The organism is Prosthecobacter sp. (assembly GCF_029946185.1).
Classification (GTDB): Bacteria; Verrucomicrobiota; Verrucomicrobiia; order Verrucomicrobiales; family Verrucomicrobiaceae; genus Prosthecobacter.
Map to the genome: position 1 here is coordinate 1 of NZ_JAQSEA010000059.1, position 57671 is coordinate 57671.

A 57671-nucleotide genomic window follows, 5' to 3' on the forward strand; every position below is an offset into this window, starting at 1 on the left:
TTTCCAGAACTGATTTCCGGAAAGCGCCTGAGGAAACACGCGATTGAATCTCTGCCACCTCTGCACCTCCCGAAGAACTAAATCGCAGATTGGCTCTGAACCGATTCAGGAAAATCTCTGCGGCGTTCCAGCCTCTGCGGTGCAAATCTCCGGCCATTCCCGAATGGCCCCCGCCGTTACACTCCGTTCCACAATCTAACAGCCTTGAGTTCAGGTGCTCCGCTGCAAACCGAACATCCTCAGACTCGCCATTCCGGAAATGAGTTTTGCGAATCGCTATACATAGCCATGAAACGACTGATCCAATTGAGCTGCGAGATTATTTTCAGCGCGCTGACAGTATGGCTGATCATGCGATCTATGCCAGCGAGGAGTGTAGACTTGGCTTCAGCGATGAAATGAAGGCGCTGGAGCCGGAGTTTGGTCTTTCGTCGGATCATCTCCCTGAGATCCGGGTTGACCATGCCATGGTCGCGCGAGCGTTGCAGGACGCGGAGAGGTGCGGTGAAAAAATGCGATTTTGGTTTGCTGCGGTTTGCCCAGCTACTGGAGCGGTTTAAGTGGCTGGCAAGACAAGCCGTACTGAAATTGTTTCAGCGCCAGTTGCCCTATCACGAGACTTGCGCTGTGGCTGGGGATGAATAGCTTTTCGTCATGACGACTGTCGCCCAAATCGAAGACTCGATCCGTGCTTTGCCAGCATCCAGCTTTTGCGAATTACTCGACTGGATGGAACGTCGCCATGATGAGGTTTTACAAGAGCAGGGCTATGAGCCACCCGAGCTTGAAGCCGCCATGCTCAAGGCGTTGGACAGTCCGCGCCAGCCCATCAATGAGGCGCTTTATGAAGGCATTCGTCAGCGTTGGCTGGACAAAAAACATGCTGAGGCAAATCAAGTGGCGTTGCAGCCATGCTGACAGCTGACATTGGCGCAGACGCTTTGTTGGATCTTGATCTGCAATTTGAATGGTATGCGGACGTTGCTGATGAAAATTTGGCGGAGCGCCATCTGACCGCGTTTCACGAAACGAAAGAGCAGCTTTGTCTGCAACCCGATTTGGGCCGCATTCGCCGTTTCCGAGATCGCCGACTCGCCAAGCTATGCTCCTTTCACCTCCAAGGTTCGTTTCAAAAACATCTGATCTTTTACCGCGTAGAGAACGATGTGCTGGTCGTTTTTCGCGTGCTCCAAGGCATGCGTGACCTCCCCCGGCGACTGCTGCAACCGCCGGGGTCAGAGTGAGGCGGACTACTTCAGCGCCGCACGCAGCACAGGCTCAAAAATCTCCGCCTGACGCAGGAATCCAAGGTCGGTGCCGTGGGAGGCATCATTAGAGCCTTCAGCGTCGGTGCCGTAGAGCGCATCTCCGCCGATGTAGTGAAGGTTCCCGACTTTGTCAGCCTTGAGCTGCTCGTACGCGCCTTTCAGCGCCGCGTGATTGTCGTCGTGGAACTTGGCCTTCGCAGGGGTGATCCAGGAGTTCGTAAAGCGGCGGTCTTCCACCAGAATAATCGGCGTGGTCGTATGCTTGGAGCGCAGTTGCTTCACCAGCGGCACGCATTTGGCCGTGACCTCAGCAGGCCCCATGTTGGGCAGGCAGTCGATCACGATGACGGCTGCATCGAGTTCATTGATGAGGTCGCCCACCGCCGCGTCCATCTTGCCATTGCCGGAGAATCCAATGTTGATGACCGGGTGGTCCAGATGACGGCCCAGGATGGCGGTGTGCACCATGCCGGGGCGCGAAGCATTCGCCCCATGCGTGATGGACGTGCCATAAAAAACAATGGGCTTTTTACGTGGGACCAGCCCTTCGAATTTAGCGCCCGCCGGCACGCCGATTTCGAGTTTATCAATGCCGTTATAAAGAGGCAGATAGGCGGCAAATTCATGCTCACCGGGCGTGAGATCGCTGATCATCACAGCTTCGACGTGCTGGCTGGCAGGCTTCGTGCAGGTGACCCATTTCCATTGGCCCTTAGCATCACGCGCATAGAGATCCAGCCCGCTCACTCCCGTGGCCGGCATGGCCGGCATCGCCAGATTCGCTTTGGAAAGATCGTAGCGGCAGTAGATCGCCTTCGCGTCCGTCTTGAAGCGCACCATCATGCCCGCGCTGTCGCGGCTGAGACCCCACACCGCAGGCGTCACGGTTTTTTCCGCCTTCGCCGGGAGACGGTCATACCAGCGCTTCCGCTCCTGATCTCCCCAGCCACGTCCTTCCACGCCCCAGGCCGTCACATCATTCCACTGTGCATCCGCTGGAACCGTCGGGCCCTTGGGTTTGACCTTGGTTGCAGGTGCGGCAGTGGGCGCTTTGGGCGCGGCAGTTTGAGCGATCAGCGAAGTGCTGACAAAGAGAGCAAGGAGGATGGCTGGTTTCATGAGTCGCATCAGTACGTCGCGCGGCGCCATGTTCTCACGTCAATCAGCTCTGCTATAGCGATTCGCAAAACTCATTTCCGACAAGGCGGGTATGAGGAGGTCATTCCACGATCCATTGAAACCAGGTCTGTTTCTCTTGGCCTCGACCAGCCCCGCCACACCTTGGCTCCGCCATCACCTGACGCTCACCCCCAGAAGTTTCTCAGCACGAGAAAACAGACCCGCTTTCAACGCATCAAGGTATTACTTCTTCGCCAAGGCCACGAGGTCCGCGCGCCGGTGACACTTAGCCTGCATGGCGCGCCATTCCGCGCTGACCCATGTTCAAAGAGTACCATTCTGGACATGCCTTTCACCCACGCACTTTCGCAAGCGCATTTTTAGTGGCCTCGTAGGCGGTCTTTTCCCAGGTGCGCATCGAGGCGCGCGCGGTGGGGTTTTCCATCGGCGGAACGGGTCCCGGCGCTCTCGCGAGGCCCGTGGCAATGGTCTTGCCGCTGCGTGCATGGGTCACGAAGCCAACGGTGACACCCTGCTGCTTCAAGTCGGCAGTAACCCACACACGGATGACGGCGCTGAGATGATTGACAGCGGCGAATTTTTTGACCTCGCTGCGCTGGTTGGCAATGTTCAGGTGGGGGGGCACCTGCTTCATCTGCGTAAAGGGCGTATAGCTGAAAGCACGGCTGTCGTCCAAGGCGCGCTCCACGCCGCGGCGTATCGCCAAGTTCACCCGCAGTTCCTCGGCGGACTCCGGTTTGAAATGCGGCAGCGCACGATCACCCGGCAGATCACCCGTCGGCCCGATGCCGATTGCCCCCGCGCGCACGTTGCGAAGACGACCGAGATTGCCCTCAGTGCAGGAGGGCAGAGCAGCTACGGTGAGCAGGCTGGCAAGCAAGAGGGTAAGGCGCAGACGGGTCGAACTCATGCATCGTTATGCCACGAAGCCCCGGCCTTGTCATGCAGTAACAGTTCAGCCGCAAGTCTTCAAGCCCACGCAAAGCAGGGCCCTTTTCGACGAGGAACCCCAGCGTACAACTTCATGACAATCTCCCTTGCCCCTACCTGACCATCATCCAAACAGCCATCGCCATCATCATCAAGTTTTCGGTCAGAGAGATGAACCCCAAAGGAACCTTGCTACCGCCCCCCACACACGCGCAGCTCAGGTCCCGCTTCTCAATGTAAACCGCCTTGAACACAGACACCGCTCCAATCGTGCTCACCACCAGCGCCGTCGGAGCCACCAGCCAGGTCAGCACCCCACCAATCATGAACGCCCCGGCGACTGTCTCAATGAACGCATACATATACGCGTACGGCACATACCGCTGGGCCACCAGGTCATACTGGACAAAGCCCGTGGCAAAAGACTGCAGATCCCGCAGCTTCAGGATCCCCAGCACACACATGCTGAAGGCCACAAACAGCTCCGCAATGCGGATCGGCACCATCGCGCCACGAACCGCCCAGCACTCCACCACCGCCATCAAAAAAGTGATCGCAAATACCGCAATCACCGGCTGATACGTCTTCCCCTCCTTCGGGTCCGGCCCCAGTCCCAGCCGCTCCCGCAAAGCATCGTAACCCCCCACGTGCTCACCATCGATATAGACCTGCGGAGTCTCATCCACCCCTTGCTCCTTTTTATACCGCTCATTCGCCTCCTCGGTCTGCAGGTGATGATCCTCAATTTCAAACCCGTGCCGTTTCAGCAGATCAAACGCCTTCAATCCCCACGGACACAAATGCTTCGGGGTCACCATTCGGTAGAGGCTCGCTTTTGTTTTCATATCGAAGATCCACTTTGTCCGTCTTCCCCGTGGAGAAGAAAATCAAACCGCCCCTTCACGTGGCATGAAGCGACCGGCATCATAGAGGGTACGATCATGGCTCATCGATTGGCCGTCTCCACATTCCGAATTTTCGTTCCTCTCAACCAAGCCAGGGTGGTCATCATATCAAAAATTCCACTTGGGATGGAATTTGAGACCTGCATGAAACCATGCCCCATGCAGCCGTTTCACAGATCCTTATTGGGTGCGGTGAGTCTCGCACAAACGCGGCACACTGTTTATGCTGGCGCCTCTCGTTGACTGCTTTAATCTAAATCCTCCAATGACCGCCCGACGAAATGAACACACCTCATCTCCGTTAACGCGGGTGGTGAATGGGGTGTTACTGCTTGGCTGGTTGCTGTCTTCGAATGGACTTGCCCCTGCCTTCACCCTTCTTGCAGCGAAATTGGATCGCTGCCATCAAGTGAAAGTGGGTAATTCGCCCGCAGGCCAGGTGCGGGTGGTGCTTTCCCATGAGGGCAATGCTGCGTCTCAGCGCCTGCATGTACACAGCGGCCTGACCACGCTGATGATGCTGTTTGCACAAGCGGCGGCTTCTCAGAAGGCCGACCATGTCCTGGCCTTCCAGTCGATAGACAATCTCGGACGCCCCACCAAACGCGATGTGCTCTCGAAGGCCACCAGCATCCCTGCGGCTGCGGTGCATTACGTGCTGGTAAAGCTGCCTGCCGTAACCAGGCGCGAACGCATCGTTCGCCGTGAACACGCCCCCCTGTGGTCTCCGGGAGTACAGCTAAAGGCGGGCAAGACCCTCCTGCAGTGTTGAAGACAGGGCGCTGACCCTTTCTTCCAGTGATGCGATTTGCCGATGGTGGATCGCGCTCTGGCCATGCCTCCCAGCAGGCATGTTGCCGCCTGTCTTCCATTTTTCCCCGCCTCATCGTCCCATGAACACCCCTTCCTTTGCCCTTCTTCCCCCCTCTGCATCTGCCACTCCTGTCCGCGTCAATTCACTTGTTCAAAAGGCCCCCGCCCCACACCCGGAGCTTCACTATGAAGAAGCCCAAATCAACCTTGCCCAAGGAGGCAAAACAAAGGCCGGACAGATGAAGCATCCGGATCTTATACCAGGCGTGGGCAACTTACATTTACGCGAAACCATGCGCGTTCGTGAGGCCGTGCACATCGGCGCGATCTTCAGCTCCACCCTGCTGGCGTTGAGACAAACACACATCCTCATGAAAAGCCTTCGCCTCGCATTTTTCATCCTTCTCACCGCACTGCATATCCCTGTCACCGCATCCGACATTCAGTCCCGCGGGACCACCATGACAGGCATTGTCACCAGCATCGATCACTCAACGCGTTCAGTCACTTTTGAGCAGAGCCATGGGAAGGAAATCCGCCGCTTTGTCTATGCCCGCAGAGCGAAATTCTGGCATGGGGACGCTGATGCTTCGCCTCGGTCGCTGCGAGCTGGAATGCATGTGCAAATCGATCTTCGCAATCCAGTATTTGGTCCCTATTTTGTGACGCAAATCGTGCTCCTAGTGCCCGCCCCTTCGGCCGTAGAGAAGGCAAACAAGTAGGTGCCATAGATCGGCAGCTAGTTTCCTTCTGCCATCGTCCTGCATGGATTGAAGTACGACAGACACTCCTGTCTGTCGGCCAGCGCCCCCGCAATCCCCCCTCGCCCGCGCACATCCAAACCCTCCTCACTTCCTCTTCCCCACCCTCACCACCTCCGCCGCACTCTCCTGTGGCAGATCCGCAGCCCCCTCGCCCGCTTCTTCAGCGACTCTGCCACCGCCCAGCGTCCCACAGCCACGCCCCATCATCAGCCCCATACGTCCCATAAGCCCTATCCGGCCTATTTTCCGAAAGCCCCCACCCAGTTCCGCCTACTCAAAGTGAAACACCTGCTCGGCCCACCATGTCCGCCAACTCGTCAGGCAGTCGCCGCCCCTCTACGCATGCTCCCAAGGCAAATTCGCCTCCGGCACCCGCAGCACCTCCCTTCGCCAGCGACAGCGGCAAACACATTCCCCAAAAATGAAAAAAGCGGCACCCAGAACGGCGGTCCTCATCCCCCATTATCCCAAATCAGCAGGTTTCACACATGAACCACGGCAAAACATCCGGTGGTCATGGAGAAGTGTGTCCTTTCCGTACTTTCCGTACTTCGAGCGAGACTCCGCGCACCAAACAAATCCCCTCCTTCAAAGCCCCCGACGGCCCCGCCAAAAAAGACGCCGAAATCGCCTACCAAAAAGGCGAAGCCGAGCGCAGCTTCACCTGGCTCCGCGCCAATGCCGGGCAATAGACTTCAAAGCGAAAAGCGGTCAGGGCGGAGCAGGATTCGTGGCTACATGACAACATCATCATTTGCCGCCGCTGCCCTCCACCTCTTCCTTCGCGCTCATGCACGTCCTGATTGTCGAAGATGATCCCAAGACCGCCGCGCTGCTCACCAGCGCGTTGCGGCAGGAGGAGTTTGAGGTCAGTCTTGTGGCTGATGGCGAGAGCGGCCTCCAGCGTGCCTTGGGCGAAGTCTTCGATGCACTGCTCGTGGACATCATGCTGCCGAAGCGCAACGGCCTAAGCCTCGTGCGTGAGCTCCGTCATCAGGGCCGCACCACACCCGTCATCATGCTTTCCGCCCGTGGCGAGGTCGAGCAGCGCGTGGAGGGCTTGAATGCGGGCGCGGATGATTATCTGCCAAAGCCCTTTGCCATGTCGGAGCTCCTCGCCCGCCTGCGCTCGCTGCTTCGGCGAAATGTCGTTCACAAAGCAGCCGTGCTCGCGCTCGCAGATCTCACCTATGACGTCGGCACCCGTGAGACCCGGCGTGCTGGCAAACGCATCGAATTATCCTCTCGCGAGAGCCTGCTGCTGGAGTGCCTGCTGCGTGCCGAAGGCCGCGTCGTCAGCCGTCGCGATATCATCGTCAGCGTGTGGGAATACGATTTTGATCCCGGCACCAATCTCGTGGACGTCTATGTGCGGCGCTTGCGGGAAAAGATTGATCGTGATCACACCCCCACGCTCATTCAAACCGTGCGCGGCCTCGGCTACGCGCTACGCCTTCAGCCATGACTCTGCGCCGCCGCATCTTGTTTTACTATGCCGCCACGCTCAGCGTGTCGCTCGTCATCGTCGCGTTCTGGAGCTGGTTCGAATTCAACGAGCAGCGCGATGCGGCACTGCGCGGCGGTGCCGAGGCAGCCTTGAAGCACAACCCTCTCGTTGAAACAGTCGAAATCATTCTCCTGGGCGGCCTGCCCGCTCTGCTGCTAGGCATCATCGGCGGCAGCCTCCTCATGCGCCGCGCCCTGCGCCCCATCGAAGAACTGACCGAAGCCCTCGAAAAAACCACCGCCTCAAACCTCGCCGAACCCGTGGCACGCAGCGGCAACGGCGACGAGCTCGATCGCATGTCCGCTGTTTTCAACGGCATGAAAGAGCGCCTCGGCACCTCCTTCACCCAGGCACGCGAATTCACTCTGCACGCCTCACATGAGCTCAAAACTCCACTCACCATTCTCCACGGCACACTGGAACAAATGATGGGGGACACCACCACCCCGACGGCGCATCGGGAGCGCATCACTTCCATGTTGGAGGAAGTGCAGCGCCTCTCCAGCATCGTCGGTCAGCTCGCCTTCCTTGCCAAAGCCGACGCCGGCTTGTTGGAGACCCCCCATGGCACCGTGGCTCTGCACGATCTCGTGCGCGATCTCGTGGAAGACCTCACACTCCTCTCCGCCGCGCAAAATATCAGCATCACACTCGACGCATGCCAGTCCACACATGTGAACGGAGATCGCATGCGCCTCCGCCAGCTTCTCCTTATTCTGGGCGACAATGCCGTGAAGCATAATCACAAATACGGCAGCATCACCCTCGCCCTGCATCAAGACGAAGCTCACGTCACCTTCCGTATCACCAATACCGGTCCGGCACTCCCGCCCGATTTGCGTTCACGTGTTTTCGAGCGCTTCCTGCGTGGCGATGCCTCTCACAGCAGCACCGTCGAGGGCAGTGGTCTCGGCCTCAGCATCGCTGAATCCATCGCCAAATCCCATCGCGGCACTCTGGTTTTCGAAGTCATTGAAGGCGACCGCACTCAGCTCACATTGAGCCTGCCTTCTGGGCATTAATGACGGTTCTTTCATTGGTGATCGGTTCACAAAGTCGCTTTGTGACACCTGCCGTCATGAAACTCACCTCGTTCCTCGTCCCCCTCGCGGCTGCTGCGCTTGCATCATGCGCACACTATCAGGCCCGCCCGCTCTCGGCGGAGGCCAGTTCTGCGGCGTTCGCCGGTCGTTCGCTGAATGATCCCGGCCTGCGGCAGTTTCTCACCGAACAAAAAGCCGCACAGGGCACCTGGGAGGTCAATCGCCTGTCCTTGGCCGCAGCCTATTTCCATCCCGATGTCACCCTCGCCCGCGCAGAAGCGGATGAAGTCATGGCCGCCATCAAAACCGCCAAACAACGGCCAAATCCCATCTTCACCTTCGGCCCGCAGTATGCCAGCTTTCACCGCAACGCGATCACACCGTGGTTCCTCGCTGGCAACGTGTTCTATCAAATCGAAACCGCTGGCAAACGCACACGCCGCACAGAGCAGGCGCTGGCTGCCGCAGAAGCCGCCAGATGGCGTGTCTCCTCCCGTGCCTGGGCTGCCCGCTCACGTGTCCGCATCGCCATGCTGGAACTCCACAGCGCCCGCGAAAACATCCGCCTGCTGGAGACAGAGGGAAACCTCCACGATGATGCGATCAAGAAACTCACCGCGCAGATGGAAGCGGGCGCTGTATCGCCCTTTGAACTGACGCAAGCACGTCTGGCGCTGAACCGCACACGCCTCGCATTACAAGATGCACAACGTCTCGCCGCGACAGGCGACGCCAAACTCGCTGCCGCCGTGGGCGTGCCGTTGTCAGCCTTGAAAAACATCACACTCGATTTCTCATCACTCACGCGTCTGCCTGCGCAAAGCATCAGCAGCAGCCGGCGTCTTGCCCTGACACAGCGCGCTGATCTAATGGCGCTGCTCGCCGATTATGCAGCCGCAGAGTCCGCGCTTCGCTTGGAATACGCCAAACAGTACCCCGATGTGCGGCTCGGCCCCGGCTTCGATTACAACCAAGGTCAAAACCGCTGGCAGCTCGGTGTGAGCTTGGAACTTCCCATCAATGGCAATCGCGGCCCCATCGCGCAGGCGGAGGCCAAACGTAAGACTGCCGAAGCACGATTTCTCGCGCAGCAGGACACGATTCAAGGGGAGCTGAACATTGCACTCGCGGCTTATACAGCCTCACGCAAAAAAGCGGAGACCGCCGCCACCTTGTCGCAAGATGCCGTGGCTGCTGCGGGCACCACCAAACGCATGGTCGAAGCCGGCGAGCTTTCACCACTCGAACTCACCCGCCGTCAGATTGAAGCCAGCACCGCCAGTCTCGCCCGCATGGCCGCCGACATCGAGGCGCAGACCGCTGCCGGAGCGCTGGAAGATGCCATGCAGGCCCGCCTTTGATTTTCACCCACGCATACCATGAAAACATTCGCCCCCATTGCTCTCCTGCTCGCAGTGAGTTCGCTCCACGCCGCCGATTCAGGGGGTGCTGCACCCGCCGCCGTGACCAAAGAAGGCGATCTCGTCGTCATCACGCTCAAGCCCGACGCCGAGCAGCGTCTGCGGTTGAAAGTCGTACCCGTGGAAAAACGACGTGTGCCCGGCACGCGCCTCTTCTCAGGTGAAGTCGTTTATCCATTGGGCGGCGAAGGCAGCGGCGTCGCACCCGTGCTCGGTGGCACGCTGGATGAAGTGCTGCGTCTCGCCGATTTGCAAGCCGCTGCAGATGGTCGCGTTCTTCAAGCCAGGGTGCAGATCGATGCCGCGAAGATTGCCGTCGAACGCGCACAAAAAGTACTCAATGCCGAGGCCGGCAGCGTTCGCTCCGTCGATGAAGCCAAGACCGCCCTTTCTCTCGCCGAAGGCACGATGACCACGGCCAAAGCGCAACGCGACATCCTCGGCGATCCCGTGGGCAAAATGAGCGGCAACAAGCGCGCCTGGGTGCGTGTAGCGATCTACAGCGGCGAAATCAATCTCCTCGATGCCAAAGCACCCGCGAGCATTCGCACGCTGGGTTATGATGCCAAAAGCCAGAGCGCCGGGCCCGTCGCTGGTCCACCCACGGCCAATGCACTCACCAATACCGTGGACTGGTATTATCAACTTCCTGCCGCCAGCACTTTGCGCGCAGGTGAACGCATTGCCGTCGAGATTCCGACGCTGGCCAGTCAGGAAGAGCATCTCGTCATTCCATTCAACGCAGTGCTGCATGACATCAACGGTGGCCAGTGGGTCTACGCCCAGACTGCTGAGCACGTTTACACGCGAAAGCGCATTCAGGTCGCCCGCCTTGCCGGCACCGACGCAGTCCTGACCAGCGGTCCAGCCGCCGGCACCAAGATTGTGACCGATGGCTCGGCCGAGCTCTTTGGCACGGAATTCATGACCGGGAAATAACGCCATGCTGAATGCCATTGTTTCTTGGGCGCTAAACATGCGCGTGCTCGTTGTTGCTGGCGCACTGGCGCTGCTGCTCGTCGGCATCAATGCGACGAAGGATGCACCTCTGGATGTGTTCCCGGAATTCGCACCGCCGCTCGTCGAAGTTCAAACTGAAGCACCGGGCCTTTCCACCGAAGAAGTCGATGCGCTCGTCACAGTGCCGCTGGAAAATTCGCTCAACGGCCTGCCCTTCCTCAAAACGTTGCGCTCAAAATCAGTACTCGGTTTGTCATCCGTCGTGATGATCTTCGACACCGGCACCGACATCCTCAAAGCCCGCCAGCTTGTACAAGAACGGTTGAATCTCGCGCAGAATCGACTGCCTGCCGTGGTGAAGCCCCCGGTGCTCATGTCGCCGTACTCCTCCTTGAGCCGTGTGCTCAAAATCGGACTCACCTCGAAGACATTGTCGCAGATGGATCTCAGCGAACTGGCACGCTGGACGATCCGCCCTCGTCTCATGTCGGTGCGTGGCGTCGCCAATGTCGCCATCTGGGGACAGCGCGACAAGCAGTTTCAGGTGCTCGTCGATCCCCAGCGCCTCCGCGCCTCCGGTGTGACGCTGGATGCGATCACCAAAGCAGCCGGTGACGCCGCAGTGATCAGCGCCGGCGGCTTCATCGACACACCCAATCAGCGTCTCAGCGTGGCGCAGCTTGCCTTGATCGTCACCCCCGAGGATCTCGCACGCACCGTGGTCGAATTTCGCAATGGCGCTCCCATCCGCCTCGGCGACGTCGCGGAGGTGAAGATCGGCAATCCAGCACCGATTGGTGATGGCGTCATCAATGATGGCCCGGGCATCCTCCTCATCGTCGAAAAGCAGCCCTGGGGCAACACGCTCGATGTCACCAAAGGCGTGGAGCAAATGCTGGAGGAGCTCAAGCCCGCCCTTCCTGGAGTGGATGTGGACAGCACCATCTTCCGCCCCGCCACCTTCATTCAGCTCTCCATGGATCACCTCACCGAGGCGCTGTGGCTCGGCTGTCTGCTCGTCGTCGTCGTGCTCGCGCTGTTCCTCGGCGACTGGCGCACCACCATCATCAGCCTCACCGCCATCCCGCTCTCGCTGGCCATTGCCTTGCTCTTCCTCGCCTGGCGTGGTGAAACGATCAACACCATGATCCTCGCCGGCCTCATCATCGCCCTCGGCGAAGTGGTCGATGACGCCATCATCGATGTGGAAAACATCCTCCGCCGTCTGCGGCAGAACGCCACGCTTGCCACGCCAAAACCAAAGCTGCGCGTCGTGCTCGATGCCTCGCTGGAGGTGCGCAGCGCTGTCGTTTACGCCAGCGTCATCATCGTGCTGGTGTTCATCCCCGTGTTTTTCCTGCCGGGTCTGGCAGGCACGTTTTTCAGACCTCTGGCGCTGTCCTACATTCTCGCCATCAGCGCCTCCCTCGTCGTGGCACTGACCGTCACACCCGCATTGAGCCTGATGCTGCTCAATGTCAAAACAGGACACCATCGCGATGCCTTTGTCGCTCGCGGACTCAAGGCCGCCTACCGTGCTATATTGCCAATGTTTGCACGCAGCCCATGGCTCGCACTGCTCGTTCTCACCGGTGCCTTCGCCTTCACCGGCTTCATCTGGCACACCCAGCTCAAAGAGGAGTTTCTGCCCAACTTCAAAGAGCGCGACTTCCTCATGCACTGGCTGGAAAAGCCAAATACCTCGGTTGAGGCAAGCACCCGCATCACCATCGCCGCCAGCAAAGATCTGCGCGCGATTCCCGGCGTGCGAAATCTCGGCGCTCACATCGGTCGCGCGGAAGTAGCCGACGAAGTCGTGGGTCCGGACTTCACCGAACTATGGATCAGCCTCGACCCCAACGTGGACTACGATGAAACCATTCACAAAGCGCAGGCCGTAGTCGATGGCTACCCCGGCCTCACCCGCGACCTCCTCACCTTTTTGCGCGAGCGCGTGAAGGAAGTCCTCACCGGCGCCAGCGCCAGCATCGTCGTGCGCATTTTCGGCGCCGATCTCGACGTCCTGCGTGATCGCGCCGCAGCCGTCGGTGCCACCTTGAAGGATGTTCCCGGTGTCAGCGCCTTAAAGGTCGAATCCCTCACACTCGTGCCGCAGATCACCGTCAAGCTCCGCCCCGAATCCGCCGCGCTGCACGGCCTCACAGCGGGCAAAGTACGCCAGGCCGTGACCACGCTCATCAGCGGGCGAAAAGTCGGCGAGGTGTATCAGGACCAGCGCGTGCATGATGTCACCGTCTGGAGCCTGCCCGCAGTCCGCGCCGACTACACCACGCTGCGCGAACTCCTCATCGAAACACCCGCTGGCGGCCATGTGCGCCTCGCCGATGTGGCAGATCTCGCCATCGTCCCCACACCCAATGCCATCAAACGCGAAGGCGCTTCACGCCGCATCGACGTGACCTGCAACGTCACCGGCCGCGCTCTGGGAGAAGTCGCCAAGGAGATCGAAGAGCGCGTCAATAAAGTCCAGTTTCCCGCAGGCTATCATCCTGAAATTCTCGGTGAATGGGCCGAGCGCCAGTCTGCCCAAAGCCGCCTCGGCTGGCTCGCCCTCGCATCCTTTGCAGGCATCCTTGCCCTCCTCCTCGCCGACTTCCAATCACCACGTCTGGTCCTGCTCATCGCGCTCACCCTGCCCTTTGCCCTCATCGGCGGCGTCATGGCTGCATGGTTGGGCGGCGGCGTGCTCTCACTCGGTTCACTCGTCGGCTTTGTCACAGTCCTCGGCATTGCTGCCCGCAATGGCATCCTGCTCGTCAGCCACTACCGCCATTTGCAGACCGACGAAGGCCGCCCCTTCGGACTCGATCTCGTGCTGGAAGGCAGCGTCGAGCGCCTCGTCCCCATCCTCATGACCGCCTCCACCGCCGCCCTCGCCCTGCTCCCCCTCGTCCTCAAAGGCAACGTCCCCGGCAACGAAATCGAACGCCCCATGGCCCTCGTCATCCTCGGCGGCCTCGTCACCAGCACCCTGCTGAATCTATTTCTCCTGCCCGCCCTGTATGCCCGGTTTGGCCGAGTCATCAACAAGGGAATTTGACTTGGATGTAATCATGCCCGATTAGCTCAATCTCAAAAATTCAGCGCGGATAGCTCAGTGGTAGAGCGGCTCGCTTACACCGAGTTGGTCGGGGGTTCGAATCCCTCTCCGCGTACCATCTTCCGCCTCAAAAGAGGGGAAGACCAAAGAAAGCCCCTCAAACGGGATGCCTGCCTCGAATAGAACACAGTTGCAGCGTGCGTTTTCGCCATCCCTCAAAGTGGATGGAAGAGTCCCCAAACCCAAAGCAAGGCAACCCCACCTGGATGGCGGAGCCATCCCAGCCTGTAGCGAGGGGTTGAGCGCAGCGACACCCCTCGTCCAAGACAAACACCCCACACCTGCCTTCGCATCGCGTAGCGATGCCAGCGCTTTCCGGGGAGAACTCACCCGCTGGCCCACACTTATCAGGGCGGCAATAACTTAGGTGCGCATCACCCAAGGAATTATGAACGATTTGCCAGAGTGGGGGGGATCCCCTATGCGAGCACAATTGGTGATACGTTTTGCTCATCCCGCATGGTGCCATCACGGGGAATATGACTTTGGAGGGATTGGCGTCTCGGTACGAGGAACGGGCAGGTTAGAATCCAATGCAGTATGCTTTAAACATGATGTCTGCCAGCACTTATGTCCTAAAGCACAGGTGCAATAATTGCGACCTGCTATTATTTAAGCAGTAGTAATTTGGTTATCGTTGAACAACCCTTTTGCAATCAACTCCGCCCGTGTCGCTTCTGGCGCTGGTGTGAAGAAAAGAATTTTTAGATGCTGCTCAGCGCGAGAGAAGCACACATAGGCAAGTTTCCGTCCGCGTTCCTGTTGCCCCTCGGTTGGTTCACCAGCGATTCCCGGCGTTAGCAATTTCGAGAAGCTGTATTGGTTCCAATTTGCCTCAACGTCATCAAAGACCACAAGGACATTCGGATACTCTTCCCCCTTCACCCCATGCTGTGTGCTGTATGGCGTGTTCTCTTCGATGAATTCTCGGTATGCAAAAAGCTCACTTGTCGGCATGACGAAAAAACCGTCCGCGAGCCAATCCCCCTTTTCTTCACTGTGCGCTTCGTCATCATATTCTTCGGCGCGAGGTGGCCTTGCAAGCTGCTCCGCAAGGCGATCCGACACACGTATTAGGTTGTTATCTCTACAATAGACGAGCGCGTCTTTGGTGGTCGCCGCATCCCAGATTCTAGCCAGATCCCCAAGTTGAGCTTTCGACTGATCGATCATATCTTTGAGTTTGCGGTTCGCGTTCGGGCCGTGCGGATCATATGCAGGGCTGTTAGTGCGCAAAATGTCTATGACCCGCCTGTTTGCTCCGTTGGCTGATGATTCAATGAGCGGGCAAATGACTTCGAGAAACGGCTTTAGGAGATGGTGTTCTCCTGCCTCATAATCATCCTGTGTGCGCTGCGACGCATATGGCCCGGTGAATAGCTGTTGCAGGCCAGAAAATTTCAAGCGTCGTGCGATCATCTGACGCACTAGAAAGAGCCGAATGACCTCGGGGTTGTCTGCCCAGCCCCAGCCTTCAATCGCCTGGTCCATTGCAGCAAGCGCACGGTCTAGTTGGGCATCCGAGTAACGCTTGCGCGGACCTTCGGGCGCTTCCGCTCTAACCAATCGTATCTCAACACTACCTTGCACGTTGGCGTTGGAGCCTGCCGCCACTTGCTCAACATCGGTTCGAAAGGCATTCAAGAACGCAATTACCTGCGGTGAGCAACGAAAATTCTCGACTTTCGTTATTGATAGCCCGCCCTCTGGAGGTGCGAAGTCGCCCGCTCTCCCTTCATAAATCTGCTGCCACGGATCACCGAAATACCCGACCAACGGCAAGCCAGCTGCTCCACAGGTTTGGTTTAGCCCTTCGACGATTGGCACGTAAGTGTCCTGCGCTTCATCGACAAAGATGAAGGGGTAGCGCACACCAATCAGGCGGCGAAAATTAGTTCGTTCGCGGAAAAGGTAGCCGGCAATCTCAATAATGTCATCGTGGCTCAATTTGCCGTTCAGATAATCGCTAAACGCGACATCATCGTATGAAAAATCTGTTACATCAGGCAGTCCAGCCAGTTCTTTCTCAAGTCTGGCAACTTTCTCTCGCGCCTTGCGCGCTGTTTTGGTGTCCTTGCCGTTATCGTCTTCCGCTGCTTTGGCGATCAAAGCAGGTAAGCGAGCATTTTGTAGTGCCTCTCGAATATCGCGCTGAAAACGGCTGATCTCGCTCCACAAGAAGCTATGCAGTGTCGACACATAATAGAGGTCATCAAAACCTAGCCTTAGCCGAATGACTTCGACAGCTCGATTGGTGAACGTGATGCAGGCGATGCGCTGTCCGTTTTGGCGCAGCGTCGCTCCTTGCGTTGCTCGAATTTCCGCAAGTGCGTCAACAAGTGAGGTGGTTTTACCGGAACCAGCACCCGCGATCAGCGCGAAACTGCGATGCGTGGCAAGGCACTCTCGAACGGCTTGATCTGCAACAGTTTGAACGCGGTCAGGCATATCTATGGTTGCTCGGCTGGGACAGGTGGATAGAGCCGATTTTCGAGCCACGCAAGTCCTTCCGCGATGTATGCTGGCACTTGCCAGTTAGCCTCACTCGCCAGCACGTCCATTGCGAAGTCGGTTTTCTTGAAGCTGCTAGATTTGATGTGCTCGTATATGGAGTTATATGCTTCACCGAGCCCTTCTGGAATGGTAATATTGAGGCTTAGTGTTCCGTCACGCAAGCGCGCGAAGTTTTGGTAGGCGAACGCCTCCTCCAAAGTGCGCGGTCGCATGTTCATGGTAGCACCACCGTCGGTGACGGTGATGTCTTGTTGGAACGTGATATATCGACCTCGTTCTGCTGAGTGCTTTTGATCGGGCGTAATGCACATCAATTCGTCAACGGAATTCACCTCAAGCAAATGTTTAAGGGATGCATTTGAAGTGAGCGCGCCCGGTGTGTCAGCACGGCAGGCTGGATGCCTTCCGGTAGGATCAACCGAATCAAGGTCGGTCACAATGAGATACGGGATGCATAGGAAAGACAGCAATTCATCGAAGCGGTGTGCATATGCACCGCCGATTTCCAACACGGTGAGATACGACGCCCGCAATCGGTTAGCCGCCTTGTCTATCATTGTCGGCATCAGCAGCTTTTCCACCGAACCTTCAACCAGCACGGCGGCATCAGCGAAAAATAGGTCACAATGGGTCAGACGAAGGTAGCGTTTGAGGAACGCCAACGCTTCTTCCGGAGTTACCGGCTGATCGGCGATTTCAACGGCGGTGGGCTGGAAATCTCGTAGGCTGTGAACCTGCGTTGCATTCAATATTCTTGCCGGGTCAGGAGCTTCACCGTTGAGGTGGCAGCGCCTGAAATAGCGAACTTTGCCAAACTCGGTGGCATCCAAAATGTGTGAAGAATGGGTGGTTACGATAAGCTGCGGAATCCAATCACCGGCTTCTTCGGCCTCAGCTGATTGCTGAATAACATCCCAGATATTAGTGATGAAGGTCTGCTGCACCTGTGCATGCAAATGCACCTCCGGCTCTTCGATAAAGATGATCTGGCAGAGCGGGCGGTTTTGAGAAGTGCGCACCCATTGGGAATGATAGTGCTTCGCCTGAATTGCCATGTAGATGAGATTTTTGAAGCCGAGACCGTTATATAGTTCCGGCAGTTCATGCCCACGGTAGACATCCACGTAGAGCAGATCTGTGTTGCCGCTCAATGCCGTCTCTGGGTTAAGAGTGGAGACAATTCTCAGCTCGCGGTCATTGACCGATGGGACTCCAATCCCTTTGATTACACCCATGATCCCAGCGAACTGTTTTGCATAGTGGTCCGTGAGTTGACGGTTATTTTCGTTGATAACGCGGTGTGCATCTTCAGCCACTTCCGGTCGTTCAAGGTTCTTCTGATAAAACCCAGCAAAGGCACGAGATAGCCTGTTGCTGCGATTCTCCTCATCGTCGTCGATGTTTCTCTGGGCACCAACAAAATCGATGCGAACCAGACTTTGAAGAAGGTTTCTGCCCTCATCCTTGTCCAAAGTCGCGGCTGTTACGCCTGCCTCGGTAGCTTCAAGCGACGCATAAGTGATTTCAAAATGTCGATTTAGCTCTCTGTCGTCAGAGAGAAAGGCAGAAAGCGTCTTTTCTGGGGCCTCTTCGCCTGCTTGGGGGTAGGCGGTAAGATACGCTTCGCGTAGTTTGGCAGGATTAGGGGTTGCATAGCGCAGCCGAACGCCTAGCCGTTCAAAATTATCTGACAGGTTGGGGAGTAGCGTGAAGGCTCGTCCAAACTCGATGGAGTTAGGATCGACCTTAAACCAAATGTCCAGCTCTATTGAAGGCAGCGCATCTGCCTCTCCCGTTACTCCAAAATCATCAAACTCAGGAATTCGGGCGACGGAAAAATCGTAGATGCGAAACTTCCGTTGTCCGAGAAAGCATCGAAAAATTGCAGTCGCAGAGGTCTTGCCGCTGTTGTTAGGCCCAACGAAGACCGTTTCTCGGTCTTCTATCGCTGCCGATACATTTTCGAGACGGCGGAAATTCCGGATTTCGATGCGGTCAATTTTCATGCGGGTTTGTATCCGGCTGGTTTGATCCTTGGATATAAATCTCTAGGGTCATCCCCCGCAAAGGGACATTTCGGGATGTGGTTTCAGCACTCATGCGGCGGGCAGTGTCTGTACCTGAGGACGGTTCGGGATTTGCTGACGATCCAGCGGAGGGTGGAGTGGGAGTCGCATTGCTCTTCATTGATTCGCTAAGATCGGCTCAATCTTTCATAATTCATCCTTCATAATTACCTCCCCACCCGCATCCACTTCCGCGCCTCCATCCCGCTCGCGAGCTCCTTCACCCGCACTTCCCAGCTGCCCGGATCCTCATTCGGCGCCAGGTCCAGCTTGATTTCAACGATGCCATTCTCGGCCGCATAAAACCCGCTCCCTTCCGCCGCCTTCCCATTCGCATCACGAACATCCACGCGCACCGGAATCACCGCCTTGGTCGGCGCCTCCTGGGTGGTCGTAATGCTCACCGCAATCTTCGCGCTGTTCCCCACCACCGCGTTCTCCGGCACCTCCAGTTTCAATCCCAGCAGCGGCTTCGGCAGCACCATGAAGATGCGCCCATCACAAGGCCCCAGATCCACCGGCCAGCTCATCACCCCATCGGCGCTGCGCTTCGGCACAATGAACTGCGTACCCGTCAGCTCATACACATTCGCCGATTCCACCTTCAAGCTCACCACCCCGCTCGATGGCACCCCATTTTCCATCACCAGCCCATGCTGCCCCACGTAGCTGCCAAACTCGCGCTTGTCGTTCATCACAAACACATAGGTCGCATCGCCAAACTTCCGCGTGCGCACAATGATCTCAGCATTGTCACACATCGCCTTCTGCGGCAGCGCGAACCCGCCCACAGTCCCCGCCATTTCCAGCACCTTCGCCTTGTCCACATCCGCCTTCTTCACCCGCTTGAAACTCGGCAATAGGAAATCCGCCTTCAGCGCCGGACACAGAAACTCATCCGCCACAATCTTCCCACCCTTCTTCTGCCAGTCCTGAATCCGCGTCACCACCGACTTCGTCAGCACATCGCAATACGGCATGACCAGCACCTTGCGACCACTCAGCCCATTCTTGAGCAGTGTCTCCTCATACATAATGTCCGTCTGCACATGCGCATGCTGCAGCGCCAGCCACACATCCGCCGCCCAGTCCGTGTTGTTCCCGTAGCTGCCGCGATGCGCAAACATCTGCGACGTAAAACTCTCCAAAAACGCCACCTCACTCCGCTCATCCGGAATCGCCATCAGCGTCGGCCCCAGCGGCTCGATCACATCATGCAGCAACTGCTTGAGCACCGGCGCCGTGTTCGAATTCGTGTATCGATACCCCCCCGGACTCCCCGTCGGCACCAGCGACTGCCACCCATGGTACATGATGCCCTGAATCGGCCGCGAGATCTTCGTCCACAGCGCCTCCTTCAAATGCATCGGCGCAATCGTGATATACGCCGCCTCCGGATCCTGATCCTGCCACGCCACCACCTCACCCGGCGCCTTGCTGCCAATCGGTGCCGTTTGTGAGCGATACCAGATCAACTGCGTCATCTTCATCACCCGCTGGTTCCTGCCCGTCGCCGCACTCATCGCAAAGAGCTGATCCGCGCACATTCCAATCTTCTGCGGATCAGGATAGGTGTAGGTCCAGTGCGAGATCACATCCACCCCACCACCCGCGCCGCCAATGCTCGGCTGCCGCACCGCCGGATCAAAAAACGTCCACACCTTGCTGCTCTTCACCCCCTTGTGCAGCGCCGTATGCAGCCCATTCCAGCCATCCCCAACCGTCCAGAACCAGCGCAAGTATTTCAAAATCGGATGATCATCCGCAATCACCCGATCCACCGGAAAATCCTTCATCTTCATCCAGTCCACCCCCCACTTTGCCGACACCTCCGCAGGAATCTCCATATTCGCAAACTTCCGGTAAGCCTCCACATCCACCGCATTAAAACTCACCTGGCTGCTGTCCCGCACCTCCGAATCAATCAACGCCGTCGTGAACGCCGGATGATCCCCATAAGCCTTCGCCACACTCATCCCCACCACCTGAAAGAAAGAAGCGAAATCCGGCAGCGACGCACAGATGTCCTGCCGCGCATAAGGTTTCCCATCCCGCCCCACCCGCAGATTTTTCGCCTCCGACTCCAGCACACCCGCCGGCGACAAACTCGCAATGACTTCAAGCCCATTCGCCAGCGCCTCATCCAGCATCGCCCGGTTCTTCACAATCACCTCCGGCTTCGCCGGCGGCACCACCTTCTTCTGCGCCCACATCTCACCATAGTCCGCTCCCAATCCAATGAAGTGCGTGAAACCGAGATCCTTCAAACGCGCGATCTCTTCCCCGCTGGCACCCCACATGATCACCGGCATGCGTTCCGGCACCCGCGGTACCAGTTTCAGCATGGCTGACTGCTCCGTTCCATAATCACCCACCTCAAACCTCGCCCGCAATTCATACTCATCCGCCTTGAGCGCCGTATTGAAAACATACTTGGCCGTGAAACTCTTCCCCATTGCCAAATCCGACACAAGAAACTCCTCCGTTGTCCCACCCAGGCTCACCTTCAGCTTCGCCGCTTTCAGCACCTCACGTCGCAAATTAGTGCAAACGATCTCCACTGCCTTCGCAGTCTCCATCCGCCGCCACACACTTCGTCCTGCCACAATCTGCATCGAAACGCGCTCAAAGCTCAGCACCCCCTCGCAAACACGCACCTCATCAATCAGCCCCGGAAACCCACCATAATTGCTGCCCAGCCGGTCCCCGATGCTCAGCGCTTTCGTCCCCGGCGTCATATTGCCATATCCTGCCAAAATGGAACCACCTGCAGCCACCCCGTTCCGATAAAACTTCCCCTCACCCGCACCATCATAAGTGAATGCCACATGCTGCCAAACGTCCGCCTCCAGCTTGAACGGCAGCGAATAAATCGTCTTCGACTCCGCCCCAAATCCAAGAGTTACCCACATTCGCCTCAATCCGCCTTTATCTGCATCACCTAGCTGCCACTGGTAGTCCGTGTGATCGACATACTTCTTGTCCAGCAGGAAGCAGCGCAGCTTCGGTTCAAACTCCGCCTTCGGCTTGATCCACATCTCCAGCGTGAACGCCCCCTTCACCGGCTTCACCGCCACCACTGCCGCATGCCGTTTGTCATCCACCGGAAATCCCGGAAACGACTCCAAAGCCCCGCCAAATTTGCCTTTCGGATTCAACACCGCTCCATGCAGTGCCACATCCTGCGACTCCCCATCAAAATTCCAATACCCCAGCACGTGGGGTCCAGTGGCATCTTCCTTCGCATAACCCGTCTCCCAGGTTTCTTGTAGCGCAGCCTGAGCAACCCATGGAAAACAAAGTCCTAACAGGAGAAGAAAGCGAACGGTTTGGAACATAGATGTCTCATACGAGATCGAGCCCCCGGTTCGCACAACGAACGCCGAATCAATTCACGCCTTCACCGCCCACCTCAGCTTTGCCGGAGCCGCCCGCGGATTGTCACGGGTCTCCTGCGAAGTGGGGCGTATGACTTCATCGTTGGTGGCGCTGAAAAGACCGCTGCGCAGCCCTTCACGCAAGAGATGCTTCACCCGCCGGTCTTCTCCTGAATGGAAGGTAAGGATGGCGACACGCGCACCGCTGCGCAGACAGGAGGGCAATTGACGCAAGAAAGTGTCGAGCGCGGTAAACTCCTCATTCACAGCAATGCGCAGAGCCTGAAAGACGCGGCGCACGGTTGTATCTCGGTCTTCCTCGTTCACCCGATGCGGCAGCGCACGACGCACAGCTTCAGCCAGTGAACGTGTCGTCGGTTGATCCGTCTCAGCCAGCGCCTGCGCGATCAGTTTCGCGTGCGGCTCATCCGCATTGTCACTGAGGATGGCAGTGAGTTTCTCGGCGCTGAGCTTTTGCAACAATTCGCGTGCAGAGACACCGCGTTGCGGATTCATGCGCATATCGAGCGGGCCGTCGTGCTTGAAGCTGAAGCCACGGGCGGGATTGTCGAACTGCATGGAAGAGCAGCCAAGATCGGCGAGCAGCACGTCCACACCATTGCCCCAGCCGATTTCGCCAAGGGCGCGGGGCAGTCCGGCGAAGTTCATACGCTTCACGACGAGCGCAGACTCCTCGCAGCCCCCTGCACGCAGCCGCGCCTCGGTGCGCACAATTTCGAGGGGATCCTGATCGAGGGCGAGTAGAGTGCCGCCTGGTTGCACGGCCTTGAGCAAAGCTGCAGCATGGCCACCGTAGCCCAGTGTGCAATCCACAGCACGTTCGCCGGGTTGGGGTGCAAGAATTTGCAAAATCTTGCTCAACAAGATGGGCACATGCTGTCCGGCGGGTGTTTTGCCGGAGGCACGCACCTTCGCGATGGTCTCGGCATAAAGCTCGGGATTCAGCTCCTTGTACTTGTCCTCGAAGCGCTGCGGATTTTTACCGGAGTACCGCTTGCGGCGACGGTGCGGCGTTGGGAGCTCTGCTTCGCTCACAGTTCGTTGTATTTAGCGTTTGATCCCCGTGCCTTGGCCACGGGATAGCGTGTTTCATTGCGCTCAACCTTGTCGAGCATCGCCTGACCGAGATCGACGCCGAGATTGTGAGCGAGTTCAAAGAGCAGGATACCTACATCGGCCATCTCATCCTTCAGCTCTGGCAGCTTGTCCTTTACCCGCTGCTCGATCTGCTCCGGCTGCTGCCAGACAAAGTGCTGCAGCAGCTCCCCCGCCTCCGCCGTGATGGCGACCGCGAGCTCCTTCGGACTGTGAAACTGCATCCAGTCCCGGGCGTCACGAAACGCACAGATTCGGGCGGTGATTTGTTCGATGCTCATGCAGCATGATGCAGGTGCGCACTCGCAGGAGCAACCGGGAAGGCGACAAGATGCACTCATTCAGTCGCAAGCCACGCGGAGACGCCTTCGCGCAAATCAAGGATGCTTTTCCCATGAAAATTCAATATCAAATCGCACTTGCCACCTGCCTCGCAATCACCAGCGCTCTCCATGCCGCCGGAGATTCCCCGGTGGATTTCGTGAAACAGATCAAGCCCATTCTCGCTGCCCGCTGTGTCGAGTGTCACAATTCGGAGACGCTGCTGGGCGAACTCAATCTGCAAACACGGGCGCTCGCTTTTGAAAAGCGCAAAGCCGGACCCGTGATCGTGCCGAAGAATGCAGAGAAGAGCATGCTGTATCTCGTGCTGACACTGCCGGCCAGAGACACGAAAGCCATGCCCGCCACAGGCCATCGCATTCCGAAGGATGAGATCAGCACGATCCGGCAATGGATTGATGAAGGTGCGAACTGGCCCGAAGGTGAGGACGGTGCCGTCACGTTGAAGCATAAGAATTCCGCAAGGTAAGAGGCCGAGCAAGGCGAAAGACCTGATTGAAGGCGGAGTTACGACAGCTGTGCTGCAATGATTGAATCATTTCGTGAGCAACCAACCGATGATTCAGCGGTTTGGATGGTATCAAACCCTGCTCATGAACACCACGATTCAACCCTTCCACATCCCGCTCAGCCGCCGTAAACTGCTGCACAACCTGCTTCTGACCACCGGGGGCATCATCACCGGGAGTGTGTATGCCGAGGCGCTTGCGCTGACCCCGCGTGCGACGGAAGGACCATATTATCCGGATCATCTGCCGCTCGATCAGGACAATGACCTGACGATGATCATTGGTGGCAAAGCCCCCGCGAACGGGGTGGTGACGGAGTTCGGTGGCCGCCTGCTGAATGTGGATGGCAAGCCCGTGCAAAATGCCTTGGTGGAGCTCTGGCAGTCCGACAACAACGGCTGCTACATCCACAGCCGGGGCACGCAGCAGGGCAAGGAGCGTGACCCTCAGTTCCAGGGTTATGGGAAGATCGAGACCAATGCGAAAGGCGAATATCGCTTCCGTACGATCCTGCCAGGCTTGTACACGGGTCGAACGCTGCACTATCACATCCGTGTGAAGCAGAACGAAAAGAGTATGCTGACCACGCAGTTGTTCATCGCCGGTGTGCCGCAGAATGACCGCGATGGCATCCTGCGCAGCATGGGAACGGAGCAGCAGCGGCTCTCCGTCATTCGCGAATTCAAACCCATGAGTACCGAGAGCAAAGAGCTCGCCGCAATCTGGGACATTGTGATTGGTCACACACCAGAAGAGAAGGAACAGCGTGGTCGCGGTCCCGGAGGTCCGGGCGGACCACTACCGCGTCGTCGTGACAATGCGGAATTGCGTGGGCAGGATCTCAGTGACTTGGTCTTGGGGCCTGCGCCGTTCTAATCACGGATCACGCAGATAGCAGCCGCTCCACCAGCTTGGGCAGTTCAGCTGACACCGGTCCGACAATGTGCTCATGGAAGTGCCGTGAGATCTCGGTGCGCTCGATGTTGATCTCGATGAGACGGCAGTTCGAATGGCTCGCGACCTGCTGCGCAAATCCAGCCGCCGGATAAACGACTCCGGAGGTGCCGATGCAGAGAAATACATCGGCTCCCTCCAAGGCGCTCATAATGGTCTCCATCTCGAAGGGAAATTCACCAAACCAGACGATGTGCGGGCGCAGGCCGCCGATCTCGCCACAGGCGCGGCAGCGCGTGCCCGATGACAATTCTTGGGTCCAGGACAGAACTGCGCCGCAGCATTCACAGCGCGCTTTGCGCAGTTCTCCGTGCATGTGGATGAGCTTTTCACTGCCGGCGCGTTCATGAAGGTCATCCACGTTTTGGGTGACCAGCAGAAACTTGCCGCGCCATTCGCGTTCCAACTTCACCAGAGCAAGATGACCTGCGTTGGGCTCCACGGTGTTCAATGCCGCACGGCGCAGATTGTAAAAATGATGCACCAGTTCGGGATCACGGGCGAAGCCCTCTGGTGAGGCGACTTCTTCAATGCGATGGCCTTCCCAAAGGCCGTCCACACCCCGAAATGTCGGAACGCCGGATTCGGCGGACATACCCGCGCCGGTGAGCACGACGATGTTTTGCCCGGCGCTCATTTCTTCGGCTGCCGCTGCCTGACGCATTCAAACAAACACACGCCGGTGGCGACAGAGACATTGAGGCATTCCACTTTGCCGCCCATGGGAATCTTGACGAGGAAGTCGCAGTGCTCACCGGTGAGGCGGCGCATGCCGGGACCCTCAGCACCCATGACGATGCCAATGCCGCCTTTGAGATCGAGATCGTAGAGGCTCTTGGTGGATTCATCAGCGGTGCCGACGAGCCAGATGCCGAGTTCTTTGAGCTTGGCCATGGCGCGGACGAGATTGGTGACGCGGATGAGCGGGATGTTTTCCGCACCACCACAGGCCACGCGGACAACAGTCTCCGTGATGGGCGCGGTCTTGTCCTTGGGCATGATCACGGCGCAGACACCTGCGGCATCGGCGGTGCGCAGGCAGGCTCCGAGATTGTGCGGGTCCTGAACGCAGTCGAGAATCAGTACGAGAGGGCTTTCTTTGCCTTCGAGAATCGCTGGAATGTCTCCTTCTTCATAGACACGCACGTGGTTGTCAGCGCGGGAGTGGCGGTTCTGTCGGGCTACGGGTTGTTCGGGACGGTTAGGGCGCATGTTGTCCCAGACAGTGCGCTGAGAAAGCGATTTGGCAAAATGATAGAATCACCGGCTTGCAGGCTGTGTGAACTGGCGGGAGGAGTTTGGGCATGAAGACACTCCTCAAGCGCTGGTGGCTGTTCCTCGCCGTTTTGGCCGTACTGGGGCTTGGCTTTGTATTCGGTTGCGAATGGTGGGTCGCGCGAACGGCAGAGGGTCGTTGCTTTGATGCCGTGGAAGCAGTGCCCGCCGCTCCTGTGGCGGTGGTGCTGGGCACTGCGGCGCGACTGACTGACGGCAGGGCCAATCTCTTCTTTCTCCCACGCATGGAGGCTGCAGCGGCGCTCTTCAAAGCAGGGAAGGTGAAGGCACTGATCGTGAGCGGTGACAACGGGACGCAGGGCTACGATGAGCCGACGGACATGAAACGTGTGCTGATGCAGTTGGGCGTACCGACGGAGAAGATCGTGTGTGACTATGCCGGATTTCGCACACTGGACTCGGTGGTGCGGGCCAAGGAGGTCTTTGGCCAGCAGCGGGTGATTTTTGTTTCACAGCGATTTCACAATGCGCGGGCGATCTATCTGGCGCGGGCGTTTGGAATCGAGGCTTACGGCATGGATGCGCAGGATGTGCCCGTGGCACTCTCAGTGAAGACGTTTCTGCGGGAGAAACTGGCCTGCGTCAAAGCAGTGCTGGATGTGAATGTGCTCGGCACCCAGCCGAGGTTTCTCGGCGAAAAGGTTTCCATGCCGCTGGAGTAGCTCACAACCAGACCGTCAGCGCGCGACGCAGATCGGGACCGGGAGTGACGCGGAAGCTTTCATCAAGCTCGAGCCGGGCTTTGTGGCCGTTTTGGGAGATTTCGAAGAAAACAGGGAGCGTGCCGGGGTATGCGAGAAGCACCTCTTGAATGCGTTCGAGGTCAGTTTCGTCGTGCTGCTTGGTGTTAAGTCTCAAGACGTACGGTTTCGGAGGAGCAAGCGGCTTCGGCGGCGGTGGCTCGGAAGGATCGGGGTCACCGGCGTTGCGTGGTTTGGCGGCCTTGGGCTTGAGCGGCTGCGCGTTGTTCATCGTGACGCGGTTGCCGTCGGTCTTCTGATCTTTGCTGACGCGAATACGCAGATCGAGCACGGCACCATTGGCCAGCACCTCCTTGAGTTTCTCGTAATCATCACTCCAACACATCATCTCCTGCACCCCGGTGAAATCTTCCACCTTGAAGGTCGCGAACGGTCGGTTGTCCTTCTTGGAGTAGCGCACTTCGAGCTGGCTGAGGATGCCGGCAATGGAGTGTGAGCTCGCTTTCACCTTGGTATCGATCTCTTCAATGGAGGAGATCTTGATGAACTTGGTGGAGTCGAAATGCCCCCGATAGCTGTCGAGCGGATGACCGCTGACATAGAATCCGAGGAGCTCTTTTTCGAAGGCGAGCACCTCATCCGTGGTCCAGACGATGGAGGGCGCTGCAGCTTCGTTCTTCTTGGATTTGGGCTGCGCGAGATCGAAGTCATCAAAGAGGCCGCCCTGGCCTGCTTTTTTGTCCTTCTGCATTGATGCTGCCGAAGCGAGCACCTGCTCGAGCTTGGCGAACATCACGGCGCGCGACTCTTTGGTGAAGTCAAAGGCCCCTGCTTTGACGAGAGACTCCATGAGCTTCTTATTCACCGCACGGTTGTCGAGCCGTGCTGCAAAATCTTCCAGGCTGAGGAAAAGACCGTTCTTTTCACGCTCAGCGATGGCCGCCTCCATGGCACCTTCACCGACGTTTTTGATAGCGCTGAGGCCATAGCGAATGACGTTCGGAAGGTCTTCCTCAGTTTCAAACCGCTCGGGAGCAAACTTGAGGGAGGATTTGTTGACGTCCGGTGGCAGCACCTTGATGCCCATCTCGAAGCACTCGCTGACGAAGTTGGCAATCTTGTCGGGGTTGCTGATTTCATAGCTGAGCACCGCCGCCATGAACTCCACGGGATAATTCGCCTTCAGGTAGGCTGTGCGGTACGTCACGATCCCATAGGCAGCGGAGTGTGATTTATTGAAGCCGTATTGCGCGAATTTTTCGAGCAAGTCGAAGATGGAGTTCGCGAGCTTGGCGTGGATCTCATTCGTCTTGAGGCAGCCTTCGACGAAGATGAGACGCTGGCGGGCCATCTCGGCGGCGTCCTTCTTACCCATCGCTCGGCGGAGCAAGTCGGCTTGTCCGAGAGAGAATCCGGCGAGCAAGTTTGCCGCCTGCATGACCTGCTCCTGATAGACCAGAATGCCGTAGGTCTCCTTGGAGATCTTCTCCAGCAGCGGGTGGGGATAGTCCACCTTTTCCTCGCCCTTCTTACGCTTGATGTAGTCTGGAATAAACTGCATCGGGCCGGGACGATACAGCGCCAGGATAGCGATGATTTCCTCGATAGTGTCGGGACCAAGCTGCTTGCAGGTGTTGACCATCCCACCAGATTCCATCTGGAAGACGGCGACTGTTTCGCCGCGTTTGATGAGATCAAAGGTCTTGGTGTCATCGAGTGGCGCATCGGCCACTTTGAAGCCGGGAACTCGCTTGTTGATCCAGTACTCGGCTTCGTGGATCACCGTCAGCGTTTTGAGGCCGAGGAAGTCCATCTTGAGCATGCCCAACTCCGTGAGCGGCTTCATCGCATACTGCGAAAGGATGGCGTCTTCCTTGTCTCGCGTGAGGGCGATGAAGTTGTCGAGCCGGCGATCACCAATGACGACACCAGCAGCGTGAACGCCGGTGCCGCGCGTGAGGCCTTCGAGGAAGGTGGCGTGCCGCCAGAGTTCCTGTGCATTACCGTCGGATTCGAGCTTCGCGGCGAGGTCGGGGTTTTTCTTCACCGCCTCCTCCAGATCGATGTTCAGCTCATTCGGAATCATCTTCGACAGCGCGTCGCTGTCGCCATAGCTCCAGCCCATCACGCGACCAACGTCGCGGATGACCGACTTGGCCCCCATGGTGCCGAAGGTGATGATATGGCAGACGCTGAGGTCGCCGTATTTTTCACGCACGTATTGAATGACCTCCGGACGGCGCGTCTGGCAGAAGTCGATATCGATATCGGGCGGGCTGACACGCTCAGGATTGAGAAATCGTTCGAACACGAGTTCGAAGCGGAGCGGATCAATGTCCGTGATGCCGAGGCAGAAGGCTACGAGCGATCCGGCGGCAGAACCACGACCGGGACCGACCGGGATGTCGTGCTTGCGAGCCCAGTTGATGAAGTCCCAGACGATGAGGAAGTAGCTGGTGAAGTTCTTCTCGCCAAGCAAGGCGAGTTCCACCTCCATGCGCTCGTGCAGGACCGCGTCATTGAGTGCGCGGTCGCGGCCATAGTGGCGTTCGAGGCCTTCCATGGTCAGCCTGCGCAGGTATTCATTGCGATCCCCGCCATCGGGCATCGGATACTGCGGATAACGGTCGATGCTGGTCGAATCGAGGTGGATCTTCAAATCGCAGCGTTCAGCGATTTCGAGAGTGGCATCGCAAGCCTCGGGCACTTCCGAAAAGAGGGCGCGCATTTCTTCGGCGGTCTTGAAATAGACCTCCGGGGAATAGGTCATGCGGTTCTGATCGTAGATGCTCGCGCCCGTGCCGATGCAGATCATGATGTCGTGAGACTCATGATCGCTGCGGTTGAGGAAGTGGACGTCGTTGGTGGCGACAGTCTTCAGATCGTACTGCTTGCCCCACTCGATCATCTGCCGGGCGCTCTTGCGCTGGGCCTCCGTGTTGTGGTTCTGGATTTCGAGGTAGAAATTTTCGGGGCCGAAGATGTCGCGGAACTCCAGCAGACTTTTTTCCGCTTCGTCCTTGCGGTCGGTCAGGAGGAACTCGTTGATTTCGCCGTTGATGCAGCCGCTGAGGCAGATGAGGCCCTTCGCATGCTCACGCAGGGCGTCTTTGTCCACGCGGGGTTTGTACCACTGGCCGTCAAGGTGCCCCTTGGTGATCAGTTTGGAGAGATTTGCGAAGCCCTCGTTGCTGGAAGCCAGCAGTGTGAGATGCGAGGAACGCTTGCGCCCCGTCACTTCGTTTTTATCCGCCATGGAGCCTGGAGCCAGGTAGGCCTCACAACCGATGATGCTCTTCACCTTGGCCTTTTTAGCGGCCATGTAGAAGTCGATGGCACCGTAGAGGTTGCCATGGTCGGTCATCGCCACGGCAGGCATTTCCAGCTCCTTCACGCGTTTCATGAGCGCATCAATGCGCACAGCGCCGTCTAGCAGCGAGTATTCGGTGTGGAGATGGAGGTGGACGAAGGAATCTGACATGCGCGGGGTACAGGATTAACCCCGCTTGGAAGGGATGAACAAGAGGTAGTTGTTCACATTTTTCCAGCACCCGGTTTGCGATGGGCACGGTGATGGTGGCGGTAATGGCTGAGCAGCAGCCAGCCGGTGATGATCACGATACAAGTCACGGAAATTGTGATAATCAGATAGATGTTGTTGGCCTTGGATGCCGGAGTGTCCTCTGGCGCGACTGCTGCTGCGACCAGTTTGAGTTGAAATGGCCGGCTGGTCTCTCCAGGGAACACGACTTGGGGACGAAGCTCGGTCTTTCCCGCCTGAGAATGCAGCAGGATCAGGCTGGTGTTGGCTTCCTTGGCAAAATCGATCTGAAAGGTGGCGGAAACCGCCGGAAGCTGGCCGCTGGCCGTGCCAAGCAGGTGCACCTCCTGAGTGTCCGCAGTCAGCGGGGTGTTGTCGGCACCGTCCATGGCCTGAATTTTGCAGGCTGGCAGGCTGGCCTTTTTTCCATCGACCAGCAGCCCGAGCGAACTGGCGAGGTATTGCTGGGCTTTTTCATGGGTCGCCGCCACCTGCTCGGGCGTCTGCTCCAGATACCAGGAGCCAGGGACCGGCGGCAGCGAGGTGGGGTCAGTGGCCAAAAAGGTGCGGGGATCGACATTGATGCGCAGCGTGTAGCCACCAGCGGAGTCGAATTCCGCCTCGATCGTCATATTCGGCACCACATGGGCACGGGCGATGCTGGCGACAGCCAAAAAAACCAAGACGACGACGCCTAAGCGCGGCCTGCTTAAAAACCTCTGCATCATAGCGCATGGTGGAGATGCCTGCGGCAATGGCAAATATATCGTCACGCCCAGCATTAAACCGCGCAGAATGGAGGAGTGGATTTCCCAGATGGCACAAGGCTTTCGAAAGAACCTGCGAAAAACCTTGTAGCAAGAAGATGACCGCGCTTGACTTGCGGCGTGTAAATTGCTTCAAAAGAGCATTCCTTTATAACAACCACATGGGCGCCACACTCAAATCACTGGAGAAAGAACTCGAGATTACTCTCGAGGACTTCAATCTGGTTGGACGCAGTCCGGATGCCAGCATCCGGCTGGTGGACGGTGGTGTGTCGCGTCAGCATGCCACGATCCGGCGTGACGGGCAGTTGTTCTGGGTATCCGACCTTGGCAGCGCGAATGGCAGTTTCGTCAACGATGTGGCCGTGACCACGGCGCGGGCGCTGCGGCATGGTGATCGCGTGCAGTTTGGCACCAGCACCTTTGTTTTTGACAGCCAGGACGAAGAACGCCCCCCGAGCGAGTCTGGCAACGTCAGCACGCAATCGCTCCACACCATCGCATTGCCGGTCAAGACGGTGAGGGCCACCCTGCTCGTTGGCGACTTGCGCAATTTCACCACCATTTCCTCCCAGCTCAGCGCTGAGGAAGTGGCCGCCATGCTGCGTGAGTGGTATGCGCAGTGCGAAAAAGTTCTGAAATCCCGCGATGCCATCATCGACAAGTTCATTGGCGACGGCGTCTTTGCCTACTGGCCGGGAGATGACATCTCCTCGCGGGTGAAGGCCACGGAGGCCGCCAAAATTCTCAGCAGTCCTGAATCCAATGAATCCCCCAAGCGCAAATGGCTGAAGGAAAACATGAACTTGGAAGTTCATTGCCACATCGGCCTGAACATTGGTGATGTCGCGCTGGGTGCCATGGGCCGTGGAGTGAACACCGCCGTGGGCGAAGCCGTGAACGTGACCTTCCGCATCGAAAGCCTGACCCGCAAGCTACAGGTGCCTGTGCTGGCGGGTGCACCGTTTCTCAAAGGCTGGGAAGAAGGTCTGCTGCAATACCAAAACGCCGGAGTTCATCCGGTGAAGGGCCAGCCTGATCCTGTCGAAGTCTATTCGCTGATCGACGTGCCGACGATGTCGTTTTAGGAGGCCGTACAGTAGCCATCTCGCTCCCGCGAGATGAGCCCACAGCTCCCGGTGCCTGCCACGTTTTCAATGACTCGAAAGCGATCTGCCTCATAGCGCGCGCAGCTCCTCTCGCGGATTGAGAGGGCTACTTTGCTTCGCCGTCCAGCAGACGCTGCATGTCCTCACGCGTCATGCGGTAGAGCAGCCATTCGCTCATTCGTTTGGCACCGATGCGCTGCTCATACACCTGTTGCGCATTCACATTCCAGTCCAGCGCCGTCCATTCCACACGGCCACAGCCGCGCTCATGCGCGAGGCTCACCACCTTTTTGAGCAAGGCGCCGCCTACACCACCCTTGCGCCGCTCTGGCAGCACAAACAAGTCTTCGAGGTACAAGGTCGGCAGCGCGAGAAAACTCGAATACGTCTCCACCAGGATCATGTAGCCACAGGGATCGGGGTCCTCGTTCACAAATGCCAGCCAGACCTCGATGCGTGGCTGTGCGCCAAGAGCATCCTCCACCAGGCGTACCTGCGCGTCTGCATCGGGTGGTGGCAGCTTCTCAAACACTGCCAGGGCTATGACCAACTGGCAAAACGCCGCTGCATGCTCACGCGTCAGCGGACGCAGCTCGATTTGCAGCGCCGCCTCATGCATGGAGCACAGGATCGCCAAACAAGGTGAAGTGTCCCGCCTCAGCGACACGCACTTTGAATATCTCGCCGGTGTGACGCTCGGGGTTGCCGTCGAAGACCACGATGCGGTTTGAACCCGTGCGTCCGGTGAGGCGCTGGTCGTTCGTCTTGCTCGGTCCTTCGCAGAGGATTTCGACCTCTTTGCCGACGAGCTTGTCATACATCGGCAGTGCGATGCGGTTCACCAGCCCCAGCAAATCCTGATTTCGCTCTTCCTTGACGCGTTCAGGCACCTGAATGGCCTCATCCATTTCCGCTGCGGGCGTGCCCCGGCGTTTGGAGTAACGAAACACGAAGGCATTGTCGAAACCGATGTTTTCAAACATCTGCCGCGTTTCCAGGTAGTTCTCCTCTGTCTCGCCGGGGAAACCCACAATCACATCTGTCGTCACTGCGATGTCAGGCCGCGCCGTGCGAATGCGTTCGACCAGCTCCGTAAACTTCGCCGCCGTGTAAGGCCGGTGCATGCGTTTCAAGATGGCATCGCTGCCGCTTTGCACCGGCAGATGCACATGCTCGGCGAGTTTCGGCAGATAGGTGAAGGCTTCGATGAGATCCTTCTTGTAGCCAATCGGATGCGGGCTCGTGAAGCGGATGCGTTTGATACCCGGCACCTCATGCACGGCTTCCAACAACTGCACAAAGGGGCTCTTGCCATCAACCGCCGGGAATTCATGCCTGCCGTAGAGATTCACGATCTGACCCAGCAGGGTGACTTCTTTTACACCGCGATCGGCAAGACGTTTCACCTCTTCGACAATGTCTGCGATGGGCCGACCACGCTCGCCGCCGCGAGTGTAGGGCACGATGCAGAAGGTGCACTTCATGTTGCAGCCCTGCATGATGCTCACAAAGGCGCTGGCCTGCTTCTCCTTCAGCGTGTGGTCACGGATCGTGTTCTGCGAGGCCGCTTCCTCCTCCACATCGACGATGGAAAAACGCTCATCGTCCATCTGCTTCGCCTCTTTGGCACGGATGATCTCATCCACGTAGTCCACCACGCGATGGTACTTCTGCGTTCCGACGACGAGATCCACGTTCGCCTTGTTCACCAGTTCACTGCCACGGCTCTGCGCCATGCAGCCCATGAACCCAGTGACCAGCGGCGTGCGCCGCCGCCGCACCATGCCCATCTTTCCCAGGGCTTTCTGCTCCGCCTGATCGCGCACGGAGCAGGTGTTGATCAGCACCACGTCCGCGTCTTCATCACGCGCCGTCATGGTGTAGCCGCGCTCGACGAACATCTGCGACACTTGCTCGGTGTCGCGCTCGTTCATCTGGCAACCGTAGGTTTTGATGTGTACAAGGGGCATTGGGGGGTGGGGATCATACCCACACCCGCCCAAAACACAACCCTGAGGCGCTTGGCCCCGTCCGGGTCAGGCCTTGATCTCAAAAATCGCCTCGACTTCCACGGCGGCGCCGGTGGGGAGCTGCGCAAAGCCTAGGGCGCTGCGTGCGTGGTAGCCGTCGCCTTCTTTGCCAAAGATTTCGTGTAGCAGGTCGGAGCAGCCGTTGATGACGAGGTGCTGGTCGGTGTATTCCAGCGTGGAGTTCACGCAGCCGAGCACCTTGAGGACTTTGAGGCCGTCCAGCGTGCCGTGCGTGTCCCACACCGACCGCAGCACCTTTTCCGCACAGTTTTTCGCCGCCTTGTAGCCGTCTTCGGTCGAGACGCCTGCGCCCAGCTTGCCCTTGAGGTCGCTCACGTGACCGGAAGTGAGGAGTTGATTGCCGCTGCGGATGCAGAGGTTCAGATACGCGGGAGGCTGCTTGGTGAAGACGAGGCCGAGGGATTCTGCTTTTTGCTGGGGTGTCATGTTTGGAAGGGAGAAGTGGATGCAGAATACGAATTGGAAAACGAAAACTGGCAAACAGTTGAAATCAGAGCCGTCATGTCTTCACCACGCCGCCCATCTGCCACATCAGCTTGTCCAAGGCGAGGCCCAGCTTTTCGCTGCGGCCATTGATCAACCCGGCCCAGCAGAATCCGTTGGCGGTGTGCACCATGATCGTGCTGGTGCCCGGCAGCGAGCCTCCGTGCCACCAGTTTGGCACCTTGTTCACGTTCCATCCCCGCGCGTAGCTCTCGCTCACGCCATGCGTGGTCATGGCACGAATCGAATCCTGATTGAGCAACACCGGGAGCTGTGAGGCGAAGCGCACAAGGTCCCCCGCCGTGGAGATCCAGCCGCCGTGGGAGTCCATGCGTGAGACATTCATGCCATACGCCGCACCGGGTTTGGACGTGAGATACATCACTTCCTGCGGCCGCCGCTCCGCTAGGGTGTTGCCAGCAATCTGCATGCTCGTGATGCCGCATTTTGACAGCACTTCCTGCGTGATCAGCTTGTCGTAAGGCAGCTTCAGTACTTTCTCCAACACTCGGCCCAGCACGCAGTAGCCGAAGTTCGAATACGCAAAGTGTTCTCCCGGCTTGTGCGTCTGCTTCTGATTCGCCAACGCCCAGGCGATGAGCTCCACATGATTCATCTGCGGGTTTTTAAACATCGGATCATCCTTGTCATTCGCCCAGCCGCCGCTGCTGTGAGTGAGCAGGTGATCCAGGGTGATGGCCGCCACATCTTCACCGTAGTCGCCGCCAAGGATGCCCTGCGGGCCAAACACTTTGCTGTCGGGTTTGAGCAGACCTTTTTCGATGCACCTCATCACCGCAGTGGCCGTGATCGGTTTGGAGACACTGGCAATGCGGAAGCGATACTGCGGAGTGACAGCCTCCGCTCCATCCGCATCGGCAAAACCATACGCTGCTTCGAAGTTGATCTTCCCCGCCCTGCCATAGGCGATGCTCATGCCCTGGATGCCATGCTCCCGCAGGAACCCTTCAGCGATGCCGCGAATTTTTCCCTCTTCGGATTGGGGTGCCGCAGCAGCAGCAGCCATCGGCCATGCAGCCAGCGAGCTCACAAAGACGCGTCGTTTCATGTAAACCACATCACACCTTGACGCCCAGCCAGCGTCAATGAAAACATCCCGCATGCTCCGGTTTCTCCTTCTGCCAGTCTTGCTTACCCTCAGCTCCCGCGCTCAGACTGTTGATACCAGCACGCTTACCGGCAAAGTCGTCTGCGGCTATCAGGGCTGGTTTCGCTGTGAGGGAGATGGCAGCAACAACGGCTGGCATCACTACGCCGCAGGAAAGTTCTTCGAGCCAGGGCACTCGCACATCGAGATGTGGCCAGATGTGAGTGAGTTGCCCAAAGAGGCACGCGTGACGACGCCCTTCAAGCATGCCGATGGCAGCACCGCCGAGGTCTTCAGCTCCGTCCATCCCGCCGTCGCTCAACTTCATTTCAAATGGATGCGCGAATACGGCATCGACGGCGCATTCATCCAACGCTTTGCCACCACCACTCGGGACAAACGTTTCCGTGAGCCCATGGACCAAGTACTCGCAAACTGCCAGGCCGCCGCCAAAGCCCATGGCCGCGGCCTGACGCTGATGTACGACCTCAGCGGCATCAAAGAGGATGGCATTCAGCTGGTGATCGACGACTGGAAGCGCCTCATCACCGAAAAGCGCCTTGATCGCGCCGGTCCGTCCTACTTCAAACACCACGGCAAGCCACTCGTCGCCCTCTGGGGTCTCGGCTTCAACGACCGTGCACCCATGCTCGAAGAGTGGTCACGCCTCATAACCTTCCTGCGCGATGATCCCGAATTCGGCGGCTGCGCCATCATGCTCGGCGTGCCCTACTACTGGCGCACGCTGGACCACGACTGCATCAAAGACCCTCAGCTGCACGCACTCATCGCCCGTGCCGACATCGTCAGCCCCTGGGCGGTGGGCCGCTTCGGCACCCCAAAAGACGCCACCAGCCGGGGAGAGAAGTTTCTGAAACCCGACATCGCCTGGTGCGCTGAGCACAAGCTCGACTACCTCCCCGTCCTCTTCCCCGGCTTCAGTTGGACCAATCTCTCCAAATCGCGCCATCAAGAGGCCAAATTCGACGCCATCCCACGCCTTGGCGGCGAGTTCCTCTGGTCCCAAGCCCTCGCCGCCAATCAAGCCGGAGCGCAGATGCTCTATGTGGCCATGTTTGACGAGCTGGACGAAGGCACCGCCATCTTCAAAACCGACAACCATCCGCCTGTGGGTGAAAGCCGCTTCCTTGCCGAGCCTGATCTGCCCAACGATCACTACCTCTGGCTCACGGGCATGCTCGGAAAGCTGCTGCGGGGTGACACGGCGGACGAGATGCCCAAACGCGGGCCCTAATTCACGACAAGTCCGACGCCAGCACCGAATTCGCCGCACGCAGTGCCAGTTCCTTGGCCTGCGCGATCACGCGCACGGAGGCGGCGTCAAAGAGGTAGGCATGGCAGCTCGGGCAGGTGATGGCGCGCGTGACCACGATGGACCCGCAACCTTCGCAGACTTTGTACTGCTCGGGATGCGTGGCGATCTTCTCGGCCTGCTTCAGACGTGAGTCTGGTTTGTGCTCATGTGCGCTCATTTAGTTGTCATTACGATGCTACGATGACATTGGCCGAGTGCAACGTTGCTGATAAACAACTTACACTGTTTTTTGTGCTTGCTTTGCGGATGTCGCGCCGACATCAGCCCAAACCCGCGACGCTCCACCCATCGCGATATTTCCGCGTGAGCTGCGCATTGAGTTCCGGCTGGTTCGTCACCTGGCCTGCCGCCGCATCCCATTCGATCCACCCGCCCGGATTCCGTTCGGCGAGGACGCCGAGCAGCACCGCCTCTGTCACGGGACAGCCGTAGGTGGGCAGGTCAGCAGCGGCTTTTTCACCCTTCATGCAGGCGTCCACCCAGTCGGTATAATGATTCGCGATACGCGTCTTCGGATACGCAAAGCCGGTGAACTTCTCCTCCGGCACCAGCCACGGGCGCTGGCTGTGCGGTTTGAAGATGCTGCCGTTTTCGCCGATGAAGAAGATGCCACTCGGGGTGTCCTTGGTGAGCACGCTGGGTTTGATGACACGAGCATCATACGGGTACCCACCATCCATCCACGTCATCTTGATCTTGTCGCCCGCCGTGAGCGCCGTTCCGGGAAACTCCAGCTCAAGGTGGCGCTTCTGCGCATAGAGATCGCCCTTGCTGCCTGCATCGAGGCAGCGCACTCGCGTGGGAGCCGCAAGGCCGAGGCAGGCAAAAACCACATCGAAGTAGTGGCAGCCCATGTCCCCCATCATCCCAACACCGAAATCCACCCATGAGCGCCACATCGAAGGATGATAGGCCCCTTCGAGAAACGGCACCTCATTCGCGACTCCAAGCCAGAGGTTCCAGTCCAGATTCTCCGGCACCGGATCAGCCGCCGCTTTGCGTTCGGTCACCTTCGGCCACCAGCCAGCCGCTTTGTTCTCCCAGCAGATGACCTCCTTCACCTTGCCGATGGCTCCGCTCTTGATGAGATCCACCGTCAGCGAGGTCTCGATGCTGGAATGCCCCTGCGTGCCCATCTGCGTCGTCACCCCGGCCTTCGCCGCTTCTGCACCAAGAATCCGCGCCTCGTGAATGTGGTGCGTGAGCGGCTTTTGCAAATACACATGCTTCTTCGCCCGCAGCGCCGTCACCGCCATGGCCGCATGCATGTGATCCGGCGTGCCAATCGTCACCGCGTCGATGGTGTCGCCCAGCTTGGCAAGCATTTCGCGAAAATCCCGAAACGCCGCCGCGCCCTCCAGCCGCTTCGCCGCATCGGGGTCCTGCAATTCCTTCCGCCTTGTCGCGTTGCCGCCACGCGCGAGTTCGAGCGTCTTCGCATCCACATCGCACATGCCCACAAGGCGAACCTTGTCATGCCTCATCACACTCATCATCGTCACGGCGCCCATCCCGCCTACGCCGATGGAGGCGACTTGAAACATCGAGTTCGGCGACCTCGCACTCAAAATGGCAGGCGCGGAGATGGAAGCTGAGGCGGCGAGAGATTGCTGAAGAAAGCGGCGACGGTTCATGGACGGACAGGAACGTCATGGCGTGCGCGCCTCTCTCGCTCAAACTTCTCCCATGATCAATCCGTCTCCACTTGGTGCCAGTGAACGAGGCCTGTCTTCTCATCGTGCCAAAGCTGCGCGAGGTAGGAAGTGCTGTCCTTTCCTTCAAGCCCATACGCGATGTTTCCTCCGACGCTATCCTGCGTCCACCACGCCGGTTTGTTGGGGCTGCTGGTCAGGGTGAAGGATTCGCCACGTTGGTAGCCTTTCTTTTTGACCATTTGGTCGAACACGTCGGCCTGGAAGGTGCATATCAGCCACTGTTCATAGGCACCGTCCATGACCTCCCGCTGATAGTAGTCCGCATATTTGATCTCCGTGACGCTGGCAGGGGGCGCAAAGCCAAAACACCCACGAAAAGCCTCCTCCTGCGCGGCACGTGTCTTCGCTTCTCCCGACTTGGTACAGCCTGTCTGCAACCAGCAGGTGGTTAGGCACGTCAGCATCCAGATGGAGTACCACGCAAACTGCTTCCTCACATTCATGCCGATGATGGTAGCCGGTGCTGAGTCCAGGACAAGTCGCTTTGACTGCACGCCGGCAGTCCGCCCTACTTCGCCGCCACACCCGTCGGCTTCCGGATTTTCAGCAGCATCGGAAAACTCGTCTGCAACCCCGCACTGTCGTGCTCATTGCGTGCAGAGCTAAGTGCAGCATGGATGAGCTTGTCCTGATCCTTCACCCAATTAGCGGCGCGGAAGAAAATAGGGCGTTCGTTTTCCTTCTCACGAATCTGCACGCCATTGAGCCCGATGTCATCGACGATGACCCCATGGGGCAGACCATGCACATCGAGGCTGAGGATGCCGTCATTGCCCATCCGCACGGCGCGAATCCAGGCCTTCACCGTCTGCCCGGGAGCGAGAGTGATTTCGAGGGGCTGGGTCTCGTCTTTGATCTCGCGCATCACGGCTTTGCCACCCACATCAGGCTCCATGACGACGATGAACTTCGGAGCAGCGCCAAGCGTGACTTTGCCAAAGGTTCCGGCGTCGTGCGTGAGGGCTTTGGCCTTCGCGGTGATCTTGAGCTTGCTCCAGTCGGCGTTCGCTGCCGCATCTGGCGCGGCGTGGAGGCTGCCGCTGATCAAATCGTGCCCTGCTTCGATGAGGATCGGTGATGAGGCATAATAGCCGGCAGGCAGGCCGGTGATGTCGATTTGAATCAGATCATCGAAGTCATCCACACGCTCGGCGCGGAAGGAGAAACCGACGGAGGCTCCGGGCATGACGGTGGGATTCATGCCGGCAAGCTTCACACTGAAATCAGGCATCGGCTGGCGGATGCTGAGCGCATAGACATAGCGCTCGCCACCCCAGCCACGGGTGTCGGTGACTTTGATGATATAGCGACCATCCGCAGGCGCGGTAAAAGTAAGCCGCGAGTCGCTGCCGAGCTTACGATCACCGCTGTCGTCATTAGCGTAGTTAAGCGTGAAGACGGGCAGGCCGTTCGGCACGATCTGACTGCCGATGGGCTTGGGTTCGACGATGTAGCAGGGCTCGTCGAGCGAGTGGGAATTGGCCGTGGTATCGAAGTAGGCGCTGCGTTTGCCGCCGGAGGTGTAGAAGAAGCAGCCGCCATCCGGGCCACGCGGCATGCGGAAGATCTTCATCACGTCGCCATTGAAATAGGCGAACTCATTCAGCTCCATCTCCTCCCAGTTTTGCAGACGGATGTCAGGGTTGTTGGCATCGACGCTGCGGAAGTTGTTGTAACTGTCGCGCACGGCTTGGAGCAGCATCCGTTGCACCGGCTTGCCATCGGCATGCAGCACTTCCAGCTTCGTGTCAGCAGGTGATCCGCCAAGGTCAGCCAGCGTCTCAATGATCCACGTCTGTCCTTTTTTGGCATCAAAGGAGAAGTGATCGGTGTCGTTGGCATTCGCGATGCATGCATTCACCGTAACTGGAGCGGTCACGTTTTGCGCCTTGGGGATGCTGTCATTCCCCGCCACTTCTTCGACCTGCGCCAACCCACTCACTCGCAGCACGGGCATGGAGCGAAAGCGCAGAGCCTTGGCATCAAGCGGCACGTTCATCATGCCCGCCTTGTCGGCCTTCATCATCACCGTGGCCTTGTCGCCAAGATGCTGGCCGATGAGCGTGACCTTCGTCTCTTTGCCAGCCTGCGCCAAAAGCGGTGACCAGGCGGTGACATAGGGCAGCGCGCCAACCGTCAGGCGATAGGCGTGATCAGCGCCACCATCCATCGTGGTGTTGCTCACGATCACAATGTACTCACCATCCCCAGGCGCCTTCCACGCGAGGAAGGGATCGCTCCCACTGTCGAGGCCACGATTCACCGCGAGCACCGTGTGGTTCATGTCCATGATCTCCAGCGTGGGCGCTTTCGCCATGCTGCCGATCTGGGCAACGGCGAGATCGAGCACAAGTTCCTCGCCTGCTTTGGCTTTGAAACGATACGCATCATGCTGACCGGTCTCAGACAGCGTGCCCCAGAGGCTGGCGGGCAATGACGCGATGCTGACAGGCGCACCTTTGAAATCCGCCGCCTGCGTGATGGTCGGCACAAGGTCATCGGCATAGATTTTCATCCGTGCAGATTCACCCGCAGCACTCTTGAGCCAGACTTCGTAAGTGCCGCGTGGCACTTCGGAGGTGGCGGTGATTTTCACGCGAGCCATGGTAGGTTTGATGGAGCTCTTGATGAGCTCCAGTTTCAGTCCGGGATGCGAAGCCATCGCCTGCGTTTCTGCGGTAATGTTCTTGCCGGTGAAGGTCACCATCAGTCCACCTCCGATGTGCGCGGCGCGTGGGGTGACGCGTGAGAGTTCGGGCTTGATGGCCTTGGCTGGTTTTGCAGGCGCAGGCGCCATCACCGCCTTGCCCGTGGTCGATTCATAAATGCTGAGACTTCCATCCACTCGACCAGCCACGAGTTGCGCCTTGTCCGTGAAAGCGAGTGCGGAGGACCAGTCAGGCTGTTTCTCCAGCGGGATCTTCTCCGTGAGATCCACGCTGCTCCAGAGCTTGAGCGATTTGTCCGTCGAGGTGGAGGCCAGCAGTTGCCCATCGCCAGACAACGCGAGGTTCAAGATGCCGCCTTCATGCGCAAAACGGCTGGTGATGATCTTGTTCGTGCCCTCCTTGGCATCGGCGCTAATGCTCCACAGGCGGATGCGATTGTCGCCACCGGCGGCGAAAAGCTGTTTGCCATCGGCGCTGAAAACGACGCTCGTCTGCTCCTTCGTCGGCTGTGAAAGCGTATCCAGTCGCTGCCCGCTCGGGATGCTCCAGAGCTTCACTGTTCGGTCCGCGCTGGCACTCGCGAGCACCTTGCCATCCGGGCGAAACGAGAGACCATTCACCACGCCATTGTGCCCTTTAAGCAGGGCGACTTCCTTGCCCGTGGCCACATCCCACAAGCGAATCTTTTGATCGTAGGCTCCGGTGGCGATCATCTTGCCATCGGGTGAAACGGCGAGTGCATAGGCGGCGTCGAGATGACCTTCAAACGAATGCAACGGCGTGCCATCGCTGGTCTTCCAGCTTTTCACGATGCCCACGATGCCCGCCTCTCCGCCGGCGGCATACACTGTCGCGCCATCGGGTGAAAACGCGACTGCGTTGGCTTTGCCCTTGATGCCGGTGAGCTTGCGCACCACCGCCCGCGTGACCGGATTGAGCAACTCGACCTCGCCATAACGAGCTACCGCGATCAACTGCACTTTCGGCGAAAACGCCACGGCCTGGATCGCGTGTTTTGGCGTGACCGTTGGCAAAATTTTCGGCGTGATGACCTCCCGAGGCATCGGCTTCACATCAGCGAGTTGCGGCCCATTGGCACCCGTGTTGATCCACGTCTTGATCAATGCAATCTCCTCGGTCTTGAGTTTGTCGCGCTTACCCGGCGGCATGAATTCATTCTTTCCGCCGCGGCCTGAATGACCTTCGAGAAACTTCACCAGCATGCTGTCATTGGCTTTGCCCGCAACGATCGCCACGCCCTCCTTGCCTCCTTTCATCAAGTTCGCAAAGGTGTCCAACTGGAACTCGCCATCGGCATCGGTGTCGTCATGGCAGTCGATACAGTAGGTGTCGAAGAGCGGGACGATCTGCTTGGTGTAGTCCACGGTTTGGGCGTGGGTGGTGGCTTGAGCCGCCAGAAAAATGAAGAGGAGGCGTTTCATGATATCACGAGTGAGTCGGGTGTGTGGAAAGTCGCTGCCGCTCGATGCGGAATTAGTGGGTCTACCGAGCCTGCTCGGAACCCCGTCGTGGAAGCAGTCAGTTGCAAAGACATTTTGTGACGGTGGTATTGGCCGAAGCTCACAGTTCAGAACCCCCATGCTCCGATTAATTCATCTCCATTTCTGGCCTGACTGATCAGCGTCTTTTGCCCCAGCCAGCCACGGTTCTTTCCAGAGATGATCTCAACGGCTTTCTTGTTTTGATCGCGGCGCACTAGAAACCAATCGATCCAGCCAACCTCGTTATAAAAGGGAGCTGGAAGATAACGCAAAAAATGGTCTTCGGTGACATGAGTGGCTGAATGGTCAAGCAGCAAGGCCACCTTTCTGCCGTATGCTCCACGCTGCGCCGCAAATGACGAGATTGGAATGCCGCGACTCAGATCAAGTATCGTGGAATAAAGCTTTTTGCCTTTGGTCAGATCGTGAAGCGCCGATTCGGAAGGTCTTTTGAGCGGCAGATCATGGCTCCATTCTTGCGGATAGGCGTAAAGAACAACACTCACAGCTTTTGGCTGCTCATTCCTGGTTTTTGTGTTCGTGCAACAAGCAGCGGATACAACGAGAAGAATAATAGCAGGCAAGCTTCTTCTCATAGAACTCAGTGATTAAACAAAAACTCTTTTGATCCCATCAGGCTCCAGAAGATGTCTTCCAGCGTAGTGCGGCGGTCTTCCGGTTTGGCGGTGGCGAGCATCGCAGTGGCCTTGGTGGTTTCGCGCTCAGTGGGGAGACGGGCGAGGGCGGTGAGGTAGGCTTCTTCGACGATCTTCTCATTGCTGAGCTTGCTGCCGAGCAGCGCATCGAGGCGGTTGTCTTTCTGAGCCAGCTTCAGGTTAAGTGTATCTCCATTCGCGATGTGCAGAGCCTGAGCCATGCTCGGTTCATTGGTGCGCTCGCACTCGCAGGTGGCCACACGGTCAGCGCGGCCAAAGCTCTTGAGGAAGTAGCTGGCAATGTTGCTGTCAGGCAGTTGCAAAGCGCGGAATCCCATGGGGTAGCTGTCAGCGGTGCCCTTGTTGGCATTGCGGCGGTCGATCTTGAAAGTAGTGGGCGCTGCGGTGACCTGAGACACGGTGTCCAGCAGCACTTCCGCTTTGAGACGCCGCGGCACATAGTGTGAGCCGTAGCGGAGATCAGTGATGTTTTCCGGCAGGGTGACGCTGCTGCGTTGATAAGTCTCGCTTTGCAGGATGGTGCGCATGAGGGCCTTCAGGTCGAACTTCCGCTTCACCAGATGCTCGCAGGCCGCGGCGAAGAGCGGTTCGTTGCTGGCGGGATTCGTCACCCGCAAATCATCCACGGCTTCCACGAGACCGGAGCCAAAGAAGTTGGCCCACACGCGGTTCACGATGGCACGCTGAAAAAGTTTGTTGTCGGCACCCGTGAGCCATTTCGCCAGCGGCACACGGCGGTCCTCCGTGGAAGTCATCGAGACAGCCGTGGTGACATCCAGCGGGTGTGGCGGCTGTGGCTTGCCCGTCAGCGGCTGCACCAGTTCCCCATCAGCGGCGGAGAACAGCACGCGCTCTTCGGCCTGCGCACCGTTTTTCGTACGCACCCGCGAAAGCATGTTGGCAAAAGCGAAGTACTCGTTGTTCGTCCACTTTTCCATCGGGTGGTTGTGGCACTTCGCGCAGGCAATGGAGGTGCCAAGGAAGGCCACGCTGATCGTTTCCGCACACTTGGTGGGCTCGTCATTCAAGATGAAGAAATTGCCCGCTCCGTTCTCCAGCGTGCTGCCTGTGGCCGTGAGGAGATCGCGCACCATCACGTCCCAAGGCGTGTTCGCGGCCACGTTGCGGCGGATCCAGTTGTAATACGACCACATGGCCTGCGGCACCAGCTTGTCGCCATTGACCAGCAGCAGATCACTCCAGCGGTGCGACCAATAATCCACGAACTCCGGACGCTGCAGCAGCGCGTCAATGAGGCGGTCTCGCTTGTCAGCACTCTTGTCCGCAAGAAAAGCACGCGTCTCTTCCAGCGAAGGCAAAACGCCAATCGTATCGAGAAACGCACGTCGCAAGAACTCGTGATCGTCCGTGCGCCCCGAAGGCGGAATGTTCAGCGCACGCAGCTTCACGAGCACATGCTCGTCGACGAAATTGCGCGGCTTCATCTGCGCAAACGCAGGCTCATCCACCACACCATCGCTCGGCACAATGAGCGTGGAAACCGCGAGTCGGCTGAGATACCACGCGCTGATCGTCGTTTCACCACGCCCGGTAGTTTTGACAATGCCCTGCTCATCCACCGTGGCCACGCTGGCATTCACTCCATTGTACTTCGTCCACCGCGTCACGTCCTCGCTATGACCATCGCTAAACTTCGCGGTCACTTTCAGTGGCAGCGTCACACCCTGCTTTGTCACCAGTTGCTTCGGCTCCACATCCAGTGAGACGATCAGCGGATCACTCGCCTTCGGCCCCGGCGCACCCGCGGCAATCCAGCCCGCGATGGCCTGGTACTCCGGCGAGTTCACTTCAAAGCGCTTGTCGCCTTTGTGCGGCACTGCTTTGACCGCCTTGAGCAAAAACAAACTGCGCGCCGGATCTTCCATCGTGAGGCGACGTCCGTTTGCACTGCGCGTGACCGAGATCCAGTCGCCCTCGTCATCAAACCCACGCAGAGACAACCTAAAGCCCCCCTGTCCTGCGGCAGCCCCATGACACGCCCCCATCGCACAGCCATACCGCGTGAGGATGGGCTGGATGGTGTTACGAAAGGATGGCGCTTCGGCGGCGAGCGACGAAGTGGTGACCAAGGCAGCGAAAAGGAGGCTGGAGATGCGGAGTTGCATGAAGCGACGGAGGAAATTAAGATGCCAGCATGAGTTCACTGGCTGAAATCGAAATCGCAGCGGCTGGATTGCCGTCGGCGGAAAAGCATTCGCTGCTGAGTTGGCTGACGACGGAGCTTTCAGCCGAAAGCAGCCAGCCTGTCGAAGGACCGCGCATTTCAGGGCTCGGCAAAGGCAAGTGGCAGGTGGCGGATGATTTCGACGCACCGCTGCCTGATGAATTCTGGCTGGGCCGTGATGCATGAACTACTTGCTCGATACGCATGCGTTCATCTGGTGGAACGAAAACAGTCCTTGAATGCCCGCGCATGTGCGGCAGACCTTGAGTGACCGCTCGAATCAAATCTGGCTGAGCTATGCAAGCGTGTGGGAAATGCAAATCAAAGTGCAAATCGGCAAAATGAAGCTGGGCGCTCCGCTGGCCGATCTGATCGACCAGGAAGTCCGCGTGAACCGTCTGCGATTGCTCTCGATCAGCTACGACGACATCCTGAAACTCGACAACCTGCCCATGCACCACCGCGATCCTTTCGATCGTATGATTCTTGCACAGACGCTGACAGGTGGATTTCATTTGGTGACGTGTGACTCAGAATTCTCTGCTTACGGGGTTAATTTGTTTTGGTGAAGCCCCCCGCTCTACAGTGATTTACGCAAACAGCTCCTTGATCGCCTGCGTGCCGAAATCGACGACGGGATACGGTCTGCCTTGCGGGCCGGGGAGTTCGGTGGTGAGATCGATGCCGAGGGACTCATAGATGGTGGCGACGATTTCTTTCGGGGCGACGGGGCGCTCGGTGGGGTAGCCGCCAATGTCGTCGGATTTGCCTACGACTTCGCCGCCTTTGATGCCGCCGCCGGCAAAATTGACGGTCCAGCAGTTTGGCCAGTGGTCGCGACCACCGGCGGGATTGATCTTCGGCGTGCGGCCGAATTCGGCGAGGCAGGTGACCATGGTATCATCGAGCATGCCGCGCTGAAACAGGTCTTCGATGAGGGCGCTGTAGCCTTGGTCATACATCGGGGCGACGATGTCGCGCATGCCTTCGATGCTGGTGAAGGGCTTCGAGCCGTGGATGTCCCAGGTGATCTCGCCAAACACCGTGATAAAAGTATTCACGGTGACGAAACGCACCCCGCGCTCGACGAGGCGGCGCGCGAGCAGGCAGCTCTGGCCGAAGCGATTCAAACCGTAGCGCTCGCGCACTTTGAGCGGCTCTTTGGTGAGATCGAAAGCTTCGCGGGCCTGCGTGCTGGTCATGATGCGATAGGCGGACTCGAAATTGGAGTCCATGAGCTTGGCCTGTTCGCTGTATTCGAAATTCCGCACGCTGCTGTCCACCAGTTCACGCATTTCACGGCGGCGTTCGAGGCGCACCTCACCGATTTCCTTCGGCGGCAGGAGATCGGGCACTTTGAAATCTTTGACCGAGGGATCGGCGTTTAGCACGAAGGGATCGTAGGCTTTGCCGAGGAATCCTGCGTCCTGACCGTGCGGCATGTTGCCACCTGTGGGGCCCATCGACTCTGGCAGAATCACATGCGCGGGCAGGTCGCTGCGGCGGCCTTGCAGGAACTCCAGGGCGCTGCCCACGTGCGGTGTGTTCACTCCGCCGGTAAAAAGCCGGCCCGTCTGCATCATCTGATGCCCCGTGTCATGCACCGCAGCAGCGGTGTGGTAGCAGGAACGGACGAGGCTGAACTTGTCCGCGATCTTCGCATGCAGCGGCAAGATTTCGGAGATTTCGAAGGCGTTGCTTTTGGTGCGGATGGGTTTGAAGGGGCCGCGAATCTCGCTCGGCGCATCAGGCTTCATGTCCCAGAGATCCTGCTGGCTCGGCGCACCGAGATTGAAAATCATGATGCAGGCCTTGTTGCTCTTTTTGGCATCGACCTTTCCTTCCGCCTTCAGTTTGGCGAAGCCGGGCATCGTCAGCCCGATGGCGCCGAGGGCGCCTGCCTGCAGGAAATCGCGACGCGAAATGCCGTCGCAATTGGTGATGGAGCCTTGACCGGAGAACTTGAACATGGTGCGCGAAGGGGTTGAGCTGCTTATTAATACGCATCCTGAGTCCACTTCTAAATGGACGATGCCACTTTGAAGATGGGCCTTTCCGGCCCCCTTGGGCCCTTTACGGAGGAAACATTCCCGTAAAGAAAGGGTTGTTCTTTCCTGCTGCCAGCGTGCTAGTCTTCACTCCTCCCCTCCGCATGAAAGCACTCCTCATCACCCTCTCGCTGCTTCTGACCGTCTCCCTGCATGCCCAGACGGCACCGGGGCAATCACCCACAGGGCAGGGGGGGCAGCAGGACAATGTGACGCGTGATGGTCTGTGGGATGGCCGGCTGAAGGGTGGCAACTACATCGTGCGCTGCAATTCGATCATCGCCCTGTCGAAACACGAATACATCTCGGACGGCGTGGCACGCGTGGTGGAAGTGAACCTGACGCTGAGCTCGTCGATGGTCGTCCGCTTTTATTTTCTGGAGCCCTACAAGCCAGAAACAGGCAGCAATACCGTGGGTGCGGGCACTCAGGCCCTGGAGAAGGCGAAAGGTATGTTCGATCAGGCGGCCGGACGTGTTTCGCCAGATCTGGTCACCCCGAAAGTGGTGAAAAACTACCCCACCTCCACCCATGCACACACGATTGAATTTGTACTGAAGGAGGAGGCACAGCTCAATTCCCTCTTTGGCAGTCTGGAGCGTTCCTTCCGCACAGGTCAGGGACGTGTGTGGAAAGAGTAGTCACAGGCACTCATTGCGGGCTGGAGTGCCCGCCTAGCCTCACACGTTGAAGCGCCATTCCACGACGTCGCCGTCGCGCATGACGTATTCTTTGCCTTCAATGCGCCACTTGCCTTTTTCCTTCGCCTTGGCGTTGGAGCCGAGTTCGACGAGGTCATTGAAATGCACGATCTCACCGGCAATGAAGCCGCGCTCGAAGTCACCATGGATGACCCCAGCAGCTTGCGGGGCCTTCATGCCTTTGACGATGGTCCACGCGCGCGTTTCCTTCTCCCCGGTGGTCAGATAGGTCTGCAGGCCGAGGAGGTCATAGACGCCCTTGATGAAGAGTGACACACCACTGTCTTCGACGCCGATGTCCTTAAGGTAAGCCTTCGCCTCTTCATCCGAAAGATCGGTGAGCTCGCTTTCGATCGCGGCGCTGACGACCACCGCGCTGGCTTCATGCGCGTGTTTCACGTATTCACGCACTTTGCCCACGAACACATGCGCGTCCGGGCTGTTCGTGGCAGCAGCGAGGTCGGACTCCGACACGTTGCAGGCGAAAATGCAGGGCTTCGAGCTGAGGAGGAAGAAGCTCTTGAGGAGTTTCCGCTCCTCTTCGGTGCATTCCAGGGTGACGGCCGGCTTGCCAGCGTCAAAGTGCGGGATCAGCCTTTCACAGAGGGCGAGTTCTGCCTTCGCGTCTTTTTCGCCTCTCTTCGCATTCTTTTCGGCCTTGTCCTTGCGGCGCTGGATGGCGTCCATGTCGGAGAGGATCAACTCGGTGTTGATGACTTCGATGTCGCGCACAGGATCAATCGTGCCGCTGACGTGGGTGATGTCGCCATCTTCAAAGCAGCGCACCACATGCACGATGGCGTCCACCTCACGGATGTGGCTGAGGAATTTGTTGCCCAGACCTTCGCCCTGGCTCGCGCCTTTGACGAGGCCGGCGATGTCCACGAACTCAATCGCGGCAGGCACCAGTTTATGCGAGCCCGAGAGCTTCGACAGCACGGCAAGGCGTTCATCCGGCACGGTCACGACGCCGGTGTTCGGCTCGATGGTGCAGAAGGGATAGTTGGCTGCCTCCGCCTTGCGGGTACGGGTGACAGCGTTAAAAAGGGTGGATTTGCCAACGTTGGGAAGGCCTACAATACCGGCTCTAAGCATAAGGGCGCGAGATTAAGGCGGATTGAGAAATGAGCAAGCAGTGAGCGCGGCTCAGTTCAGGCAGTTTTCAAACCTGACGCCTGAAACCGGGCAAACCGGGCCGCATGCAAAGCTCTGCGGTCAGCCTGAAAACCGCGTTCAAGGCCGTTTTGCAGGCAGTTGCTGCCTGACCTCCTGCTCCCAATGACAAGGGTAAACTAGGGAGAACAGATGGCTATTACTCGAATGGCCAAGTAACGTGCCTCGATGTCCCTGACCAAAAGCCAGCAATACGCCTCCCTGAGTGATCATTTCGCGACCCGCCGTGCTGCAATTTTGGAAGCCTGGCGCAAGGCGGATCGCGCTGATCCCGATCAGACCACCGGACGCTCTCTGACCGTCAGTCAATTCTTCGACCATATCCCGGAGATGCTCGATGCATTCGAATACCGGTTGCGCTCGCGCCCGGGCGGCATCGACGCCCAGTCCGCTGATGGCGACAAAAAGGATGAAGGGGTCAAGCATGGCCTCCACCGCTGGCAGCAGGGCTATCGCCTGCGGGAACTCATTAATGAATGCGGGCACCTTCAAGTCAGCCTGTTTAATGAGATGGAAAAAGTCGTCGCTGAGCACCCCTATTTTGAACGTGCCGTGCTGGTTGAGGCGAACCGCCAGATCATGGAACTGGTCAACGACATGATCAGCGAAAGCGCCGGCCAGTACGAACGCATGCAGCAGGCGGAGTCCGCCGGGCATGTCGGTGATCTCATGGGCGCGCTCGCCAGCGTAAATGAAATCGAGAAACGACGCGCCACACTAATCCATCAGGCCGTCCACGATCTGAACAGCGACGTCGTCGGTGTCAGCCTCGCAGCCTCGCTCTTGGGCCGGACGGAAATCGCCGAACCCGACCGACTAGAGTTCGCCACCATGTTGCAGCGGGGAGTATCTGGTCTCAGTTCGATGCTCGGCGACCTGATGGAACTCGCACGACTGGGTGCAGGTCAGGAAAAACGGCGTATCGCCCCGTTCAATGCCGCAACCCTGCTCACCGAAAGGTGCGACCTCAACGAGCCCTTTGCCAAAGAACGTCATTTGTTCATGGAAGTGAATGGACCCGCCTCGCTGGAAGTTGAGGGCGATGCCGACAAGGTGGGCCGTCTATTGCAAAATCTACTGATGAATGCGCTCAAATACACTCCCACCGGAGGCGTCAGCGTGACTTGGGGCGAAGAGAAGGAAAACTGGTGGCTGATGGTCAAGGATACCGGCCCAGGCCTTCACTCCAGAGCCAGCGCACCTTTAATAGCCGGTTTGCAGGAGGCCACCGCCAGCGCCAAGGAGGCCGATGAAAAATCCACCGCAATCAAAGGCGAAGTCTCGAATGTCCTGCCTCCGCCCTGGGACGCCGCCGAGCAGTTCCACCCGCCTAAACACCAACCCGGCGAGGGTATCGGGCTCTCCATCGTAAAACGCATGTGTGAATTGCTCGATGCGAGTTTGGAAATCGCCAGTTCGGCGGAAACAGGAACGACATTCCGCGTGGTGTTTCCACGCCGTTATCGCAGCGCACCTCAAGTTCCATCCCCGTAACCTGGTGGCCCTCACCTCAGAAGGGTCACTGCGGTCCTGCCGGCTTATTTTGACCGTTTGAGAAATGAGCAAGCGTTGAGCGAGGTTCAATCCAACCAGCTCGCAAATCGCAGGCCGGGAATCTTGGCAAAATCTACCGTATTGCGTGTCAGGAGAGTGGCGTCATGTACGAGAGCAATGCAGGCGATTTTCAAATCCATCGTGCCAGTTCGGATTTTGGCAGCCTTCATCTCCCGAAAGCTGCCACTGCTCACGATATTCACGGCCCCGGAGGTCCACCTCACGAGCCAGGGTGGTGTCCCGCAATTTTCCAGCGACCTGACGCCAGTCCTTTTTGACCGGAGTGATCTTGAGAACGGTGTTCCGCAGTTCACTGAGCGATTGCTCCACCGTGCTGAGACGTTGTTCGAGTGTGCCTGTCGTCATGCCTGTATTTTATGCCAGTTCGAAGCGCTGGCCAGAATCCGTTCTCAACTTGCTCCGTCCGTCGTCCCCGTGAGCCTCTGTGGCTCTGAGCATAGGGGGCGAGAGTAGGGAGCATTGGGTATACCACCGCCGCCGCACCTCAAAGGGGTTCCGGCATGCAGCCCAGGAAGACTTGCAGCATCACCGCTCGACTGACAACACCTCTCCGGTTGAATGGGTACACACAAGGCATCGGATCGGAGGTTGCATATCACGTCCTGAATACCATCGCAGGCCGTTTTCCTCCTTACATGGTGCGGCGCGGAGAACGGCGAGCACCTGCTGTGCGTTGATTCCATCATCCTCCATCAAGCCAAGCGCCCTTCCGGTAAATGACCGCCCGCTGATTACTTTGGCGGACGGCAGACGGTAGTCCGAGACATCTCGGGATGGTTCTCCGCGCACGACAAGGCTGGCTTCAGATGCACCAGGAAGATGGCGGGGCTTACGGCCTTGAATACAGATCTGCCACACTTCCACGCTGAGAGCAGGGAACCCATCCTCCTGCCTGCGCTGCTCCTTCCAACCCACCACCAGCCCATTGGCTGACCATTGTAGATCAAGCCATCTGCTCTGACGCCGCAGCCAGGCCATGGCATCCTCAATGTTGTCAAAATGCTGCTGTCCCTCTTCCAGCACGGCATGCACATCACCGTCTCCATTGGGACGGTAGATGCCCTGGCTGCCATACCAGCGCCGCTGTCGCCCTTGGAGTTTAAACACCTTCGTCATGCTTGCCCATGAATATTCCCGGCGGAAAGCATCCAGCGCTTTGATGTGCATGGTCTGGCCTGCTCGGGTCGCCGCAATCGTCATTCCAGGTGACATCACCGCCTCATAACTGTCACCGCGAGGCGCGGTGCATGCGCTCACCAGCGTCAGCAAAGCAGCAGCAATGGCATGGCAACAACGCCGGATGTGCGGCCTGAAAATCATGCACAGATTAAAACCGCCGCAGGTTCTCTCAACAATCTGTTTTTGGCACTTCCACCCCGCCAGCTTGCCGCTTTCCACCTCATTGACGAGAGTCCGCGCCCTTTTTCCGACCCTCCCATGTCTTTTGAACTTCTTGCCACCGATCCCTCCTCCCACGCGCGTCGCGGGAGCCTGACGCCGCCGCATTGCGTGGTGGAGACGCCGGTGTTCGGCTCGATGGTGCAGAAGGGATAGTTGGCTGCCTCCGCCTTGCGGGTGCGGGTGACAGTGTTAAAAAGGGTGGATTTGCCAATGTTGGGAAGGCCTACAATACCGGCTCTGAGCGTAAGGGCGGCGAGATTAGCGGTCTGCCACGCCAGTGCATGCCCGGTTCTGTGCTCGTGGCCGAAATCAGGGCGCACCGGCCGGGGCAGCAGTGCCGACATTCGTCGGCTGGAAGGTGAGAACCCCACCAGAGACGGAGGGTGTGATCGTGGCGCCGACCGAGTTGGTGACGCTCAAAGTGCCGTTGGTAAACTGCTGGGCCGCCGCTCCCTGCAACACCAAGGTCCCGCTAGTGAGGGTGGCGCCCTGAAAAGTCTGCCCACTGCTGATCGCAAGAGTGCCAGGGCCGGCTCTGACCAGCGAGGCTCCCGACAGCGCATTGACATTGCCAGCCAGAGTCACCCCCCCCTGATTGACGATCTGCTGCGTGTTGCCATTTGAAAGAACCAATTGACTGGAGGTTGGCGCGTTGGGAGTCACTGTCAGGCGATGCAAGTGGCCCTCAGCCCCCTGTGAGATTGAAGCAGCTGGGGATATGCCGCCCGCCGTGCCTGTGCTGGCGAGAAACACATTGCTGCCGGAAACCTCCCCGGAAATCCGCAGGCTGCTTGCTTGGGACGCGGAAATCACATTGACCGTTTGCGCCTGCGATTGATTTCCTCCTTGCAAGCTCATCGAGGTGCCGGCTGCATGTGAATTGCCACCTGTCTGGCTGCCCGAGGTGCCTCCGCCGAAAATGCGTGTCAGCAGACTGGGGCCGTCACTTTTCGCCTCAGCCGTCTTGAGTTCAGTTGCGTTTCCTAGCGTGATCTTCTGAGTGCTGGCAGCGTCGTTGTGCGCGAGCGTTAAAGTAGCACCAATCGCCCGGGCCTGCTGCGCCACTTCCTGACTAATTTCTGGCGCGGCGTGCAGCGGCTGCTTGAAGCTGGCGCTATCGAGCAGCGTGCTGGAATGCGTGAGTGTGTTGAGATTCACCTGCACGGTGTCGCGCGTGCCTTCGGGACGCTGCACGATCAGGTGGCCAGGGTTCAGAGCCATGCTCTGACCGCCCAGATCCCCCCGCAGGCTGCCTTCGAGGCAGGTCATTTTCACCGAGCCGTCCGGCAGGGCGGCCACGATGGCGGAACCACGCACGGTGACATCTCCCTGCGGCGTGGTGACCTGAACCGCCGGACGTCGCAGAAAACCCGCCCCGGAAGAGATCAGCACCACGCCTTTGGAGAGCGAAACATCACCACGATCCCCGACCTGTGCTGACGTGTTGGAGCCGAGGCGTACCACGCTGCCGCGCTGATCCACCGTGGCTTGAGCACGGGCATTGCTGCCCGTGATCACCTGATTGCCTGCGGTTTGCACGTTACCGCTGGAAACGGTGATGGAACCTGCGGTAAGAGCCGTGCTCTGCATGACAGCGACTAGGGAAAGGAGGAGGGAGCCTTGCTTCATAGATTTAAGTGGATTTAAGCCATTTGCGCAGATCTTGACAAGAAAGGTGGGGAGACGTCAATCTTGATGTCACCAAACATGAGATAGTGCCAGCCCCAGGCCGGTGTTCAGGGCCTTGTAATCGAAGGCATTGACATCGGAATGGTTGAAAATGCCGCTGACGTAGATTTGCGCCGTCAGGTTGGTGGTGACCTGATAGCCCATTCCCATAAACAGCAGGTGATTGAGGTCATTCCGGCTGACCTGTACGTAGTCAAACCAAGCGAATCGATACAAGCTCGTGAAAGCCAGCTTCGATGTAATCTGCCACGTGGTCCCGGCCTGGGTGCTGTATTCATGACGACGGAGGTCGGAGGGAGCTCCCTCGACACTCACGGCAGCATTCCCACCCAGCCAGACGCTGACAGAAGGGCTGAGCAGCCAGCCTTTGCGCAGACCGGTCTCCAGAAAATGGTTCTCATAGAGACGGTTTCCCCAGTTCCACGGCGAAGTGAGCCGTTGATAGCGATACTGCGCCCAAACATTGAAACGGGAAATGCCGCCAGCCAGCTCTCCCCGTCCCTGATGATACTGCAGGCCTATCTGGCTGCCGAAATCGTCAAAATCGAGCTGCTGCAGGTCTGCATAGCGCCACAGCGAGTAGGAAGCCATCGCCAGCAGGTTGATGTTTTCGGTCAGCTTCGGAAACCATGCGCCCCGCAGGCCGGTGCGGCCCACCCAGTCCGAACTCTCCGGTCCGGGAGCCAGGGCGGCGTTCGAGGTGAAAAAACCGCTGGCTTCGAGCGACACAAGGAACTGTTGAGGCTTCTGCCGCACCAGTCCGCTGATGCTTTGCTGGCCAAACTCACGGTCGAGCAGGTTGATCTCCTCCTGGGTGGCCGGGGAAGCCACCCTCTGGTCACGCGCATCCCGTTTCGTTGTGCGCAGCGCTTCACGAATGGTCTGGTCGATGACCGCCCGGTCCACGGCTGGGCTTTGGGCCATCGTGGAATTTGCACCGGCAAAAATGCTGCAAGCTATCAGCCACAGAGTAATAAAGGATTTATGTAAAAACATGCGGGTGAATTTTTATGAATGCGCACCTATTTCGTCAAGTCCGAATCGGCTCCCTCGTGTGCATGCTTGCGCTTTCCGCCACATCGGCGAGACTCCGCGCCCTTTTTGCGGCCCCACCATGTCTTTTGAACTTCTTGCCACCGATCCCTCGTCCAACGCACGCCGCGGGCGGCTGACGACGCCGCATGGCGTGGTGGAGACGCCGGTGTTTATGCCAGTGGGCACCCAGGGCACGGTCAAGGCCATGCACCCGGAGGAATTGCGGGCGCTGAATTCGCAGATCATCCTCGGCAACACCTACCATCTCTTTGTACGCCCGGGGATGGAGATCATGCAGGCGGCAGGTGGCCTGCACAAATTCGCCAACTGGGACCGGCCGATTTTGACGGACAGCGGCGGCTTCCAGGTCTTCTCGCTGGCCAAACTGCGGAAAATCAAAGAGGAAGGCTGCCACTTTCAAAACCACCTCGACGGTACGCCGATGTTCATCGGCCCGGAAACGTCCATGGAGATTCAGGCGACCCTGGGTTCGGACGTCGCGATGCTGTTTGATGAATGCACACCGTATCCCTGCGAAGCCAAAGCGGCGGAGAAGAGCCTCGATCTGACCCTGCGCTGGGCGAAACGCTGTCGCACCTGGATCGATGAACACCGCCCGCAGACCGGCGGCGGCGCGCAGCAGCACTTTGGTATTGTGCAGGGCAGTGTCTATAAAGAGCTGCGTGAAAAATCCGCCCGTGAACTGGTGGCGATGGGTTTTGACGGTTACGCCATCGGCGGCCTCAGCGTGGGCGAGCCAGAAGAGGACATGATGCGCATCGCCGAATGGACGACTCCGCATCTGCCCGCCAATCAAGCCCGCTATGCCATGGGCCTGGGCACGCCGCCGCAGGTGGTCGAGTTGATCGCACGCGGAATCGACATGTTTGACTGCGTGCTGCCCACTCGGCTGGCGCGAAATGGTGCGGCCTTCACCCACGAAGGCCTGATGAACCTGCGCAATGCCTGCTACGCGAAAGACTTCCGGCCCATCGCCGAAGACACGCATCCGCTCTGCCAGGGCTTTTCACGGGCGTACATCCGCCATTTGGTTCAGGCACAGGAGATTCTGGGTTTGCGGTTGATTTCTCTTCATAACCTGCATTTCTACGCGTCCCTCACGTCCAGGGCACGTCAAGCGATCGAACAGGGTTGTTTCGCCGAGTTCCGGGCTGAGGTCGTCGCGAAATACAAGTCCACCTCTGCAGCCCCCGAATCATGATCTCTATCTCTCTCGAAAACACCCTTCTTCTGGCCCAAGCCGCACCTGCGGGAGCCCAAGGCGGCCTCCTTGGCAGCCCGATGATGCTGCCGATCCTCATGATCGTGGTGATGTACTTCGTCATCTTCCGCCCACAGCAAAAGCGCATGAAGGAGCATAAGCTGCTCATCTCCAGCGTCGGAGTGAGCGACCACGTCGTCATGGAAAGCGGCGTGCACGGCATCATCACCAGCGTGAAAGACCGCACCGTCATGGTCAAGATCGCCGACAACGTCAAAGTCGAGTTCGAACGCGTTAAGATCGCCGCTGTGACGAAAAAGTCCGACATCGTTGAAGTGACCGAAGCCTGAGCGGCTCCCCTTTAGTTTTTCCCAACCCACCAGCCCACCTGTCCATGAATCCCTTCGCCACCTTTTTTGTCGGTGCCTCCATTTTGATGATGCTGCTCGTCTATGTCGGCACCGCATTGCCAAAGACCAAGCGCCGGGTGGGCACGCTCCTCATCATACTCACCGCCTTCTCGGCCATTTATACGGTGAAGACGATGGGCCTCCAGAAGGGCATCGACCTTCAGGGCGGCAGCGAGTTCATCGTTCAGCTGGCTCCGGGCAAGAATGACGACGGCAGCCCCAAAGCAGTGACCAGCAGTGATGTGCAGCAGGCAATCGCGATTTTGGAAAGACGCCTCAACCCAGATTCTACAAAGGATCTCACCCTGCAGCCGGAAGGCAGCGACCGGGTCGTGATTCAGATGCCCGGTATCACCGAAGAGGAGATCAAAGAGGTTCGAAAAACCATTCAGACCGTGGCGCACCTCGAATTTCGTCGGGTGCATCCTGACAGCCAGTCCAAGTTGGAGCAGATCAAGGCGCGCGGTGGCATCAAGGAGCCCGGCTGGATCGAAATGCCCTACAGCAAGCCCATCACTGCCAAGGAT

General features: G+C 58.3%; 50 protein-coding genes, 1 tRNA gene and 1 pseudogene (1 of these 52 running past the window's edge). 23 read left to right on the forward strand and 29 right to left on the reverse strand.

Features of this window, described 5'->3' with window-relative positions; all coding sequences use genetic code 11:
* Positions 1-654 precede the first annotated feature (654 nt).
* The gene (locus PSV43_RS03815; RefSeq protein ID WP_300193949.1) at positions 655-918 is read left to right on the forward strand and encodes a hypothetical protein; all 264 of its coding nucleotides are present in this window, start codon (positions 655-657) and stop codon (positions 916-918) included.
* Positions 912-1244, forward strand: coding sequence for a type II toxin-antitoxin system RelE/ParE family toxin (locus PSV43_RS03820; RefSeq protein ID WP_300193952.1), 333 nt, complete (start codon positions 912-914; stop codon positions 1242-1244). The genes PSV43_RS03815 and PSV43_RS03820 overlap by 7 nt, the downstream gene beginning before the upstream one ends.
* 6 nt (positions 1245-1250) lie before the next feature.
* Here PSV43_RS03820 and PSV43_RS03825 read toward each other — a convergent pair whose 3' ends face one another.
* The 3 genes from PSV43_RS03825 to PSV43_RS03835 form a co-directional block, all read right to left on the reverse strand.
* Entirely contained in the window at positions 1251-2387 is a 1137-nt protein-coding gene (locus PSV43_RS03825; RefSeq protein ID WP_300193954.1) for an SGNH/GDSL hydrolase family protein, read from the reverse strand.
* 352 nt (positions 2388-2739) lie between these two features.
* Positions 2740-3318: a hypothetical protein gene (locus PSV43_RS03830; protein ID WP_300193956.1), complete on the reverse strand. Its 579-nt coding sequence runs from the start codon at positions 3316-3318 to the stop codon at positions 2740-2742.
* A gap of 133 nt (positions 3319-3451) precedes the next feature.
* Positions 3452-4183, reverse strand: coding sequence for a glutaredoxin (locus tag PSV43_RS03835; RefSeq protein WP_300193957.1), 732 nt, complete (start codon positions 4181-4183; stop codon positions 3452-3454).
* A gap of 475 nt (positions 4184-4658) precedes the next feature.
* Between PSV43_RS03835 and PSV43_RS03840 the strand changes: the two genes are divergently transcribed.
* From PSV43_RS03840 to PSV43_RS03880, 9 genes are all read left to right on the forward strand, one after another.
* Positions 4659-5015 carry a hypothetical protein gene (locus PSV43_RS03840; RefSeq protein ID WP_300193960.1) on the forward strand — a complete coding sequence of 119 codons (357 nt, stop codon included), beginning with the start codon at positions 4659-4661 and terminating at the stop codon, positions 5013-5015.
* A gap of 121 nt (positions 5016-5136) precedes the next feature.
* Entirely contained in the window at positions 5137-5778 is a 642-nt protein-coding gene (locus tag PSV43_RS03845) for a hypothetical protein (protein WP_300193962.1), read from the forward strand.
* Between the two features lie 530 nt (positions 5779-6308).
* A complete protein-coding gene (locus PSV43_RS03850) occupies positions 6309-6512 on the forward strand; it encodes a hypothetical protein (RefSeq protein ID WP_300193964.1) in 204 nt (67 codons plus the stop codon).
* Between the two features lie 98 nt (positions 6513-6610).
* Positions 6611-7285 carry a response regulator transcription factor gene (locus PSV43_RS03855; protein WP_300193965.1) on the forward strand — a complete coding sequence of 225 codons (675 nt, stop codon included), beginning with the start codon at positions 6611-6613 and terminating at the stop codon, positions 7283-7285.
* Positions 7282-8349: a HAMP domain-containing sensor histidine kinase gene (locus PSV43_RS03860; RefSeq protein WP_300193967.1), complete on the forward strand. Its 1068-nt coding sequence runs from the start codon at positions 7282-7284 to the stop codon at positions 8347-8349. Before PSV43_RS03855 ends, PSV43_RS03860 begins: the two co-directional genes overlap by 4 nt.
* A 56-nt stretch (positions 8350-8405) precedes the next feature.
* Positions 8406-9731 (forward strand): TolC family protein, encoded by a 1326-nt coding sequence (locus PSV43_RS03865; RefSeq protein WP_300193969.1) that lies wholly within the window; start codon positions 8406-8408, stop codon positions 9729-9731.
* 18 nt (positions 9732-9749) lie between these two features.
* Complete coding sequence (locus PSV43_RS03870; protein ID WP_300193971.1) at positions 9750-10730, forward strand: hypothetical protein; 981 nt, start codon at positions 9750-9752, stop codon at positions 10728-10730.
* Between the two features lie 4 nt (positions 10731-10734).
* Positions 10735-13812 (forward strand): efflux RND transporter permease subunit, encoded by a 3078-nt coding sequence (locus PSV43_RS03875; RefSeq protein ID WP_300193973.1) that lies wholly within the window; start codon positions 10735-10737, stop codon positions 13810-13812.
* 43 nt (positions 13813-13855) lie between these two features.
* Positions 13856-13930: transfer RNA gene (locus PSV43_RS03880), tRNA-Val, on the forward strand.
* 554 nt (positions 13931-14484) lie between these two features.
* Here PSV43_RS03880 and PSV43_RS03885 read toward each other — a convergent pair.
* The 5 genes from PSV43_RS03885 to PSV43_RS03905 form a co-directional block, all read right to left on the reverse strand.
* The gene (locus tag PSV43_RS03885; RefSeq protein WP_300193975.1) at positions 14485-16320 is read right to left on the reverse strand and encodes a UvrD-helicase domain-containing protein; all 1836 of its coding nucleotides are present in this window, start codon (positions 16318-16320) and stop codon (positions 14485-14487) included.
* A 2-nt stretch (positions 16321-16322) separates the two neighbouring features.
* Entirely contained in the window at positions 16323-18392 is a 2070-nt protein-coding gene (locus PSV43_RS03890; RefSeq protein WP_300193977.1) for an ATP-dependent endonuclease, read from the reverse strand.
* 227 nt (positions 18393-18619) lie between these two features.
* Positions 18620-21790, reverse strand: a complete 3171-nt coding sequence (locus tag PSV43_RS03895; RefSeq protein ID WP_300193979.1) for a LamG domain-containing protein — start codon at positions 21788-21790, stop codon at positions 18620-18622.
* 54 nt (positions 21791-21844) lie between these two features.
* Positions 21845-22885: a 16S rRNA (cytosine(1402)-N(4))-methyltransferase RsmH gene (rsmH, locus tag PSV43_RS03900; RefSeq protein ID WP_300193981.1), complete on the reverse strand. Its 1041-nt coding sequence runs from the start codon at positions 22883-22885 to the stop codon at positions 21845-21847.
* Positions 22882-23226, reverse strand: coding sequence for a nucleotide pyrophosphohydrolase (locus PSV43_RS03905; RefSeq protein ID WP_300193983.1), 345 nt, complete (start codon positions 23224-23226; stop codon positions 22882-22884). Before PSV43_RS03905 ends, rsmH begins: the two co-directional genes overlap by 4 nt.
* A 113-nt stretch (positions 23227-23339) precedes the next feature.
* Here PSV43_RS03905 and PSV43_RS03910 point away from each other — a divergent pair, with 113 nt between their 5' ends.
* A complete protein-coding gene (locus PSV43_RS03910; RefSeq protein WP_300193985.1) occupies positions 23340-23756 on the forward strand; it encodes a c-type cytochrome domain-containing protein in 417 nt (138 codons plus the stop codon).
* Positions 23757-23880: 124 nt separating this feature from the next.
* Positions 23881-24672, forward strand: a complete 792-nt coding sequence (locus PSV43_RS03915) for a hypothetical protein (RefSeq protein WP_300193987.1) — start codon at positions 23881-23883, stop codon at positions 24670-24672.
* A gap of 7 nt (positions 24673-24679) precedes the next feature.
* Here the strand turns inward: PSV43_RS03915 and PSV43_RS03920 are convergent, their stop codons facing one another.
* Positions 24680-25387: an NAD-dependent deacylase gene (locus tag PSV43_RS03920; RefSeq protein WP_300193989.1), complete on the reverse strand. Its 708-nt coding sequence runs from the start codon at positions 25385-25387 to the stop codon at positions 24680-24682.
* Complete coding sequence (gene rlmB / locus PSV43_RS03925) at positions 25384-25962, reverse strand: 23S rRNA (guanosine(2251)-2'-O)-methyltransferase RlmB (protein WP_300193991.1); 579 nt, start codon at positions 25960-25962, stop codon at positions 25384-25386. The genes PSV43_RS03920 and rlmB overlap by 4 nt, the downstream gene beginning before the upstream one ends.
* Positions 25963-26054: 92 nt before the next feature.
* Here rlmB and PSV43_RS03930 point away from each other — a divergent pair, with 92 nt between their 5' ends.
* Positions 26055-26708 (forward strand): ElyC/SanA/YdcF family protein, encoded by a 654-nt coding sequence (locus PSV43_RS03930; protein ID WP_300193993.1) that lies wholly within the window; start codon positions 26055-26057, stop codon positions 26706-26708.
* Between the two features lies 1 nt (position 26709).
* Here PSV43_RS03930 and dnaE read toward each other — a convergent pair whose 3' ends face one another.
* Both dnaE and PSV43_RS03940 read right to left on the reverse strand, forming a co-directional pair.
* Entirely contained in the window at positions 26710-30228 is a 3519-nt protein-coding gene (gene dnaE, locus PSV43_RS03935; RefSeq protein ID WP_300193995.1) for a DNA polymerase III subunit alpha, read from the reverse strand.
* A gap of 53 nt (positions 30229-30281) precedes the next feature.
* The gene (locus tag PSV43_RS03940; RefSeq protein WP_300193997.1) at positions 30282-30971 is read right to left on the reverse strand and encodes a hypothetical protein; all 690 of its coding nucleotides are present in this window, start codon (positions 30969-30971) and stop codon (positions 30282-30284) included.
* Between the two features lie 245 nt (positions 30972-31216).
* On the opposite strand from PSV43_RS03940, the gene PSV43_RS03945 reads away from it, so the two are divergent.
* Positions 31217-32143 (forward strand): adenylate/guanylate cyclase domain-containing protein, encoded by a 927-nt coding sequence (locus PSV43_RS03945; RefSeq protein WP_300193999.1) that lies wholly within the window; start codon positions 31217-31219, stop codon positions 32141-32143.
* 127 nt (positions 32144-32270) lie between these two features.
* Here PSV43_RS03945 and PSV43_RS03950 read toward each other — a convergent pair whose 3' ends face one another.
* The 4 genes from PSV43_RS03950 to PSV43_RS03965 all read right to left on the reverse strand — a co-directional run bounded on the left by PSV43_RS03950 (position 32271) and on the right by PSV43_RS03965 (position 35767).
* Positions 32271-32783: a GNAT family N-acetyltransferase gene (locus tag PSV43_RS03950; protein ID WP_300194000.1), complete on the reverse strand. Its 513-nt coding sequence runs from the start codon at positions 32781-32783 to the stop codon at positions 32271-32273.
* Positions 32776-34134, reverse strand: coding sequence for a tRNA (N6-isopentenyl adenosine(37)-C2)-methylthiotransferase MiaB (miaB, locus tag PSV43_RS03955; RefSeq protein WP_300194002.1), 1359 nt, complete (start codon positions 34132-34134; stop codon positions 32776-32778). The genes PSV43_RS03950 and miaB overlap by 8 nt, the downstream gene beginning before the upstream one ends.
* Positions 34135-34200: 66 nt before the next feature.
* On the reverse strand, positions 34201-34641 hold the full coding sequence (locus PSV43_RS03960; protein WP_294398867.1) for a RidA family protein: 441 nt from the start codon (positions 34639-34641) through the stop codon (positions 34201-34203).
* A gap of 73 nt (positions 34642-34714) precedes the next feature.
* Positions 34715-35767 (reverse strand): serine hydrolase domain-containing protein, encoded by a 1053-nt coding sequence (locus PSV43_RS03965; protein WP_300194005.1) that lies wholly within the window; start codon positions 35765-35767, stop codon positions 34715-34717.
* Positions 35768-35819: 52 nt separating this feature from the next.
* On the opposite strand from PSV43_RS03965, the gene PSV43_RS03970 reads away from it, so the two are divergent.
* Entirely contained in the window at positions 35820-37061 is a 1242-nt protein-coding gene (locus PSV43_RS03970; protein ID WP_300194007.1) for a glycoside hydrolase family 71/99-like protein, read from the forward strand.
* 1 nt (position 37062) lies between these two features.
* Here the strand turns inward: PSV43_RS03970 and PSV43_RS03975 are convergent, their stop codons facing one another.
* The 6 genes from PSV43_RS03975 to PSV43_RS04000 all read right to left on the reverse strand — a co-directional run bounded on the left by PSV43_RS03975 (position 37063) and on the right by PSV43_RS04000 (position 45831).
* The gene (locus PSV43_RS03975; RefSeq protein WP_300194009.1) at positions 37063-37299 is read right to left on the reverse strand and encodes a hypothetical protein; all 237 of its coding nucleotides are present in this window, start codon (positions 37297-37299) and stop codon (positions 37063-37065) included.
* Between the two features lie 103 nt (positions 37300-37402).
* On the reverse strand, positions 37403-38776 hold the full coding sequence (locus PSV43_RS03980; RefSeq protein ID WP_300194011.1) for a Gfo/Idh/MocA family oxidoreductase: 1374 nt from the start codon (positions 38774-38776) through the stop codon (positions 37403-37405).
* A gap of 56 nt (positions 38777-38832) precedes the next feature.
* On the reverse strand, positions 38833-39351 hold the full coding sequence (locus PSV43_RS03985; protein ID WP_300194012.1) for a hypothetical protein: 519 nt from the start codon (positions 39349-39351) through the stop codon (positions 38833-38835).
* A gap of 14 nt (positions 39352-39365) precedes the next feature.
* Entirely contained in the window at positions 39366-42968 is a 3603-nt protein-coding gene (locus tag PSV43_RS03990; protein ID WP_300194014.1) for a c-type cytochrome domain-containing protein, read from the reverse strand.
* Positions 42969-43114: 146 nt separating this feature from the next.
* Entirely contained in the window at positions 43115-43612 is a 498-nt protein-coding gene (locus tag PSV43_RS03995; RefSeq protein ID WP_300194016.1) for a hypothetical protein, read from the reverse strand.
* A gap of 17 nt (positions 43613-43629) precedes the next feature.
* Positions 43630-45831, reverse strand: a complete 2202-nt coding sequence (locus PSV43_RS04000) for a DUF1549 domain-containing protein (protein WP_300194018.1) — start codon at positions 45829-45831, stop codon at positions 43630-43632.
* A 29-nt stretch (positions 45832-45860) separates the two neighbouring features.
* Here PSV43_RS04000 and PSV43_RS04005 point away from each other — a divergent pair, with 29 nt between their 5' ends.
* Both PSV43_RS04005 and PSV43_RS04010 read left to right on the forward strand, forming a co-directional pair.
* Complete coding sequence (locus tag PSV43_RS04005) at positions 45861-46076, forward strand: hypothetical protein (RefSeq protein ID WP_300194020.1); 216 nt, start codon at positions 45861-45863, stop codon at positions 46074-46076.
* Between the two features lie 53 nt (positions 46077-46129).
* The gene (locus tag PSV43_RS04010) at positions 46130-46459 is read left to right on the forward strand and encodes a type II toxin-antitoxin system VapC family toxin (protein ID WP_300194022.1); all 330 of its coding nucleotides are present in this window, start codon (positions 46130-46132) and stop codon (positions 46457-46459) included.
* 21 nt (positions 46460-46480) lie between these two features.
* Here the strand turns inward: PSV43_RS04010 and PSV43_RS04015 are convergent, their stop codons facing one another.
* On the reverse strand, positions 46481-47860 hold the full coding sequence (locus PSV43_RS04015) for a DUF1501 domain-containing protein (protein ID WP_300194024.1): 1380 nt from the start codon (positions 47858-47860) through the stop codon (positions 46481-46483).
* 182 nt (positions 47861-48042) lie between these two features.
* Between PSV43_RS04015 and PSV43_RS04020 the strand changes: the two genes are divergently transcribed.
* A complete protein-coding gene (locus PSV43_RS04020) occupies positions 48043-48579 on the forward strand; it encodes a hypothetical protein (RefSeq protein ID WP_300194026.1) in 537 nt (178 codons plus the stop codon).
* A gap of 39 nt (positions 48580-48618) precedes the next feature.
* On the opposite strand, the gene ychF is transcribed toward PSV43_RS04020, so the two are convergent.
* Entirely contained in the window at positions 48619-49734 is a 1116-nt protein-coding gene (gene ychF, locus PSV43_RS04025) for a redox-regulated ATPase YchF (RefSeq protein ID WP_300194028.1), read from the reverse strand.
* Between the two features lie 246 nt (positions 49735-49980).
* On the opposite strand from ychF, the gene PSV43_RS04030 reads away from it, so the two are divergent.
* Entirely contained in the window at positions 49981-51306 is a 1326-nt protein-coding gene (locus PSV43_RS04030) for a HAMP domain-containing sensor histidine kinase (protein WP_300194030.1), read from the forward strand.
* A gap of 162 nt (positions 51307-51468) precedes the next feature.
* Here PSV43_RS04030 and PSV43_RS04035 read toward each other — a convergent pair whose 3' ends face one another.
* From PSV43_RS04035 to PSV43_RS04055, 5 genes and pseudogenes are all read right to left on the reverse strand, one after another.
* On the reverse strand, positions 51469-51732 hold the full coding sequence (locus PSV43_RS04035) for a hypothetical protein (RefSeq protein ID WP_300194032.1): 264 nt from the start codon (positions 51730-51732) through the stop codon (positions 51469-51471).
* 180 nt (positions 51733-51912) lie between these two features.
* Positions 51913-52785, reverse strand: a complete 873-nt coding sequence (locus PSV43_RS04040) for a hypothetical protein (RefSeq protein WP_300194060.1) — start codon at positions 52783-52785, stop codon at positions 51913-51915.
* 113 nt (positions 52786-52898) lie between these two features.
* Positions 52899-53066: pseudogene (locus tag PSV43_RS04045) on the reverse strand (GTPase); the annotation flags it as partial.
* Positions 53067-53097: 31 nt separating this feature from the next.
* On the reverse strand, positions 53098-54417 hold the full coding sequence (locus PSV43_RS04050) for a FecR domain-containing protein (protein WP_300194035.1): 1320 nt from the start codon (positions 54415-54417) through the stop codon (positions 53098-53100).
* Between the two features lie 69 nt (positions 54418-54486).
* Positions 54487-55401 carry a hypothetical protein gene (locus PSV43_RS04055; RefSeq protein WP_300194037.1) on the reverse strand — a complete coding sequence of 305 codons (915 nt, stop codon included), beginning with the start codon at positions 55399-55401 and terminating at the stop codon, positions 54487-54489.
* Between the two features lie 190 nt (positions 55402-55591).
* Here PSV43_RS04055 and tgt point away from each other — a divergent pair, with 190 nt between their 5' ends.
* The 3 genes in view from tgt to secD are tightly spaced (at most 44 nt apart) and all read left to right on the forward strand, a layout consistent with a single transcriptional unit that may run on beyond the window.
* Positions 55592-56734, forward strand: a complete 1143-nt coding sequence (gene tgt / locus PSV43_RS04060; RefSeq protein ID WP_300194039.1) for a tRNA guanosine(34) transglycosylase Tgt — start codon at positions 55592-55594, stop codon at positions 56732-56734.
* On the forward strand, positions 56731-57084 hold the full coding sequence (gene yajC, locus PSV43_RS04065; RefSeq protein WP_300194041.1) for a preprotein translocase subunit YajC: 354 nt from the start codon (positions 56731-56733) through the stop codon (positions 57082-57084). The genes tgt and yajC overlap by 4 nt, the downstream gene beginning before the upstream one ends.
* Positions 57085-57128: 44 nt before the next feature.
* Positions 57129-57671, forward strand: the beginning of a protein-coding gene (gene secD, locus PSV43_RS04070; protein WP_300194043.1) for a protein translocase subunit SecD. Its footprint extends 1881 nt past the window's final position; only the first 543 of its 2424 coding nucleotides appear in the window; its start codon is at positions 57129-57131; its stop codon lies beyond the right edge, outside the window.

What these genes read in the sequence shown, in the direction of transcription:
- PSV43_RS03975 (WP_300194009.1), bottom strand. Translation starts at nt 37,299, where the DNA reads ATGAGCGCACATGAGCACAAACCAGACTCACGTCTGAAGCAGGCCGAG.
- PSV43_RS03960 (WP_294398867.1), bottom strand. Translation starts at nt 34,641, where the DNA reads ATGACACCCCAGCAAAAAGCAGAATCCCTCGGCCTCGTCTTCACCAAG.
- PSV43_RS04005 (WP_300194020.1), top strand. Translation starts at nt 45,861, where the DNA reads ATGAGTTCACTGGCTGAAATCGAAATCGCAGCGGCTGGATTGCCGTCG.
- PSV43_RS03965 (WP_300194005.1), bottom strand. Translation starts at nt 35,767, where the DNA reads ATGAAACGACGCGTCTTTGTGAGCTCGCTGGCTGCATGGCCGATGGCT.
- PSV43_RS03815 (WP_300193949.1), top strand. Translation starts at nt 655, where the DNA reads ATGACGACTGTCGCCCAAATCGAAGACTCGATCCGTGCTTTGCCAGCA.
- yajC (WP_300194041.1), top strand. Translation starts at nt 56,731, where the DNA reads ATGATCTCTATCTCTCTCGAAAACACCCTTCTTCTGGCCCAAGCCGCA.
- PSV43_RS03845 (WP_300193962.1), top strand. Translation starts at nt 5,137, where the DNA reads ATGAACACCCCTTCCTTTGCCCTTCTTCCCCCCTCTGCATCTGCCACT.
- PSV43_RS03860 (WP_300193967.1), top strand. Translation starts at nt 7,282, where the DNA reads ATGACTCTGCGCCGCCGCATCTTGTTTTACTATGCCGCCACGCTCAGC.
- ychF (WP_300194028.1), bottom strand. Translation starts at nt 49,734, where the DNA reads ATGCTTAGAGCCGGTATTGTAGGCCTTCCCAACGTTGGCAAATCCACC.
- PSV43_RS04020 (WP_300194026.1), top strand. Translation starts at nt 48,043, where the DNA reads ATGAAAGCACTCCTCATCACCCTCTCGCTGCTTCTGACCGTCTCCCTG.
- PSV43_RS03855 (WP_300193965.1), top strand. Translation starts at nt 6,611, where the DNA reads ATGCACGTCCTGATTGTCGAAGATGATCCCAAGACCGCCGCGCTGCTC.
- PSV43_RS03870 (WP_300193971.1), top strand. Translation starts at nt 9,750, where the DNA reads ATGAAAACATTCGCCCCCATTGCTCTCCTGCTCGCAGTGAGTTCGCTC.
- PSV43_RS03850 (WP_300193964.1), top strand. Translation starts at nt 6,309, where the DNA reads ATGAACCACGGCAAAACATCCGGTGGTCATGGAGAAGTGTGTCCTTTC.
- tgt (WP_300194039.1), top strand. Translation starts at nt 55,592, where the DNA reads ATGTCTTTTGAACTTCTTGCCACCGATCCCTCGTCCAACGCACGCCGC.
- PSV43_RS04055 (WP_300194037.1), bottom strand. Translation starts at nt 55,401, where the DNA reads ATGGCCCAAAGCCCAGCCGTGGACCGGGCGGTCATCGACCAGACCATT.
- PSV43_RS04050 (WP_300194035.1), bottom strand. Translation starts at nt 54,417, where the DNA reads ATGAAGCAAGGCTCCCTCCTCCTTTCCCTAGTCGCTGTCATGCAGAGC.
- PSV43_RS04010 (WP_300194022.1), top strand. Translation starts at nt 46,130, where the DNA reads ATGCCCGCGCATGTGCGGCAGACCTTGAGTGACCGCTCGAATCAAATC.
- PSV43_RS03970 (WP_300194007.1), top strand. Translation starts at nt 35,820, where the DNA reads ATGCTCCGGTTTCTCCTTCTGCCAGTCTTGCTTACCCTCAGCTCCCGC.
- PSV43_RS03825 (WP_300193954.1), bottom strand. Translation starts at nt 2,387, where the DNA reads ATGAAACCAGCCATCCTCCTTGCTCTCTTTGTCAGCACTTCGCTGATC.
- rlmB (WP_300193991.1), bottom strand. Translation starts at nt 25,962, where the DNA reads ATGCGCCCTAACCGTCCCGAACAACCCGTAGCCCGACAGAACCGCCAC.
- PSV43_RS04035 (WP_300194032.1), bottom strand. Translation starts at nt 51,732, where the DNA reads ATGACGACAGGCACACTCGAACAACGTCTCAGCACGGTGGAGCAATCG.
- PSV43_RS04000 (WP_300194018.1), bottom strand. Translation starts at nt 45,831, where the DNA reads ATGCAACTCCGCATCTCCAGCCTCCTTTTCGCTGCCTTGGTCACCACT.
- PSV43_RS03895 (WP_300193979.1), bottom strand. Translation starts at nt 21,790, where the DNA reads ATGTTCCAAACCGTTCGCTTTCTTCTCCTGTTAGGACTTTGTTTTCCA.
- PSV43_RS03905 (WP_300193983.1), bottom strand. Translation starts at nt 23,226, where the DNA reads ATGAGCATCGAACAAATCACCGCCCGAATCTGTGCGTTTCGTGACGCC.
- dnaE (WP_300193995.1), bottom strand. Translation starts at nt 30,228, where the DNA reads ATGTCAGATTCCTTCGTCCACCTCCATCTCCACACCGAATACTCGCTG.
- PSV43_RS03920 (WP_300193989.1), bottom strand. Translation starts at nt 25,387, where the DNA reads ATGAGCGCCGGGCAAAACATCGTCGTGCTCACCGGCGCGGGTATGTCC.
- PSV43_RS03830 (WP_300193956.1), bottom strand. Translation starts at nt 3,318, where the DNA reads ATGAGTTCGACCCGTCTGCGCCTTACCCTCTTGCTTGCCAGCCTGCTC.
- PSV43_RS03915 (WP_300193987.1), top strand. Translation starts at nt 23,881, where the DNA reads ATGAACACCACGATTCAACCCTTCCACATCCCGCTCAGCCGCCGTAAA.
- PSV43_RS03835 (WP_300193957.1), bottom strand. Translation starts at nt 4,183, where the DNA reads ATGAAAACAAAAGCGAGCCTCTACCGAATGGTGACCCCGAAGCATTTG.
- PSV43_RS03890 (WP_300193977.1), bottom strand. Translation starts at nt 18,392, where the DNA reads ATGAAAATTGACCGCATCGAAATCCGGAATTTCCGCCGTCTCGAAAAT.
- miaB (WP_300194002.1), bottom strand. Translation starts at nt 34,134, where the DNA reads ATGCCCCTTGTACACATCAAAACCTACGGTTGCCAGATGAACGAGCGC.
- PSV43_RS03875 (WP_300193973.1), top strand. Translation starts at nt 10,735, where the DNA reads ATGCTGAATGCCATTGTTTCTTGGGCGCTAAACATGCGCGTGCTCGTT.
- PSV43_RS03950 (WP_300194000.1), bottom strand. Translation starts at nt 32,783, where the DNA reads ATGCATGAGGCGGCGCTGCAAATCGAGCTGCGTCCGCTGACGCGTGAG.
- PSV43_RS03885 (WP_300193975.1), bottom strand. Translation starts at nt 16,320, where the DNA reads ATGCCTGACCGCGTTCAAACTGTTGCAGATCAAGCCGTTCGAGAGTGC.
- PSV43_RS03980 (WP_300194011.1), bottom strand. Translation starts at nt 38,776, where the DNA reads ATGAACCGTCGCCGCTTTCTTCAGCAATCTCTCGCCGCCTCAGCTTCC.
- PSV43_RS03820 (WP_300193952.1), top strand. Translation starts at nt 912, where the DNA reads ATGCTGACAGCTGACATTGGCGCAGACGCTTTGTTGGATCTTGATCTG.
- PSV43_RS04030 (WP_300194030.1), top strand. Translation starts at nt 49,981, where the DNA reads ATGTCCCTGACCAAAAGCCAGCAATACGCCTCCCTGAGTGATCATTTC.
- PSV43_RS03910 (WP_300193985.1), top strand. Translation starts at nt 23,340, where the DNA reads ATGAAAATTCAATATCAAATCGCACTTGCCACCTGCCTCGCAATCACC.
- PSV43_RS04015 (WP_300194024.1), bottom strand. Translation starts at nt 47,860, where the DNA reads ATGTTCAAGTTCTCCGGTCAAGGCTCCATCACCAATTGCGACGGCATT.
- PSV43_RS03865 (WP_300193969.1), top strand. Translation starts at nt 8,406, where the DNA reads ATGAAACTCACCTCGTTCCTCGTCCCCCTCGCGGCTGCTGCGCTTGCA.
- PSV43_RS03930 (WP_300193993.1), top strand. Translation starts at nt 26,055, where the DNA reads ATGAAGACACTCCTCAAGCGCTGGTGGCTGTTCCTCGCCGTTTTGGCC.
- PSV43_RS03990 (WP_300194014.1), bottom strand. Translation starts at nt 42,968, where the DNA reads ATGAAACGCCTCCTCTTCATTTTTCTGGCGGCTCAAGCCACCACCCAC.
- PSV43_RS03945 (WP_300193999.1), top strand. Translation starts at nt 31,217, where the DNA reads ATGGGCGCCACACTCAAATCACTGGAGAAAGAACTCGAGATTACTCTC.